The following is a 47450-nucleotide window of genomic DNA, read 5'->3' as shown; positions in this document are numbered from 1 at the left end:
GGATGGTCGTCGGGAGGTGCTTTCTGTGGCCGAGGGTATGAAGGAGGACGCGGAAAGCTGGCGTGGATTCATTACCGGTATGCTCGCGCGTGGGTTGAAGGGCGTGCGATTGGTAACGGGTGACCGGTGCGCGGGACTCGTGGCCGCCGTGAACGAACTGTTGCCGGAGGCGCGTTATCAGCGGTGCATGGTGCATTTCGAACGCAATATCCTCGCCAAGGTCAACCCCAGAAACCGGGAGTGGGCTGCGGACGCGCTTAAGGCCGTGTTTGCTATGGAATCACGCGACAAGGCGTTGGAGAAGGCGGAATCCGTCGCCAAGGAACTGGAGACAAGGAAGCTCAGAGAGGCTGCCAAATGCCTGCGCGAAGGCATTAGCGAGACGACGACCTACCTGCTCGACGACTATCCGAGGGAACATCGCCGGCGCATCCGTACGAACAACATGATCGAACGATTGAACCGCGAGATCAGGCGACGCACGCGCGTGGTCGGCTCGTTTCCGGACGGGCGGAGCGCGTTGATGCTCGTCTGCGCGCGCGTCCGCTACGTGACCTCGAACGAGTGGTCGACGCGCCGTTACCTCGACATGTCCCGGCTCGGTGAGAGCGTACCAGTAGCGAACTGATCATCGTCGCAGAGCCGGGCGAAGACCAAAGTGCGCAAGAATCCGGGCACTACCCCGCCACTACCTGAATAGCGTGGCAGAAATATCTCGCTGAGACAGGCGCCAGTGAGCGAAAACCGCCACTAACAGTAACGAGTGGCAGAAAACGCTTGCTCACTAAGGCGTCAGCGAGCGAAAACCGCCACGCACGGAGCCTGTGTACATAATCGAATCACGGAGCCAGTGTGCGTTATACACTCACAGACACTCACAGAGCGTGTGCATAATCATGAGTGAACTGAGTCATCGGTCATCTGAAATGAGACGGTGAGATGAGCAACAGTCCTACCGCTGCAACAAAAACCAAGCGCCCCGCGTCAGCGTCCCTGCTTGCGATGACGTCGGTCCACAATCGCCTGCGATCCGCGATCAGACAGTTGCGAAACCACCGCGCCGATCGCCGCGGACAATGCCGAAAAGAGTAGGCTCATCACAAAACTCTCGTGATCGTCTACCACGCCGTCGCCGAGCGCCCCTGCGCCAGACTTGCGCCGCGACGTACCGCGATTCCACAGCACCGTAAATACTTTGCCAGCTACGAATCCTGCTATCGACGGCAGCGCAGCTTTCAGTAGCTTGTCACCGAGGGAATCCGGGTCGTTGAGTCGCTCGGCTCGCATAGTATCCACCTTCTCATTGATTTTGTCGAATCCTGCGACGATGCGGTCCGCGGTCGATTCGATCTGCAAATCGGTCATAATTACCATTATTTTGCGAGGTCACGACGCGCGACGGTGTAACACGACGCGCGTCGTTGCGATCATATTCGGACGCGCGTCACCGAACAGCCCGCACACTGAGTACAGTAGAGGTATGTTTGAAATAAACCGTGGCAACGATGCAATTACGGGACGACTGGTGCTCATGCGGCACGGGCAAACTGCGTGGAGCGAGTCCGGACAGTACACTGGTCGTACGAATATTCCGCTGACTGATGTGGGTGAACAGCAGGCGCGTGATGCTGGCGTGCGCATTCGTGAGTTGTTCCCGCAAGGTTTTGATGCGGATTGTGTGTTCGCAAGTCCGTTGCGTCGCGCGCAGCAGACGGCATGTTTGGCTGGGTTTGATCCGCAGCCATTGGACGCGCTGATGGAGTGGGATTACGGTCGTGCGGAAGGCCGGACGCGTGCGACCGTGCGGCAAATGCACGGCGGCGAGTGGGATGTGTGGCGGGATGGGCCGCAGTCGCTAGATCAGTCGATGGAAGGCGATTGGACGGAAACGTTACCGAACGGCGAGCATGTACCGGTACATAACGGGCCGGGTGAGTCGGTTGAGGATGTGTACGAGCGTGTACAGATCGCGATTGATACGGCACTGCCGAAGTTGACGGAGGGACGCAACGTACTGTTTGTTGCGCATGCTCATGTGTTGCGGATTTTGACGATGCGATGGCTGGGACTCGAACCGCATTTGGGACGGTTGCTGCGGTTTGATACCGCGCATTATTCGGTATTAACCGTATACAAAGGCGATCGCGTGATCGAACGCTGGAACTGCTGACGCAGCGTCCTTCAAGGGGAGCTATGAACATCGCCTGACGTGGAAGAAGACTAGCGCGTGGCGGTTTTTGCTCGCTGAGTACTGTCTCAGCGAGCAAAAACCGCCACTACCACGTCAGCACGCCACACGCGCAGGGACAGGGACACCCAGCGTGGCGTAGGCAATCAGGCGCAAAAACCATGCCACACAACCACAAAAACGCCTTTTTCTCGGTTATGTGGCAATTCCCTCATGACATGAGTACGGGGGTATAATGCCTTAAATCGTTGGAATTCCAACGATTTAAGGCATTGAGACATTGCCACAAAACGTGAATATAACGTTATATAACGTTTGTGTGGCACCAAGATTTGCCACACAAACGTTTTTTCGACGATTTTTGCGTTGTGTGGCAATAGGAGACCAATAAGAGATGCATGCCCGCGATTAATATGCACATCTCTCGAGTCCAAAGTCACAAAAAAAGAGGCGCTGTGCATAGGGGTGCATGATTTGGACTCAAGAGACGCAAGAATTGCATTTCTCAACAACCACAACAATCTCAAATATGGGCAAATAGGGGTTACCGCGCGAGTGCCGGCTACTGCAAAAGCCACGCGGTGGCATCACTCGGGAGCATACCGTTTTCGAGCGGCACGGATGTGAGTATCACGTCGCCATCAGCAGCGGTTTCAGCCAGTACCAGCGGGTCTGCGCCGAAATTCGTCACCGATACGAACGCGCGTCCATCCTCGGCAGACGGTCGACGGTACGCAATCACATCGTCACCAAGATCAAGCCAATCGAACGAATCTGCGTCACCAGTTGCCGTCAACAGCTCCGCGCGCAATGACAGTACGCGACGATACAGATTCAGCATCGACTCGTCGTTTGCATCCTCAACGTCCACCGCGTAATCCTTGAACCACAACGGTTGCGGCAGATGCGGATCAGCGGCCGACACCGTTGCGCCATCAACAGTGCGCGTCGCCGGCGAGAATCCAAATGAAGCTCCCGTACCAAACTCGTGCGGCAGATCGGTTGACCAGTCAGCCACGGCAGGTGTGTCGGTCGAATCCCACGGCAGTGGCACGCGGCAACCGTCGCGACCCTTGTCGGTGAAGTTGCGCCGCGTGTTGAACGGTGTCGGGTCCTCAAGACGATCCCACGGAATATCTGCGACCTCCGGCAGACCGAGCTCCTCGCCTTGATACACGTAAATCGAACCCGGCAAACCCATTTCCATCATCACACCGGCGCGAGCGCGACGTGCGCCCAGTGCGCGGTCTTCGGGGTAACTGGTTCCGTTGCGCAGTAGCCAGTCGTGCGCGAGCTGATGGAACGGCGCGTTCTTAACCTGCGGCAAACCGTAGCGCGATGGGCTTCGCGGCACATCGTGATTATTCATCACCCACGTCGTTGTTGAGCCGTCAGTTTCCGCCGCCGACGCGAGTCCTTCGCTAATCGCTGCGCGGAATTCGTCAGCCGCCCAGCCAGCTTTAGCAAACTCGAAGTTGAACACTTGACCGAGCTCGTCGGTGCTGGCGTAGAGGTGCTGGTGTTCGGGCACGACCCACGCTTCACCAACTGCGAACCGCGGCGGATTGTACTCGTTGAAGACCTCACGCCATTCGCGGTAAATCTCGTGAACTTCAGGACGATCCCACAGCGGGCTCATGCCGTCGTGGCAGGTTTGCTGCTGGACGCTGTCGGCTGGCATGTCGGCGAGCGGCGTGGATTCGAGATCTTTGGCCAGTCCGTGCGCTACGTCAATGCGGAAGCCGTCAGCGCCGTGGTCTGACCAGAATCGCAGCGTTTTCTTGAACTCCTCGTGGATGTCGGGGTTCTTCCAGTTGACGTCGGGCTGTTCCTTAGCGAAGATGTGCAAATACCACTGACCGTCCGGCACCTGCTCCCATGCGGGACCGCCGAACAGCGACTGCCAGTCGTTTGGCGGCAACTCGCCGTGCTCGCCGCGGCCGTCGCGGAAGATGTAGCGGTCGCGCTCGGGACTGCCTGGCGCGGCGGCGAGAGCCTGCTGGAAGAAAACGTGCTTACTTGCGGTGTGATTCGGCACGATATCGACGATGACTTTGATGCCGGCTGCATGAGCGGCTTCGGCCATCGCGTCGAAATCGGTCATGGTGCCGAGACGCGGGTCGACGTTGCGATAGTCGATGACATCGTAGCCGCCGTCGGCGAGATCGGACGGGTAGAACGGGCTGAGCCAGATCGCGTCTACGCCGAGAGTCTTGAGATAGTCGATACGCGCGGTGATGCCGGCGATGTCGCCGAGTCCGTCGCCGTTGACGTCTTGGAAACTGCGCGGATAAACCTGATAGACGACTGCTTGCTTCCACCAGTCGTCGCGAAGATTATTGGCTGTCATGATAGGACGTTCCTTCCTTGCGTGGCGTGTGTGCGGGCCACGTTCTGCGACGTTGAAGATGTTTGATTGATCGTCGAACTGGCTGACGATCAATCGCTGATGACAACGATATCATGATGGGCGGTCAGATGCGTCGATTATGTACTATTTATTTGCGGGAGGTGCGGTGGTATCGCGGAGCATAAGCGGAGTTTGAGGGATGATAAATGCGGTGGAGCTGTCATTGATGATATCGATGTCATTGGTTGCATGCGTTGTAGCGTGCGCCGCATCGTGCGCCACGTTGTTCGTCGCAGGGTGCGCCGCATCGTCGACGAACGTATCGTCGCCGAACGCAGCATCCGAGCCAATCAACCGCAGCGCACGCCGAGCAATCGCGGCACCCATCGCAAACGGGTCCTGATGCAGCGTCGTCAACCCAATATCAGCCGCACAACCAGCATCGTCGAAACCAATCACCGACATATCTTCCGGCACTCGCCGACCATACTGGCGCAACCGAAACAGCAGCGGCACAGCGATCGCGTCGTCACTCGTCGCAACTGCGGTAGGCATCGGCAATCGGCCAACCAGCGCGTTGAGCGCATCGTTCACTTGCGACGGTCCCTGTGAGATCGTAAACGGCATCGCTTCAACGCCATCATGCGCGGCGCACGCGTCCAGCAATCCCTTGAGCCGCGCGCTTGCACTGTACCGCAGCGTACTGCGCGGGTCGGTGTATCCGATGAACGCAATCCGCTTATGTCCGAGCGCAATCAAATGTTCAGCCGCCGCGCGTTCTGCCGCATAATCATCGATACTTACGCCAGCGTCAAACCCGTCGTTCGACGGAATATTAATGCCGAGAATCGGCACGTTCATCGCTTTGAGTTTGCGCACTTCAGCCGGCTCAATATTGAACGAACAGACCACCACCGCGTCCGCGTTGCGCCGCACCGGCAGACTGGTGAAGAACTCGCGTCGCTGCGCCGCGCTCGACATAGCAAACACGGAAATATCGTAACCGGCCGGGTGCAGTACTGAGTCAAGACCGGCGTATACGTGCGCGTTAAACCATGTCGCGATATCGTCACTGATCAGCAGTGCGATGCGAAACGACTGTCCGGACTTCAACGCGGCAGCCGATCGTGAGATGTGATAGTCGAGTTTGTGCGCGGCGGCCATCACTTTGTCGCGAGTCGTCGGCAGTACGAGATCGGGTTTCGCAAACGTGCGCGAAACTGTGGTGACGGAGACGCCGGCCTCTCGCGCCACTGCTTGAATGCTGGCTTTCTTCGCCATGACCGTCTCCTTTGTTGCGGGGTTGTTGCGGGGTTGCTGCTGCGCTGTTGCTGTGCTGCTGTTTGCGCGCGCAACGTTCACGCGTTGCTCACACGCCGCTCATCTGCAGCAGCTGATCGACAGTGACAAACTCGTATCCTTGCGCTTTGAGATCGTCAATAATACGCGGCAGCGCGGCCACAGTTTGCGTACGATCGCCACCGCCGTCGTGCATGAGTACGATCGCGCCGTTATGTGCGCCCGACATCACCGCATCGTGAATCGCGTTTTCGCCCGGCAACTTCCAGTCTTCGGTATCGATATCCCACAGTACGTTCATGCTGATCAGATCGCCGGTCACCGCCCACTGTTTCATGCCAAACGCGCCGTACGGAGCGCGGAGGACTTTCGTATCCACGCCCGATGCGTTTTTGATATTCGCGAATCCGTCTGTAATATCTTTGCGCAGTGCGGCATCGTCAAGGTCTGGCATGTTCGGATGTGTGTTGCTGTGACTTGCGACTTGGTGACCTTCCGCAACCATCCGCCGCTCCGCGTCCGGGAACGCAAGCGACTGCTGGCCGACGTCAAAGAACGTGGCCTTTGCGTGCTTGTCTTTGAGTATGTCGAGTATGCTTGCGCTGTATTGGCTCGGCCCATCGTCGAACGTGAGCGCGATGACCTTGCGTCCGTCAGGCCGCAAAATCGGCGCATCGACTACCATATCGGTCGGCTGTTCGACCACATCTTTCGGTACTTCTTTGCCGGACTCGCGACCGATCCACACTTCGCGCACGCCGTTTTTGCCGAGCGTTTTCAGCCGCTGAATCGGCCCGCCGACCAACGAAATACGTTCGGTACTGAACGGGACTGGGTCCTTGCGTACGTCGTGTTCTTCAGTAGTGTCGGTGCCTGATTTGACGGTGATCGTGGCGTTTTCTGGGACGATCTGACTTGCTTGTGTGCTTGCGTCTACGTTTTGCCCGGCGATGGTTACGGTGATTGGATTGCCGCCAGTTTCGTCAATTGTCGAGCCGTCGATGGCGAGTAGTTTGCCCGGTTTCGCGCGGAAGTTTTGGTTTGCGGTGAGTAGCTCGGCGACCGTCGTGTTCACGCGCGTGCGGACTTCGTCGCCGTTGACAGTCACGTAAATCGGACGCCATTCGGTTTGCCACAAATGCCATCCCCAGCCACCGCCGGTTGCGAACAGTGCGATCACGATTAAGCAAATCAATACGCGCGGCCAGACTCGCTGTTTGCGCACGACGCGAGTTGCGTGAGGATTGCTGGGATTGTCGAGATTGCGCTCGTCAAAGTCGGCAAACTGATTGTCGAGCTGATTGTATGGATCGTTAAACTGATCGTTCGATGCTGATGTCGCGTCAGAGTACTTAGCGGCTTGGTTGAGCGGCTGAAACTGGATGATCGGCTGTCGATGCGCGGACTCGGACGGGGCGAATTGCGGCGGACGATCGGTGCTCGGTCCGGGGGTGTTGGCCGGGCTGTTACTGTGGTGAGGTCCGTTTGTGTTGTACGGTCCGCCGTGCGGCTCGTCATTGAATCCGTCGGAACCGCCGTCGGAGCCGGGGTGTGCGCTAGTCATAACCCCAATTATTCCCCCTCTGCTTGACGCGCGCGGAAAGACACGCAGTATTGCTCGCGTGATCGCAGCGGCGAGCGTTGCTGAGTTGTGTCGTGCGCTGCTCTGAAGCGAGATCGGGGTGATAAACCGTTGTGCTGTCCCGTTTTTCGGTCGCATAACCGGCGTGAACCGTGTAGAGACGCTACGCTAGGCTATGTATTAGGCGGAATTCTCCGCTGCGAAAGACGCTCAGCCTTTGACTTCACTATATCGCGCCGAATAATAACCGTTGATCCAGTGCCGGTATCTTGTGCATGCTCTCGTCCTAAACCGTCGCTGATGCGCTCATTGCGGTCGATGGATCCATGGTGAAAGGGACAACGCCGACTTTCAAAGATCATCAGGGCTTACTATTAAGACAATGTTAAGAAGCTTCTTAACAAGCTGGTCAAAGATGACGACATTTTAGTCTGGTGAGTACGGAGCGGCGCAGCATATGAGGATTGGGTAGACCGATGGATGAAGAGCCGGCCGAAGTATTGCATTCCGTTGCTATACTGAGTGCTAGGTCGCGTGGTTGCATGGCAATAGGTCTGCGACGGAACATGACCGGAAGGGCGGTGTCGAAGATGTCCCTCAGCAACGAGAATCGTCTGCACTTAAGACAGTTGACGCCTCGGTATGATCCGGCTCATCATGGCATGTACGCGCATGCCCTATACAACGCCTGCAATCCCACGGGTTGTCCGCAGCCAAAAAATGTGTCGCTGATGGGTAGCTACGGCACCGGGAAAAGCAGTATCATTCAGGGTTTTGAACATGAGGTGCGTCGTAGTTATATCGAATCCCGTATGGTGCGTTTTGACCGATCGCTGAACCGGTTGGTTGAACACACTTCGCACGGATTCAGGGAATGGCTGGAATTGACATTGCGTGCTCGCTGGCAGCGGCACGTCGAATCACAAATCGCTCAATACTCAGCGCCTGGATGTATCAAGGTCACGTCGCTGTTGCTATGTCCCGAGGACGAGCGCAAAAGCACGGATCGATACGAGGACGGAGATATTCACGATATTGAGGAAACGACTACGATCGACGGAAAAGTCACGGGAATCGTCAGTCGCACGGAGAAGCTACACAAGCTGCGCGAGGACTATCAGACCGAGCAGATTCAGAAGGAGATCATCAAACAACTCATCTACGGCGTGAAACCATACGATGTGGAGAAATCACATTTCCGCCGTCTGCGCTCGAGACATGTTCTGCGCGAATACGTGAGGCCATGCGTGATGGTTGCGTTGACCGCACTGGTTTTGGTGGTGATTGGAGATCTGCTTGGCAACGGATTTGCGGTGGACAGAATCGGTCATCATATCGACGCATGGGCTGTCCTGTGGCTGCTGCTTACGGTGATCGGCTGCACGGTCGTGGCGATGTTTCTCGATCGGTTACAGACATTTTCGATTCAGACGACGCTCTCTGATAGTGTGTCGTTGTCAGTCGACGAGCGGCACACTATCGACATCTTCGACAAATACGTCGACGAAATAGTGTTCCTGCTCGAGAAGGAAAGAACACGGTATGTCATTTTCGAGGACCTTGACCGTGCCGCCGATTGGAATATCTACTATGAACTGCGGGAACTGAATACGCTGATCAACGCGTCCACGCAGGCTCACGGGCAGACGGTCACGTTTATTTATGTGATGGGCGACGCTGCGATGGACATCAATCGATACGATGTTGATTCTGGTAAGTGGCAGGACGATGGTGACATGCTGTCGTCGTTTGAAGTGGCTGAACGCAAGGCGAAGTTCTTCGACGTGAACGTATACGTGCGTCCGTTTGTGACTGTGGGCAATGCTGGTGCAATATTCAGTGACATGCTTACAGCTGATACCTGCGATGATACGAGCTGCTATCGTGTTGACGATTTTCGAGACGGTTCGGTAAGGAGCGACAGGGACGGAGACGGCGATGCCTAATGAATCGATGTTTGGAAGACTGCGCAAAGCCATCGCCGCTGCAGTGACCGTTCTACGTGACGGGCAAGGGAGTAGTAGCATAAGATCTGAGACGCCCAAGACTGCAGATAGTGTCTACGTTGCTGAGGACGGTATCGCAGTCAATAGCGCGATCAACGTGTTGTCCGCGACGGATGACGGTCTCGATCCGGCCTTGATTGGTATCATCGCACGTGAATTTCCCGACTATCGCATTCTGATCGATATCAGAAACATGTATGAAATAACCAAACAGCGTATCTTCGCTATGCATTCGGACAAGGAACGTGGTAACTGGCATTTTTCCGCGAATGAATGCCTGATGATTAGCGCGATTCGTATCGGATTCCCGCGCTTGTTTAATCAGATTATCCGTAACGACCTCCGTTTGGGAGAACTAATCTCCCAATGTGAGGATTTGTCCGACGAAGCCACCGTAGGCTCCGTCGGCGATGGCGACGACATCCAGACGAGCGAGCAGCCGATTGATGACGATTACCGCCATCGCGTGCAACGTGCCTATGACGAATTCAATAAAGCAGTGCCTCCGTTCGTTAGACACTGCTTTACAGAGGACGCACGATACCTAAGTATCAACTATCTGTTGTATATGGCCGACTGGGAAGGCGACCTGACCGCGGCCGGATGGGTACTCATGAACTCGAACCGCAGCAGCAGGCTGTCCGGCCTGCTTATCAGCGATACTGATGCGCTCGGCATTGTTTCCTCTTACGCTCCGCGTGAATGGGCTCGCCGTCTTGCCAACAACCGTACATTCATGAAATACGTGCTCGACCGGCTATCACAAGACGTACAAAGCTGGGGCGACGCGAATAATGTCTTGAATATGCCAATGCGTCCTTGGAACCCAGATACCGAGCAGATCATCTACCGCGCGTTACGACACAGCCTGCGTCCGTCCGAAGCTGAAGTTGCCGATATCACGGTTTATTGTGAGGGTAACCGGTACTATCACACGCTTAGGTCCGTGTATCCACAACTTGCGCCTGGCGTTCAGCAGCAGGTGTTGGCGAACGTGTTGTCTCCGATCTGTCTGGTCAGTGCGTCCGGAGTCGAATCCGTTGAACAACAGCAGCGACATGTTGCGTCGTTCATTGCACTTGCCAACGATCTGTACAAGAACGAGGAGGCGACGCTTGACAAAACCTTTTCACACAATCTAACCGAATCGGATGCAGGCACCTGCTCCAACGGTATGCTATACATTGGCCTGTGCGGTGAAACCGAGTTCGGGGATGTTCAGGGATATCTCGATCGCGAGCGTCAGTTGTTCGCCGAACTAGCTGATGACGGCATACGGCGATACCCGCACGACGCTGCGATCCTGAACGATCTAGGCGTGTTGCACCGGCGTATGCGGCGGTTCGCGGATGCCGAACGGGAATTACGGGAAGCGTTGGCGCTGTGCCCGATTGCACGTTTGGGAGAGCAGATGACTGTACGACCGGTAACCCGGTCGAATGGGACGGATAGTGCCTTGAGACCGGGCGATGGCAGTGACGCAAATTCCTGTATTCATGTCGGTCCGATCGCTGTGGCGGCCTACTGCAATCTCGGGTCGATGCAAGCTGCACTCAGCCGGTTTGATGAAGCACAATACAATCTGACTTCGGCGCTGCAAATCATCTGCTATGCACAGTATCCAGAAGATCATGCTTGGTGGGAAGATGTGTCTGACAAGTCTTTGCAGCGTGAGCCAGCGACGCACTATCAGACCATCATTGCGAATGAATCAGACGCTGTACGCATTGTGGCGGCCGTGTTGAACAATATCGGTACGCTGCATATTAAAACGGAGGAGATCAGTAAGGCGGAGATCGAACTTGTAGGCTCGATCAAAATGTTGAATATGGATGTCGATTGCACACTCAGTCAATTCGAAGACAAAGGAGACAAAGACAAGAATGGCTTGGAGGAACGGTACTCCACCACTGAGGGCGAGCTGAGCACACAGCTTTCAAACTGCCAAGACCCGTATCTGGCGATGGTGCTCAACAATCTCGGCAACCTGCACCGTCGTACCAGTAACCAGTGCAAGGCACAGCTGGAAGTCGACGCGGCAATGCGTATCTATCAACGGCTGGCGGGTCTCGAACCGGGTACAACGATCGTTGAAACGACTCCTGCGCTAGACAATGCGGCCACTGCAGTTGTCGCCTCGGCTGACGGTCGCGACGATGAGTATACGATCTCCTGTGCTGATCTGGTTGCTATGAATTCGTCGTATTCACCATACATTGCTATGGTCGCCAACAATTGCGGTAATCTCAAACGGCGTAGCAAACTCGACGACGAGGCAAGCCTCGCACTTCATGTCGCGTTGGAGCTGTACCGCCGACTGTCTGAACAGTTCTCTCCAATCAACGACCATACTATGTATCTCGCCGATACGGCGATGGTGCTCAACAATCTCGGTAATCTGTACGGGGATAACGGCGAAATGCTCAGCGAAGCTGAACGGGTGCTGTCTGAAGCGCTCGCGATCCGAACAAGGCGTATGACGCCGGGGACGGATGATATGCCTGATATCGCCATGCTTCACAACAATATAGGAGTGAACTATGGCAAGATGAAGGCTTTCACTAAAGCGCGCAACCATTTTGAGGAGTCTCGACGTATACGCGAGGAGCTCGCACTGTCTCGAGGTAATCTGGGGTTGCAGATTTATCAGCCGCGCGTGGCTGACACGGAGAATAATCTCGGTAATCTGTACATGCAGATGAAACTGGTCAAGGATGCTCTGCACGAGTTTAGCGCAGCTCTCAACGAATACAAAGAATTGTTGGTCAATAAATCACAGACTGGCGTGTACCTGCCGCGTAAAGCGATGGTGCTCAACAATCTTGGCATACTGTATATGATTGTCAGGCAAAGACAGCAGGCACAGCAATGTTTCGCTGAATCGCTGGATGATTACGAAACCCTGTTAAAATCGTTTAGTGGAAAATACGAGCCGCGTAAGGCGATGGTGCTCAACAATCTTGGGAATCTGTATGCGATGTACAGGGATGATGACGAAGCCATTAAACGGTTGAAAGATTCGCTGGGCATTTACCGGAATCTAGACCGGTCGATGTACGGAGCGAATCTCGCGATGACGCTCAATAGCCTATGCGTGCTATACCAGCGCAAATGGGAGCATGCCGTGTCTATGAACGGCAGTGTTCCCGACGAAGTGTCAAAACCTCTGCGCGAATACGCGAACGCGATGGCTGATGTATGCTACGAGCGTAATGAAACGGCGCGTGCAGTGCCGTTTCGTACGCTGGCTCAGCTGCTCGATGACGAGTCCAGCGATGGAATGAATGGTGCAGATTCGGCAGATTCACCGGCTTGATCAAGGAGACCTTGACTAAATCAGATTCCAGTGAGCAGAACGAATTATTCCAACAATCGGTGCTGTTCGACAGTTTGCTGAGCATTACGTTATCGGCTGAAAACGTAATGGGCGTGAACGACAAGAGAGGGTACGAACGTGAGATCGCATGGGTGTTCCTTCTGGTATAACGAATTTCTTGTGGACGACATGATCGGCGTGATTCAATGAATTCATACCTATTTGAAGGGTGGCACTGTTGTCCTTACGAACAATGAAGTCGCCGTGTATAAGATACAGTGCCATCGTGTTGGCAGACGATACCACATTAGTTTCATATTAATGACGTATCACTTACAACACAGTCCAGCCAAAGTGATCGACGATTTGACTGATCGTCTACTACGATGACTGATGGATGTATACACCGATAAGGAGGCCGTGATGGGCAACATGATGAGACTGACTCGCCTGTCCTTGACGAATTATCGAAAATTCGGTGGTCAGCCGTCTCCTGATGATACAGGCCAAGATTCGGGCAAGCAAGTTGTTCCCGGACTGAGCATCGATTTCGATGAATACATGACTGTGCTGGTTGGTGTCAACGGTGCTGGCAAGACCTCGGTGCTTGATGCGATCGCGGTGGCGTTGAGTCCATTCTTGTCGAGATTCCCAGATGTCAACGGGCCGTCGATTAGGTCTTCGGATGTCTATCGGCTACGTACAGTGGAGGGTGGTGAGTCGGACATTCAGCCACATTACCCTGTGGTCATCGATGCCAAAGCGATCATCGCCTCGCCCACGTCATGGGAAACGTATCAGTGTCGAGGAGAGTCGTTTGCATCTGAATGTGAGTGGAAACGAACACTGAATACCGCCAAAGGGCATACCACGTCAGCTAAGGCGCGCGAGCTTAACAAATTGTCCGACGATTATCAGCAGCAGACACAGGACGATTCTCATACGATGCTGCCGGTGCTGGCCTATTATGGTACCGACCGTCTGGGGCTGCGTGAGAGAGCCCAATGGAAATCGCATTCGAAGACGTTCAAGAATCGTTACGAGGGATATAGTGAGTGCCTTGATCCCCATCTGAACTTCAAGCAGTTGAATACGTGGTGGCGCAAGCAGTACGACCGTGATCGGCGTGGACTTGACGTGCCGACATTCTACGCGGTACGTGACACTGTTACCGAGTGTATCGAACGGTTCACCGGCAATACGAAGGCGGTTGTCGACTACGACTACGGTGATGGCTTGGTGGTGAGCTACACCGATAGTGATGGTGTGTATTTCGAAAACCAGAAGTTTGAGGATTTGAGCGACGGCTACCGCGTGGCCATTGGCTTGGTGGCTGACATCGCATGGCGTATCGCCGCATTGAATCCGTTCATGGGTCGTGATGTGGTCAAGAAGACCTCTGGCATTGTACTTGTCGACGAGGTGGATCTGCATCTGCACCCGGTGTGGCAGGAGAAGATGCTTGGTATGTTGCGTGAGCTGTTCCCCTGTGTGCAGTTCATTGTCGCCACGCATGCTCCGCTGGTGATCTCCTCGGTGAAGTCGAAGAATTTGCGTGTGCTGGGCAAAATGCCTAAGGAAGAGTTGCCAGCCTCAGGTGTCGAAGGACTGTATTTTGCCAAAGAACCCGACGACGAAATGTATGGGGTCAACGCAAACGCGGTATTGCGCGAGCTTATGGGATCAACGGACAAGCCGAAGAAAGTTCAAGATCTGTTGGACGAATTCGGGCGTTTCCTAAATGACAGAGAGTATGAGCAGGCCCGGAATGTGCTGCGCCGGTTGAGCTCGGAAGTGGGAGTGGATGCCGACAATCCTGATCTGACCGGGGCTTGGGCTGCGTATTACTTCCATAGTCATGGAAGGAAGTTGAATGCTGTACGTGAATAAATCCGAGGGACATCCGCCGCAAGACGAGTTGAAACAGGTCAAGGCTGTTCTCAAGCGCAAAAGGCGAACGATTAATTATGATGAGGCGTACAAGGAACCCTCCACCAAAGAGCTATTGTCGGGATTGATCGATCATTTGGTTGATGACCAGCGAGGGCTGTGCGTATATTGCTCGTGCCGGGTCGAAGGTCATGGCCATGCAAAACCGTTATCGAAGATACTGGGAGAAGTGCGGGATGATCCTGTTACAGCCCATGTTGAACACTATATTCCTCGGCATCCGGGCTTGTGGTATCGCGGAAGTGGTTCGGCATCCGCCGATATACTTTCCTTGGACTACAACAATATGTTCGCGGCATGTCTAGGAAAAGGAAGTACTTGTGACAGGTCACGTGGCAACCGAAAATTGCATATTGATCCCCGTAATTGGTCGGATGTTGAGACCATTTTCTATACGTCCGGTGGTGAAGGATTCTCTACAGCTGGACGGGAATGCTCTCATAATGAAACGATTCAGCATGATATCGATGATGTGCTCAATCTGAACCACGAACGATTGCGTGCAAGACGCGCCACGGTGCAACAGATGTTATATGACATGTTTCGCGGATTGTCGGATGCAGATGCGGTGGAATGGTGTCAGGAACTGCTTGCTGAGCTGCGTAGTGACGTTCGTCCGCCGTCTTTCGCTCCGATGCTGATTTGGATGCTGGAGGATAGTCTTGATTTGCCGCACACTGGTATGGTTGCTACAGAGGAATGACCGGCGAACCTGCATTTCGAGTTGCATCACAAGCCACGTAGAGGCCGTAAGGTAACCTGTGTTCGGCGGAAAACGGCGATGTGGCGGAGGTGCGTTATGGCTGGAATTGTGTTGATCGGCGCCCAGTGGGGCGACGAGGGCAAAGGTAAGGCGACGGATTTAATCGGTACAAAAGTCGATTATGTTGCACGGTTCAACGGTGGTAATAACGCAGGTCACAGCGTTGTCGTCGGCAACGAATCGTACGCGCTGCATTTGCTGCCGTCCGGTATCATTAGCCCGAACGTGACCCCGGTCATCGGCAACGGTGTTGTGGTCGATCCTGAAGTCCTGTTCGAGGAAATCGACGGTCTTCAGTCGCGCGGCGTCGACTGCTCGCGTCTGCTCGTTTCTGAAGCGGCGCACATCATCGCGCCGTATCATCGCGTACTCGACAAAGTCACGGAACGCTTCCTCGGCAAGCACAAAATCGGCACCACCGGCCGTGGCATCGGCCCGGCCTACGCCGATAAAATCAACCGCGTCGGCATCCGCGTGCACGATCTGTTCAACGCCGACCATCTGCACGACAAGGTCGAAGCCAGCCTGCACCAGAAGAATCAGATTTTGGTCAAGCTATACAACCGCCGCGCCATCGACGTCGACCAGACCACCGACGAGCTGCTGAAGCTCGGCGAACGCCTGAAGCCGTACGTTGCGAACACTGGCCTGATTTTGAACAAGGCGCTCGACGAGGGCAAAACCGTGCTGTTTGAGGGCGCGCAGGCTACGATGCTCGACGTGGATCACGGCACGTATCCGTTTGTGACCTCGTCCAACCCGACCGCGGGCGGCGCGTGCACTGGTACTGGCGTCGGTCCGACCAAGATTTCCCGCGTGATCGGTGTATCCAAGGCGTACGTGACGCGCGTGGGCGAAGGTCCGTTCCCGACCGAGCTGTTCGACGAGTCCGGCGACTGGCTGCGCGCGCAGGGTCACGAATACGGCGTGACGACTGGCCGTCCGCGCCGCTGCGGCTGGTTCGACGCGGTTGTGAACCGTTACGCGAGCCAGGTCAACGGTTTGACTGACATCGTGCTCACTAAGCTCGACGTGTTGACCGGCCTGAAGGAAATCCCGATCTGCGTGGCGTACGACGTGGACGGCGAGCGGTTCGACGATATGCCGACCGATCAGGCCGCGTTCGCTGCTGCGAAACCGATTTACGAGACGATGCCGGGCTGGACTGAGGATATTTCGACCGTGCACACGTTCGAGGATCTGCCGGCGACCTGCCAAGCATACGTCAAGCGACTTGAAGAGCTGTCGAACTGCCGTATTTCGGCGATTGGCACTGGCCCGCAGCGCGATCACATTATTTCGGTGCACTCGCTGATCGACTAGTTGCGATTATGTGCGAGGCATCTGTGGTTGTTTCACGGAACGTTTCACACTGGACTTGAGGATCGACATGACTGACGACGACCTTCCTTCGCTTGAGATGCCGATTCTCAAGCAGATGACGTCGGCGGATAACGCCGCGCCATCAGCGATGCCGTCATCGACGGGCGAGGATACTGGCAGCTCAGGTGAAGTTTCCGCTGGCGACGGTAGCGTTCCGTCTTCAGCGTCTTTGGAATCGTCAGAGTCTTCAGAAGACACGATCGAATCAGCCGCAGCCGCGCAATCTTCCGCCGCAGCCGCGCCCGTAGCGGCTGCGCCCGCAGCGCCAGCGCAACCTGCAGCCGAAGCATCCCCAACCACGATGGAATTCGCGTCCACGCGCGTGAACGCATCCTCCGGTCATCCGATCGCAGCCATACTCAGCAAAGGTCAGCCTGCGCCACCACAAATCCCACTCGCGCCAATGAAACGTATGCAAGCGCGATTCAACCCGCTCGCCGACGGCATGCTGTACCTTGTCGTATTTCTCGGCGGATTCGTCGGCACTGGCATACGCTACGGTCTTGGATTGCTCTTGCCTGCGCCGCTCGCCGTAGACGGCTTTTTCCACGCGTTTCATCCAGCCACGTTCATCGCAAACATGTGCGCATGCTTTATTTTCGCGGCGCTCAGTGCGTACATGTCGCAGGCGTCGTGGATTCGCAAACGCGTGCGCCAGCTGACCAGTCGCGGCGTCGGCATGGGCATGTGTGGCGGTTTTTCAACCCTATCTGCAATGGCTATCGAAGACCTGACTTCGGTACAGCACGGCCAGATTGCGGGATTTGTGGCTTATACGTTACTCAGTTTCGCGTGTGGTTTGATCGTGGCGTGGCTTGGTACGCAGTTGGCGCTGCGGACGGCTGCGAAGCGATCTGTCAAAGCATTGCACGAGCAGGTGGCGGCCGGTGACGGCTCATATGTTGAGCGTTCAACTGCGCCGCGCGGGGACTATGGGCAGCCGATCACTAATGTGAACGACGATAATATTGGCATTCAGCCACAAGCTGAGGTTCGCGCAAGTGGTGGCTCTGGCGCTGCGCGTTCCATCCAATCAACCACCGATTCGCACGGCGCCGCAGCGAATGGAGTCACCGAAGTCGCACTGGTCCCAGCGTTCGAGCCGGACCCCGTAACCGACGAAATCCCAATGGTCGCCGATCCGGTGCGAGGGGAGGCTCACGCGCAATGACAACACTGACCACAGCTCTCATGATCTGCGTGTGCGGCGGACTAGGTGCGGTAACTCGCTTCGTACTCAACACGTCAATCCAACGCTTGTGGAATCGAGCATTCCCGCTCTCCACGTTTATCATCAACGTAATTGCAACGTTTTGCGCGGGTATTGCAGCCGCCTCATATGCATACCAGACCGTCGATCAATACACGTATTTGCTATTTGTCACCGGATTCCTCGGTGGATTTTCCACGTTTTCGACCGCGATCAACGAAATCGTGTCGCTCACGCGACGCAAACGATTTGTCATGGCAGCGCTCTATTGTGCACTCACGATTGTTGTGCCGTTGCTGTGTGTGGCCGGTGGTTGGGCAGTAATTGCCGCATCTCAGGCGTGAGTCGTTGCGGGGCGCCCCACGCGCGTTACTCGGCCTGCGACAGACGTCACATCGCGTGGGCTTTTGCGATCTGAGAGGCAGTTTTTGCTTGTTGCACAGGTCTTTCTGCAAACTGAGAGGCAGTCTCTCTGCGGGCAACCCCTCAAATGCAGGCGTTAGGGGGTGTGATATGTGGTTAGTTCAGGTGTGACCTGCCTCTCAGTTTGCAAAAAGACCCTCACGCGTCCCAAAAACTGCCTCTCACATCGCAAAAAGCTAGTTCGATTATCACGTCGCATTGTCAGTGTGTCAGTAAAATGTATTCCGGTTATGTTCGATTGTCTGTTGTCGCCGCTCGTCGGCCGATCCCACGACTGACAATCAAACAAAAATAGGTGAACAGAGTGTGGTGTGAAAGGTGGTGTACGGATGGTCGGTATGCGTGATGTGGCTAAAAAAGCCGGAGTCTCGCTAAGTACCGTATCGTTGGTGGTGAACGGCACTGGATATGTATCTGACGACATGCGTTCGCGTGTCACTGAGGCAATGCGCGAGCTCAACTATATTCCCAACGAATTGGCGCGCAATCTATACCGCGATCGAACCAATATGATCGGCGTGATCGTGCCGACCATCCGCCACCCGTTCTTCGCAACGCTCACCGCCGCACTCCAGCGCGAGTTTTCCGCGCGCGGCTTGCACACGATGTTGTGTTCAACTGCTGACACGGACGCCGGCGAAGCTGAGTATGTTGACATGCTGCGCCGTCACATGATGGATGGCATCGTGATGGCCGCGCACACTGCTCATCCGGTTGATTATTGGACGTCGATTGGGCGTCCAGTTATTGCGTTTGACCGGTATCTTGGCCCGGGTATTCCGTCGATCGGCTCCGATCATGAGCAGGGCGGCCACATGCTCGCGGATTTGTTGATTCGTTCCGGTGCGCGCCATGTGGTGATGGTTGGCGGCCCGCGCTCGCAGTTCCACGATTTGGCCGCGGGCGGCGCGGACACGGTCGGTGCTGGCGTACATGACACCACGTTTCCGACTGTGCGCTACTACTTGACGTTGGAGCGCGAGTTGACTGCTGCTGGCGTGCGGTACGACTATATCGAGGCTGGCGAAGTCGGCGATTTTGAGGGGTATGCGATCGCCGTGCATCGCCTATTTGAGTGGTTCGGTGGCGTGGGCGACGGCCGTGGCGAGGATACGGTTGACGCGATTGTCAGCTCTGATATTGGCGCTTCGTACGCGGTGCAGGAAGCGTTGCGTTGTGGATTGCGCATTCCGAAGGATGTACAGATTGTCGCCTATGACGGCACGTATATGGCTGATACGGCGGGCGTACATTTGACTGTGATTCGTCAGGATTTTGAAGCGCTTGCTGCGGCTATCGCAGTGCGTATGACTGGGCTAATTGAAGGCGAGTCTAACGGCGTGTGTGCTGATGGTGATTCGTGCGTTGACCTCGTACCGGTCTCACTGCTTCCCGGTGATTCGACTAAGTAAGGTGCAGTCGGTTCTCGGGTAATTCCCAATCGCAGATCGAGCGTCACATATTGCTGCTCCCCTTAAAGCACGTTGCTTACAAACAGCTCTGCTGTTTGCTTCACGGTGCTTATTGACAAGGGGAGTTGTCTCGGCAAAGTTTTTTTATCTTGGCTCCCCTTGCTAGGGAAGCTGTCGACGAAGTCGACTGAGGGGTAGTCAACACGGGTTGAACGTCCCGAAGTGTGCTACCCCTCAGTCGACTTCGTCGACAGCTCATCCTGCAAGTTCAGACGCGTTTCGTGCGCATCGCCGACGAACCGGTTCGATTTGACCAGCTCGAACCGGTTCGATATAGTGAGTGATGGTATGTCATGGCATGCAGTCGAACCTGACGTGTGCACCGAATCTTTTCTAGACAAGGAGATTCAATGAAGAACACTGTTCAACTCATCACCTACGCCGACCGACTCGGCGACGGCGATATCAAGTCGCTCACCGATATCTTGCGCACTCGTTTCGACGGCGTGTATACCGGCGTACATATTTTGCCGTTCTTTACGCCGTTTGATGGCGCGGACGCAGGATTCGATCCGGTCGATCATACGAAGGTTGACCCTCGTCTCGGTTCGTGGGACGACATCGCCGACCTCAGCAAGACCCATGACATCATGGTCGACACGATCGTGAACCACATGAGCTGGGAATCTCAGCAATTCCAAGACGTCATGAAGAACGGCGAAGCGAGCCCGTACTACAAGATGTTCCTGACCATGAGCACTATTTTCCCCGATGGTGCCACGGAAGAAGACCTCGCCGGCATTTACCGTCCGCGCCCGGGTCTGCCGTTCACGCACTACACTTGGGCTGGCAAGACACGCCTCGTGTGGACCACCTTCACCCCGCAGCAAGTTGACATCGACACTGATTCAGCTGAAGGTTGGGCATACCTGACTTCTATCCTCGACCAGCTGTCCACCAGCCACGTCAAGTTCATTCGTCTCGACGCGGTTGGTTACGGCGCGAAGGAAGCTAACTCCAGCTGCTTCATGACCCCGAAGACGTTCAAACTCATCGAACGAATCAAGGAAGAAGCTGCTGCGCGCGGACTCGAAACGCTCATCGAAGTGCACTCGTACTACAAGAAGCAGGTCGAGATCGCGCACAAAGTCGATCGTGTATACGATTTCGCGCTGCCGCCGCTACTCCTGCATGCGATCTTCACCGGCCGCACTGACGCAGTCGCCCACTGGGTTGACGTTCGTCCGAACAACGCGGTCACCGTGCTCGATACGCACGATGGCATCGGTGTCATCGACATCGGCTCTGACCAGCTCGACCGCAGTCTCAAGGGACTCGTGCCCGACGAGGACGTCGACAATCTCGTCAACACAATTCACAAGAACACGAACGGCGAATCGCAAGCTGCGACTGGTGCCGCTGCGAGCAACCTCGACTTGTATCAGGTCAACAGCACGTACTACTCCGCGCTCGGCTGCAACGATCAGCACTACATTGCTGCTCGCGCCGTCCAGTTCTTCGTGCCGGGTGTGCCGCAAGTCTACTATGTTGGAGCGCTCGCAGGCGCGAACGATATGGACTTGCTGCATCGCACGAACGTTGGCCGCGATATCAATCGTCACTATTACTCGACCGCTGAAGTCGACGAGCAGCTCAAGCGTCCGGTGGTGCAGGCACTCAATGCACTGTGCCGTTTCCGCAACGAACTGCCAGCGTTCGACGGTGAGTTCTCGTACGCGGCTGACGGCGATCGTTCAGTGACGTTGACGTGGACTGCGAAGGATGATGCCGGCACTGTTACGTCGCGTGCGGAAATGGTATTCGAGCCGTCGCGCGCGCTCGGCGCAGACAACGACGCGTCGATCGTAACGTTGCGCTGGACTGACGCTGCCGGCGATCACGAGACTGCCGATCTCATCGCTCAGCCGCCGGTTGTGGCTCGCTGAGTTTGCTTTTGACCCGCTGGGTTGGCCCGCGGCCTATTACGATTGTGGCCTCGCGCTGTTGTTCATGGTATTCAATAGTGCGAGGCCGCAATTTTCCCTTTGGGATGGAGTTATTGCCGTCACATGCATGATCACAAAGTAGGATTGACGTATGTCCAATGAAGCACCCGCGCCAAACCGCAACCAGTCGAACCGGCCGGCAACGCAGTCAACTATGTCCAAAGTGTTCGATCAGGACAACCTATTTTTCCGGTTCATGGCGGTTGTATTCGATCTGATCCAGCTCAACCTGCTCACGCTTGTGTGTTGTCTGCCGATCGTGACCGCCGGCGCGTCGCTCACTGCGATGCACACCGTGTTGTGGCGTATGATTCGGCGCGAAGAAACGTATATTACGCGCGAGTTTTTTGCCGCGTTCAAACGCAACTTCAAACAGGCAACACCGGTATGGGTGGGGCTGTTGCTGGCGGTCGTGGTGATGATCGTTGACGTGATGGTGGCGATTCAGATCGGCGGTGCAATGCGGCTCGCGATGATCGCATTCCTCGTGATTATTGGCGTTGCGCTCGTTTCGTTCGCGCAATGGTATTTCCCGATGTTGTCACGTTATGAGAACACGGTCGGTGGCCATATGCGTAACGCGGTGGCGCTCGCCGTCGGTTGTTTTCCGCGCACGTTGTGCATGCTTGTGATTCTTGTCGCGTTTGCGGTAGTGTACATGCAGTATTTCGTGTACGTGATTCCGTTCATGATTATTTTGGGTATTTCATTGCCGCAGTATTGTTGCGCGTGGCTATATAACCCAGTATTCCAGCGGCTCGACGGCGATGTCGACGCCAAATACCGCCCAATACCCCGCGAAGACTGAGTCGCGACCGCTTGCGCTATTAATTCGTTCACGATGTTTTGGCTCCCCTTAACGGCCAGCTCGTTCTGCAATTACAAACGCGCTACGCAAGAGCGATTTGCAAAGTGAGAGGCAGTTTTTAATATTTGCACAGGTCTTTTTGCAAACTGAGAGGCAGCGTATCCCGTCTATAAGCCCCATATCGGCAGTTTTCAGGACGTATACCCGATTAAAGCTGATTAAAGCTGCCTCTCAGTTTGCAAAAAGACCTGTGCACAGTCGAAAAACTGCCTCTCACGTTGCAAATCGCTTTCCACATGCCTCCAAACTGGGCACAATACGGCCTTCTGTCGTACACTGTTCACTCTTAACGCCTTGTCACCGCTCGCCGCATATACCCCGGCATATAGTGGAATACGGGAAACTCTGGAATCTGAAAAGAGGGTGCGGTGCGTACGATCTGGAGGATTTACACGCGCGATGTTATGCGGATTTTACGCAATCCAGTCGCGCTTGTCGTCACACTTGGTGTCGCTATCATCCCTTCGCTGTACGCATGGTTCAACATTCTCGCCAACTGGGACCCGTATTCGGCCACCGGCAATCTGCAAGTCGCGGTTGCTAACGACGACAAGGGCACTACGAACGATCTTGTCGGCAAGCTCAACGCCGGCCAACAGGTCGTCGCTGAGCTCAAGAAAAACACGTCGCTCGGATGGCGGTTCGTCAACGAAGAACAGGCAATTGCCGGCGTGCAGTCTGGTGAATATTACGCCGCGATCGTCCTACCAAATGACTTCAGTGAGAACTTAGTCGGCTCGGTCACCGGCTCGAAAAACAAGCCGCAAATCAAGTATTACGTCAACGAAAAAAAGAACGCGATCGCGCCGAAAATCACCGACACCGGCGCCACGACTATCGACTCGCAGATCAACGCAACGTTCGTCTCGACCGTCGCTGAAACGGTTGCCAAAACGATCACCGACGCCGGTAATAAAATCGGTGACGCAGCAAACGATACGCAAGATAATGCGATCGGCGACCTGAATACGGTGCTCAAAGACCTCGATGACGTGCAGAAATCACTGTCCGGCCTCGAAACAACGATCGACCAGTCTGGCGGTACGATCGACGACGCAAAACGCAACGTTGCGGATCTCAAGTCGACAATTGCAGCCGCGCGACTCGCGTCCGGCAATGCGGGCAGTCTGCTCACGCAAGCGCAATCCAGTACGCAAGATTTTTCGACCACGCTTGTCGGCAAACTTGACGACAGTTCCGCGCAATTGTCTGCGCTCGCGGTCAACGCAAATCAGGCGGCTGGTACGATTACCGGCACGTTTAATCAGGCGCAAGATTCGGTTGATTCGGTTACGGAAGCGATCAACAAGCCGCTGGGCGATATCGCAACTACGATTAGCTCAGTCAAGGACGCGCTAAACAAGGCTGGCGTTCCCGAATCCACTGACGACCCGATTGGCAAGCGAATTTGGTCGCAGGTGAATGCGATCGACAAAGCTGTACAAACGCAGCAAACGCAAGTCGACACGTTCCACAAGAACACGACGCAGTTCATCACTAGCGGCAAAGATGCGACCGGCAACCTTTCCGGTGCGCTCACGAACACAGCGACCGGCGGTATCGCCACGCTCAACACAGCGCGCGGCAGCCTCACCGGCACGATCGTGCCGAATATCAGTGCCTCCCTGACCAGTTTTTCCGCGCTCAACGGTACGTTAAACGGCACGCTCACCTCGCTCGACGCAACGCTCGACCAAACCAGCGGTCTGCTCGATCAGCTGGCAACCACGCTCAGCCAAACCAAAACCACGCTCAGCACTACGCGCAGTTCGCTGCGCCAAGTGTCCACCGACGTGTCCACTGTGCGGACAGACATCGCTGCGCTCGACAGTTCAGCCGCATACAGCAAAATCCGCGACACGCTTAACCTCGACAGCAAAGGATTCGGCGAGTTCATGGGCACGCCGGTCACGTTGCACACGAACGTCGTCTACCCGGTCGACAACTACGGTTCGTCGGTCACGCCGTTCTACACGAACCTCGCGCTGTGGGTGGGCGGTTTCGTGCTTATCGCAATCTACAAGCTCGAAGTCGACCGCGAATCACTCAAGCACGTCACCGCCACGCAGGCGTATCTCGGCCGTTGGATGCTGCTCATTACAGTCGGCTTTTTGCAAGCGATTATTGCGTGCGTCGGCGATCTCGTGCTCGGCATTCAATGCGAGCATCCGTTCCTGTTCGTACTCGCGGGCGTGTTCTGCTCGTTCGTGTACATCAACATTATTTACGCGTTGGCTGTCGCGTTCCGGCACATCGGCAAGGCCGTCGCCGTGATCCTCGTGATTATGCAGATTCCTGGCGCGTCCGGTCTGTATCCGATCGAGCTCATGCCTGATTTCTTCCGCGCGCTGCACCCGTGGCTGCCGTTCACGTACGGCATCAACGCGATGCGCGGCCCGATCGCCGGCCTGTATGCGAATCATTACTGGATTGACATGGGTCATCTTGCGCTGTACTTGCCGGCCGCGCTGTTCGTCGGCCTCGTGGTGCGGCGGTATGCGATGAACTTGAACGCGCTGTTCGACCGTCGCCTTGGTGACACGGATCTGATGATCACCGAGCACAATTCGATGATTAACGAGCGGGTCAGCTTGTCGCGCGTGTTCCGCGCGGTGTCCGACAGCGCGGACATGCGCAACATGATTAAGCGGCGCGCGCACCGGTTCTTCGCACAGTATCCGCGCATGATTATGGTCGGTCTGGCATCGCTGACGGTGCTGCCGATCGTATTTTTGGTGCTGCTGTTCGTGCTGCCGGCGAAGATTCCGATGCTGACTGCGTGGATTGTGTCGATTATCGTGATCGATACGTATTTGATCGTGGTCGAGTACACGCGCGAGAGTTACGCGCGTCAGCTCGGCGTAAGCGCGATGAGTGCGGACGAGTTCCGCGATGTGATGCTGAACGGTTATGTGTGGTTGCGGCCGCACGCGGCGCATTCGGCGCACGAGGGGCGGCATGCGGCGGCTCATTCGGCAGGAACTTCGACTGCCGTGCCTACGACTTCGCGCGGCATGGCCTCGCGCGATGAAGCGGCAACAGTAGTGATGCCACCGGTTGACGTGAACTACAGTTCGGATATCAGTGAAATCACGCAAGAACTGCCGATTTTCGGTCGGCATCACAGCGGCCGCGGCGTAACGGGTCATGATCGCAATCATCACTCGGCCGATCACACTAACCACAGCGCGGAAGGAGGCGCACGATGAAAAACATCTGGAAAATCTTCGCGCGTGACGTCCGTCAGTCCACGCGTAACGTGATCGCGATTATCGTCGCGGTCGGCCTTGTCATCGTGCCCGCACTGTATGCATGGTACAACATCGCCGCAAGCTGGGACCCGTACGGTAATACAAAATCGCTGAAAGTTGCCGTTGCGAACGTTGATAAAGGCTATAAATCCGATCTCATGCCGATCACGATCAACGTTGGTGAGACTGTCACGAACGCGCTGCGCGCGAATCATGAGCTCGACTGGCAGTTCGTCGATCAAGACAGGGCGATCGACGGCGTGCACTCAGGCGAGTATTACGCGGCGCTCGTTATTCCGAAAAGTTTCAGCGCGGACATGATGACGCTGTTCTCCGACAAAGTTGAGCACGCGAAACTCGAGTATTATCTCAACGAAAAAATCAACCCGATCGCGCCACACATCACCGACCAGGGTGCGTCCACGGTCGCCACGACCATCGATCAAACGTTCGTCAAAACGCTCGGAGAGGTCGCGCTCAACATTGCGTCAAGCGTTGCTGACTATGCGAAAAGCCCGCAAATGTCACAGTATGTGACAAACGCGACCGACCACCTCGCGTCAATGTCGTCCAAATTGAACAGTACTGCCGCGCAAGTCAACGCATACTCGGCACTGCTCGGCTCGGCGAACGATATCATCACATCAACCGATACGCTGCTTGGCTCAGCTGGCTCCGGTGCAGCCGATACGAAGAAAGCTATCGCGCAGGCCCGCGACGGGGTGAGCGGACTCGATCAGGCGCTTGGAGGCGCGACCGACGGCGCGAAAACTGCGCTCAGCCAGGCCAATTCGTCATACGATACGATCGCCAAACAGATCGACGCGGCGTTCGACGATGTGAACGCGCAGTCGACGCAAATCGCCGCATCGCTCACTGATTTGCAGGCAAAAGTCCAGTCGCAAGCGGACGGATTCGGCTCATACGCGGACGCACTTGACAAACTGTCAGGATCGTTGAGTGATCAAACTGGCACGCAGATCGGTGCGCAAGCCGTGGCCGATATTCAAACCGCGCTCGGCAATGCTTCCGCGAAAGCGCGTGAGGCGCAATCCAAGCTTTCAGACGCGGCTGCGGCACTCGGCGAGGCGGCGAAAAAACTCAACTCCGGCACTGCCGACGCGGCCGCTACGCGCCAGCAGCTCAAAGACAAAATCGCCGCTGCGCAACAGTCCGTGGGGCAGTTGTCCGACACGTACGATTCGACACTGAAACCGCAACTCGACTCGCTTGCCTCGTCCATGAGCGATGTGGCTACGCAAACCGGCACAGTTGTGGACGGGCTCAGTGACACGATTAACGGGGTATCTGGCCTGTCACACGGCATCTCTGGCAACATTGCCGACATGCGTACCGCGCTCGGGGACGCATCGAGTGCGCTCACGAACTCGGCCAAGAAACTCGATACGTTGCGTGACACGATCACGTCGACATTGTCGGGCGGGGTGCCGGATTTGTCGTCGCTCACCGACAATCCAGACGCGCTCGCCACCGTGCTGTCTGCGCCGGTGTCCGTTGATCGCATTGCGATATATCCCACTTCAAACTACGGGTCCGCGATGACGCCGTTCTACACGATTCTGTCGATTTGGGTGGGCGCGATCGTGCTTGTCGCCATGCTCAAAGTCTCGATTTCCGACCATGAAAAAGCGAAAATTCTGGGTCTTGGCAACGATTTGCCGCTTGGCGAGGAAATGGGATTGCGCGAGGCGATGATTGCGGGGCGCGCGGCCGGACCTGCTGCGGCGCTTGACGTGCTCATGAAACCGCGCGCCGAATCGCCGGGTAATGCGAGCCGGTTCGGGTTGAAGCTGCATCAGGAATATTTCGGTCGGTACATGATTTTCGGCGTGCTCGCGTTGCTGCAAGGCACGCTTGTGTGCCTCGGTGATTTGCTTTATCTCGGCGTGCAATGCGAACATCCGGTGCAATTCCTGCTCACCGGATGGCTGGCGGCGCTCGTGTTCTCAAACCTCATGTACACGTTGACCGTGTCGTTCGGCGATATTGGTAAGGCTGTGGCTGTGGTGCTACTTGTTGTGCAGGTGGCCGGTACGGGCGGTACATTCCCGATCGAAACATTGCCGCCGTTCTTCCAAGTGCTGTCGCGCTGGCTGCTGTTCCCATACGGAGTGGACGCGATGCACGCGGCGATGGCTGGGTCGTATGGACTTGAGTATTGGGTGTCAATGGGCAAACTCGCGCTGTTTTTGGTGCCATCGCTGCTGCTGGGGCTGGTGCTGCGCAAGCCGGTGATTCGGCTTAACGACTGGATTATTCGCAACTTGGAGAGTACTAAGGTGATGTGAGGTTTGGGGCTTGGCCTTGGCCTTGGCTGTGCGAGGTGGCAGGCTGCAGGCGGGCTGACAAAACGCGTGCGTGGCACGGGCCATAAGTGCAGGACGAATGTCAAAGTTGGTGTAGCAGAGCTTTCTTTAATCTGAGAGGCACTTTTTGCGTATTGCATGGGTCTTTCTTCAAACTGAGAGGCAGGCACTCGACCTGACACACGCCGTATATACCCCCTAACGTGGGTTAGAACGGCTTTGAGACGTAAGCGCCTGCCTCTCAGTTTGAAGAAAGACTCGTGCACAGATGAAAAACTGCCTCTCAGTTTGCAAATTGCCCATTTTTTTTTGAGTCACTGCAATGGGTAGCATGGATGGCATGGATGTCAGACTGATCGATGAGAGCCGATACACCGAAACGATGAGCAACACGGTGCTGCCGGCGTTGGCGCAGTGTCGTGCCGAAGGTTGGATGGAGCCGGCAGATGTAGAAGGATTGCCGGCGTTGCCGGGTTCTGGTTGGCGGCAAAGCGGTGCAGGTCCAGCAGACGTTGCAGCTGAAGTTCACGTCGGCCAACTGCACTATGTCTGTTATGACGCAGCCAAATTCGACGCACTGCGCGAAGACGACGCGACTGGCATCTTTCGAGGTGCGATCGTGATCTCCCACGGATTTACCGAGTTTTCGACGAAATATGCCGAAATGATTTGGTATTTCCTGCTTTCTGGATATTCAGTTTGTTTCATGGAACATCGCGGTCACGGGTATTCCGCGCGCGATGTCGAGCAGAACTGGCTTGTGTGGATTGACGACTGGCGGCGATACGTAGCCGATTTGGCGAAGTTTGCGGACACGGTCGGCAAGCAGTACGCTGACGGGCGACCGCTCAATCTATTTTGTCATTCAATGGGCGGCGGTATTGGTGCGGCTGTGCTTGAGCAGCATCCGACCCTGTTTGATAAGGCAGTACTGTCCTGCCCGATGATCGCCCCGGCTACCGGTATCCCGAATTGGCTGGCTCGTGCGCTCGCCGAAGTAATGTGCGGTGTTGGATTCGGACGCCACGCAGTGTTTGGCCAAGGACCGTTCACGCCGGAATATAATCCTGAAGAAAACGTGGGCGCGTCCGATGCGCGAGCCCGTTGGTATCATGCGCAACGTTGTGACGACGAACACTATCAAACTAATGCGGCAACGTTTGAATGGGTGCGTCAAGCGCTGCGGTTGTCTCATGCGGTGTTGCGACCGGAGGCGTGCGCAAATATCGAGACGCCAATCTTATTGTTCCAAGCTGGTCGTGACATATGGGTGCTCAATGAACCGCAAAACCGGTTCGTAGCCAATGTCAAGGCTGGTGGCGGCGATATCCAGCTGATTCGCTACCCGAATTCGTTGCACGAAATATTCCGCATGCCCAATGACACACTCGACCCATACCTCAAGCAGATCTTGAGTTTTTACGAATCCAACGAAATTCAGTCGCTGTAACGTGTGCCAAGTTGGGCGTGAGTGTCAGGTTCCATGATGCGGTAAATTCCCCATGATGCGGTAAACGCGAAACCTACTATTTCCCCAAAACGGCTAAATTTCGCCATTTTGCTAAACCGCATCATGGGTGTTTTACCGCATTATGGGGAATTTACCGCACGATGGGGGAAGGTTGTGGTGCGGCAGGGGTGTACCACGTAACGCACGATGCATTGTCGCAACATGCGCGCGAGTAGACTCGCATGCGTTGCACCCGATAGCGCTCGTTATTGTGAGTTCCACGAACGTCACGCGCGGATTATTGAAGTAGGAATAAAAGAAAGGAACGTCAATGACTTACGACTTCACATCCATCATGGATCGTCATGGGAAAGATGCCATCGCGGTGGATGCGCTCGGCACCATGCCGGGTATGGCACCGGAACCGCCCAAGCCGGGTTTCGACGCCATACCGATGTGGGTCGCCGACATGAACTTTCCCACCGCCCCGACTATCACTGAAGCAATCATCGAACGCGCCAAGCATCCTGCGTTCGGCTACTTCAGGCCGACCGACGAATATTTCGATTCGATTATCCGCTGGCAGTCCACACGCAACAGCGTAACCGGACTGTCCAAAGAACATATTGGTTACGAAAACGGTGTGCTCGGCGGCGTGATCTCCACACTCACCGCGTTCGCCGCGCCGGGTGACTCAGTGCTCCTGCACAGCCCGACCTACATCGGCTTCACCGATTGCATCGAACGCAACGGCTTTCACATTGTGCACAGTCCGCTTACGCGTGACGCGGACGGTATCTGGCGCATGGATTTCGACGATATGGACCGCAAACTCAAGGAGAATAACATCCACGTCGCCGTGTTCTGCAGTCCGCACAACCCGACTGGTCGCGTGTGGGAGCGCTGGGAAATCGAGCGCGCGATGGAGGTCTACAAGGCGAACGACGTCGTGGTGATTTCCGACGAAATTTGGTCCGACATCATTCTCGACGGCCACAAGCACATCCCGACTCAGTCGGTCAGCGAGGATGCGCGCAATCGCACGGCCGCGTTCTACGCGCCGAGCAAGACGTTCAATCTCGCTGGTCTAGTCGGCAGTTACCACATTATTTATAACAAGTATCTGCGCGACCGCATCGTTGCGAAGGGCTCAAAATCGCACTATAACGACATGAACGTGCTGTCGATGCACGCGCTGATCGGTGCGTACAAGCCCGAAGGATACGAGTGGTGCGACGAGTTGCGCGAGGTACTCACCGGCAACGTGAATTACGCGGTCGATTACATTCGCGAACATTTTGACGGTGTGTCAGTCGCCAAGCCGCAGGGTACGTACATGCTGTTCCTTGACTGCTCTGACTGGTGCGCGGCGCACGGCGTGGGCTTGTCTGAGCTGGAAAAGCGCGGCTGGGATGTGGGTGTTGCATGGCAGGACGGACGGCCGTTCCACGGTGCGTGCGCGATTCGCATGAACCTCGCACTGCCGCTCAGTCGTGTGCAAGAAGCGATGCGCCGACTTGACCAGTACGTCTTCAACGCTGACTGATTGATACTGCTGACGGTTGCATGTGACACGGCCGTAACTGAGCACGCGTTTCAACATGATGACTCAGTTACGGTCGTTTTTTGGATATTTGCCGGCCGTAACTGAGCACATGTTGTACCACTGTGATGCGGTTATGGCCGCGCGATACAATGCGATGCGCAATATATCAGTATCGTATATCAGTATCGTGCTAGGGGAGACTGTCGGCAACTCATGGCAGAGCGTGGCAAGATTGTGGCTAAATCAGACGTTTCAACTGCAACGCCGACCGCGACGGCGCCTTCCGCGCGCAACCGCACACCGTCGCTCGAACGCACGCCGCGTGACCTCATCATTGGCGCGCTACTCGTGCTTGCGGGCGGCGTGATGTGGGGCACGAACGCAACCGTCTCAAAAATCCTCATGGATTCGTATGCGGCCGATCCGCTGTGGATCGCCTGCGTGCGCGAGCTCCTTGCCGGTGCGATGTTCCTTGCCTGCGCGGGCGTGACTGAGCCACGGCTGGTCGTTGGTTTGGCTCGCGACCGCGCATCGTATCCGAAGATGATCGGTTGCGCGCTGGTCTGCGTGCTTGCCGTGCAGGTTGCGTACCTGTCGGCGATCGACTGGACAAATTCGGCGACGGCGACAGTGTTGCAAAGTCTCAACTTGCTGTTTGTACTTGTGTTTGTATGTGTGCGCGGGCGGCGGCTGCCGGTGGCTCGCGAGACGATCGGCGTGGCGCTCGCGTTTGCTGGAACGGTTTTGCTCGCGACTGGCGGCGATTTAGCAACGTTGCGATTACCGTTGATGGGCTTGCTTTGGGGGCTGATTGACGCGGCTGCGACGAGCGCGCTGTCGATTATGCCGGTGAAGTTGATCGCGCGATGGGGCAATCTCGCGGTAAACGGAGCGATGTTCGTGATTTCGGGACTGGTATTGTTACCGTTCGTGCGGCCGTGGTCGGATGCGCCGGTGCTGGATTGGTTCGGACTGCTGCTGATGACGTATACCGTGGTCGGTGGTACGTTTGGTGCGTTCTGGGCGTTTTTGGCTGGGACGATGCGTATCGGTTCGATGCGAGCGACGCTACTCGGTACAAGCGAGCCGATCGCCGCGACGATTTCGGCCGTCGTGTGGACCGGCGCAGTCTTCGCGCCGACTGATCTCGCCGGTTTTGCGATGATCCTCGCAATGGTATTTCTTGTGCGCTAGTTGTTCCCGCGTCAGAAGCTCGTTTCCGGTGTCGCGGCTCCCCTTGTTAGGGGAACTGTCAGCGTAGCTGACTGAGGGGTAGTTACACCTTCGGACGTTCGACCCGTGTAACTACCCCTCAGACTGTTTCGCGGCCAGCTCCCTTGGCAATGGAAGCTACTATTAGTGCAGCCGCTTGAGCGGTAGCCAACATGGCTGAGATGTTCCAACGTTGGCTACCCTCTGAAACAACTTGCTACGTCATTGTGACCGCTCATGGAGTAATGCTCGACTACTTTGCTTGGATATCTCCATACTCACGCAAGTAAGGTATTCCTGATTAGTGATCTGAGACGGCTGCTTTCTCGTGTCAATATGTTCCTATCGCAGTCCGACTGCAATGGATGCATTGGTCAGATTTATGGAACCGTCAGTGACGTATAGGCTGACCATGTCACCGTGGTGTTCACATACGCGTGTATTGAGTGCAATGTCGTTCACATAGAGTGTAGCAACCGTGTCATCGACAATAAGTCGTATATGGTACGTCTGACCGGCATGTAGCGCAATAGGTCGTTCCAATCCGATGTTCATGAACGAGAACCAGATATAATTTGGGTTTTTCTCGGATATGAAACGATTTTCGGCCACTGGAAAATGGAATTGGTAAGACTCTTTGGTTGTCGGATCTTCGTAGAAACGAATGCCGAAGTTTCTTGTTGTCTCAGTGAACGTAATATCGGCTTCAAGGGAGAAAAGTCGCCCGCAATCGACGGTGTTGTCAATAACTGTAAGTGCTTGTTCAACTCGTCCGTCGTCGCAGGATAACGTGCAATCGCATAGCGACTGGCGGTCTGCAAACGCCTCCCATAATGTGTCTGGCGTTTTAACTCCGAGTGTTCCGTCCTCACGCTGGATAATCTCGTGTGGTACGAATGTGCCGCCCCATTCATAATTATTGCGATCATCGTTGTCTTCGCGTGTGCCAACCCAACCGAATAATATACGATGTCCGTTCAGTTCGAATGTGCGGCCAGCATAGTAGGCGCTACCGTCAAAGGCATCATCACTCGGCGCGGTCCACGGGCCTTCGAGGCTGCGTGACATACGATAGACCATTTTCTTCTTATCACTGTATTCGGTGATGATGTGATACCACCAGTCTCCCATACGGAAGAGGTCAGGCATTTCGTGCATCGTATAGATATTTGGGGCCCAAAAATCACCTTGGAACTGCCAATGTTCGAGATCTGTAGATGTAAACCATACTGTGCATCCGGTTTGTTCTTCTTTTGGACCAGCTTTGCGTGTGCCGAGAATGAGCACGTAACGGTTGCGTTCATCGTCCCAGATGATCCATGGATCGCGCCATTCGTCAGGATCGTAACCAGGCTGTGGCGGAAGTTCAACGGCATCTCCGGTTTTCTCCCAATGATACAGATCTTCGCTAATGGCATGCAGAAGTACTTGAGCGGCTTTACCTTGTGCTGAGTAATCCCGATTGTAACCAGTATAGAAGATGTGGTACTTGCCTTCATCTTCGAAAACGGAACCTGCGAATATAAACTGGTCCTGTGCGTTGTAGTCGCCGCGGGGAATTGCCACTCCGTGATCTTCGTAGGTCACGAAGTCTTTGGTGGTAGCGAGATCCCAGCCGAATGGTTCTCCGAACGGTTTTGGATTGCGGTTATCGCGCTGATGGAACAGGAAATATGTATCGTCTACACCGAACGGCATGCAGTCGCCAAACCATGTGCCAGGAAACTGATAATACAATCTTTGCATTGCGCTCTCTCCTTTGTGATCGCTTATGTATAGTTTTATTGCTCGGTCTCGGTTTGTTTTTAGATATTCCGATAGTTAAGTCATTGTTGACTCCCGATGTAACCACAGAATAGGTTGATATCGGTACGGCAGCAAGCAAGTTGCTCGCAGTATTGGAATATTGTGGTGACTGCGGTGCTATCTTTCCCTTGCAATAATGCGGTTTTTGAATGATTTTAGAGTATATGAGTTCGGCGTGTCGAACCGGTTCGACACGCCGAAGTGGGAATAATTGACGAACCGGTTCGAGAATGTTATTCTAAATTCAGTTCTTCTCGAACCGGTTCGATTCGAGAAGAGGAGAAAGAAAAACAGCAAGAAACACAGTGGGTTTCAGGCTGCAATATTTCTCGAAAACACCTTCGTGAGCAGGGAAGCCACGAATAGTGGTAAGGAAAGGAAAACACAATGGCACGGTTCTCTTGGATGAAGATTGGTGCTGCTGCAACTGCCACCATCCTATCTTTGGGTATGTTGGGAGCTTGCGGTAGTAGTACAAACAGCAATGCCACTAAGATCACTCTCTTTAACTCTAAAGTCGAAATTCAGGATCAGATGGAGGAAATGGCTAAGAAGTACTCCAAGGAGAAAGGTGTTGACCTTGAGGTCTACTACTCCAATGATACTGTGGCTGCCCACCTTGCAACTAAATATGCTTCTAAGGCGCCATACACCATCTCTATGGTGGACGATAAGGATATTTATTCGTTAGCTAAGGAGCATGCAGTTGATCTGTCTGATGAAGACTGGGTCAAGGATACGGACTATGCGTTGTCTGTAGACGGCAAAGTATATGGCTTCCCGACCACTGTCGAGGCGCGAGGCCTGATCTACAATGCTGATGCGATCAAGAAGATCACGGGTAAAGACTTTGACCCATCAACCATTAAGACCACCGATGATTTCAAGGCGCTCATCAAGGAGCTTAAGGCTGGTGGTATGGAAACTCCGACTGGTGTGCTAAAAGAAGATTGGTCTTTGGCTGGTCATTATTTGCCACAAGTTTATGAGGAGCAAACCGACGTTGACGCGTTTGTTGACAGTCTGTTGAAGGGTTCCGCTGATTTACAGAACAATGAGAAGTGGAACTCGCTGATGGACACGTTCGATGTTCTGAAAGATAACAACTACGCGAAGTCCTCCGCCATCTCTGCAGAGCGTGAAACTACCGAACAGAAGCTGGCCGATGGTGAAATTGCTTTCATGTTTGGTGGTAACTGGGATTGGTCTGTGATCAACCAGTACAACGAAGAAGCCAACCTCGGTATGATGCCGGTGCCTCAGAATATGGATGATGGTTCTAATGAAAAGCTCGTGGGTGGCGGTTCCAAGTTCATGTTCATTGATTCCTCTGATCAGACTACCGATGCTCAACGTCAGGCTGCCAAGGATTTTCTGAACTGGCTCGCCACTGATCCTGACGGTCAGTCTTTCATCGTTGATGACTGCTCGCTTGTATCTCCATTCAAGTCCAATACGCTTGAAGTCAAGGATCCGCTGAGCAAGTCTGTCAAGGAATACGCCGATTCGGAGAAGCTTTACCCGAACTACAGCCACCTGCCCGATGATCACTTTTCTGTATTAGGTGCTGAATTCCAGAAGTATCTTGCTGATCAGGAAGATCGCAATGGTCTTGCTGATGCGATCCAGTCTTACTGGAAGACTGCCAAGCTCTCGGGTGTCGCTGCCTGATTTTGTTCTCTGAACATGAATCAGTAACCACATAATAATCAATGTCAATTTGGTTGGGGCATCACGTCGTAGTGATGTCCCAACCGCTGGACATGAATGGAATTGTGATGAAGCAAAGCAAGTTTTCATACAAGCTAGGGCAGTTCCTGATGTTCGCTGGGCCGGCCGGAATTTTATTCTGCGCTGTTGTCGTGCTGCCGTTCATCTATGGTATCTACCTCACTTTTACGAGCTGGGACGGCGTTTCTAACGCCAAGCCGTTCGTTGGTTTCTCTAACTATCAGCAGGCGTTCACTGATACCGCATATTGGGCCGCACTGGGGCGGACTGTTGTTTACTCGGTTATCGCTGTTGTTCTTATCAACATTGTTGCCTTCCTGCTGGCGTACGCGGTGACCAGTGGTATCAAAGGGCAAAACTTCTTCCGTGCAGGCTTCTTTATTCCGAACCTTATCGGCGGTATTGTTCTTGGCTATGTGTGGAAGTTTGTTTTTAATCGCGCATTTGTTGCTATTGGTGAAGTGATTACTAGCAACAAGCCGGATTCATTGTTGGGAACACCGAACGGTGCGATGTTTGCACTCATCATTGTTTCGGTCTGGCAATACGCCGGCTACATGATGCTCATCTACGTGGCGGGCTTCATGAGCGTGGATCAGAGCCTCAAGGAAGCAGCCATGATCGATGGTTGCAATTCCACCAAAGCTATGTGGCACGTTATCATTCCGCTGATGCGCTCCTCTTTCGTACAGTGCATCTTCTTGAGCACTACTCGATGCTTTATGGTGTACGATCTCAACCTTTCACTCACCAAAGGCGAGCCGTTTAACCAATCGGTACTCGCCGCAATGCATGTTTACAATCAGGCATTCGTTTACAAGAATTACGGCATCGGTCAGGCAGAAGCTCTGATCCTCTTCGTCATCTGCGCAGTCATTGGTGTGCTACAGGTGTACGTCGGTAAGAAGGGTGAGGTGGCAGCATAATGGCAGGCCAAAAAAGCACTCAATCCAAAATCGTTCATGGCATTGTGATCGTGGTACTAGTAATTGCTCTTATCGCGTTCCTATTCCCGTTCGCACTGGTGATTATCAATGTCTTTAAGAAAAAGGCAGATATTAACACTGATCCTTTAGCGTTAATCGGTAAACGTGGCTTTATCTTGGATAACTTCCCTGAAGCCATGGAGAAAATGAACTTCTGGACGGTGTTTGGAAACTCCGCGATCATCACTATCTCCGCTACGATACTCACGGTGCTTGTTTCCGCAATGGCGGCATATGTGATCGTTCGCAATCCGTCTTGGAAGGCGTGCTCTATTTTCTTTGCGGCAATGGTAGCTTCAATGGTTATCCCATTCCAGGTCCTGATGGTTCCGCTGGTGTCCATGTACGGTGGCTTGTTCAATCTCCTGAACCATCGACTTACGTTGATTCTTATGCATGTCGGTTTCTCTGTGTCGCTGGCTGCGTTCATGTTCCATGGTGCGATTAAAACCAACGTGCCGGTTGAGCTTGAAGAAGCGGCAGGCATCGACGGCTGCACCACATGGCGCACCTTCTGGACGATCGTGTTCCCGCTACTCAAGCCGACGATCGCAACCATCACGATCATTGATGCGATGGCGTTCTGGAACGATTACCTGCTGCCGTCGCTGGTACTTGGTGAACGTGAGCTGTACACCATCCCGATTGCTACACAAATCTTCTATGGCACGTACTCTAACGATATCGGCCTTATCATGGCCGCACTGCTGCTCGCCATGCTCCCGATCCTCATCCTGTACCTGTTCCTCCAGCGGTACATCGTCGCCGGCGTGACTTCCGGCGCGGTCAAGGGCTGAGTCAGGCACGGCTGCACGCAAACGACGTGTGCGACCAAACAACAATGCCCGTTACCTCCTCGCTTCCGCGGTGGTGACGGGCATTGCTGTACCTGCGATCCTGCGCGACACTGATATTTGCCAAGCCAGCAATCGCGCAATCGCGACAGAAACAAACGCAATAATTGAAAGGAATCATCCACGATGAGCTGGAACGCAACCGCACTCGACGCACTCACCCATACGCAACGTTACGAAAGTCGCGCAATCACCGCGGAAAATCCGACCGGAGCTAAAGGTGCGGGCGGTACAGCAGTCAGTCCGCTCGGTCCGTCGCGCAAGGGTCGTCCCTGCCTCAACAACGTGCAGCCGGGCGAAACTGTCACGTTAGCCGACATCGCCGGTGCGGGTGCGATCACGCACATCTGGTTTACTGTCGACGAGAAGACGACGGATGCTGACTGTTTCGTACTACGCGACCTCGTATTGCGCATGTATTGGGATGACGAGGAGACGCCCAGCGTTGAAGTGCCGCTCGGCGACTTCTTCTGCTGCGGATTCGCTCGTGCTTGCTTCGTCAACTCCGCGCCCGTCGCCGTCGTGCCGAATCGCGGATTCAACTGTTACTGGCGTATGCCGTTCCGCTCACACGCGCGCATCACGATCGAAAATCAACATGCGAATCCAATCCCTGCGCTGTTCTACCAAATCGACTATCGACTCGACGACGAGCCGCCAGCAGACGATCTCGCACACTTCCATGCACAGTGGCGACGCCAACCGATCACTGATCTCGGTCACGATTACGTTGTACTGGACGGCGTGCGCGGTCGCGGCCACTACGTCGGTACGTACCTCGCACTATCCACGCTCGAACGCTACTGGTGGGGCGAAGGCGAGATGAAATTCTACATCGATGGAGATGAGGACTATCCGACCATCTGCGGTACCGGTACAGAAGACTATTTCGGCGGCTCGTGGAGTTTTGCAAAACAAGTCAACGGTCGCACTGTCGAGCAAACTTACTGCACGCCGTATCTTGGCTACCCGTACTATTCACGGCATGATGAGCTCATTCACAACGATTACCACAATGACGACGTGCCGCCGCAGCGTGGTTTCTATCGTTGGCATATTCCGGACCCGATCACGTTCCAGCACGATCTCAAAGTCACGTTGCAACAAATCGGTGTTGGCTATCGCGGACTGTTTGAGCGACGCGACGACGTGACCACCGTTGCGTATTGGTATCAAAGCGAGCCGCACGCGCCGTTCCCCGCACTGCCGCCGACCGACGCACGCTGGCCGCGGTAATAATTTCTGCCCTGTGCGTGGTTGTGTGCGGTTGTGCGTAAATCGCGCGCAAACGTGCGACAAATCGCAGATCACAAGGCGAGAGAAAGGAGCGCGACAATGGTAGGCATGCGCGACGTCGCCAAGCACGCGGGCGTATCGCTGAGCACAGTATCACTGGTCGTCAATCACAGCGGATACGTGTCCGACGACATGCGCTCGCGCGTCGAAGAAGCGATGACATCACTCAACTATGTTCCCAACGAACTCGCTCGCAATCTGTATCGCGGCCGTACCAATCTCGTCGGCGTGATCGTGCCGACCGTGCGTCATCCGTTTTTCGCTGCGCTCATCGCCGCACTGCAAGGCGCGCTCGCAGAACGCGGATTACATACCATGCTGTGCTCCACCGTCGACGCAAATCAGAGCGAAGTTGACTGTATCGATATGCTGCGTCGGCACATGATGGACGGTCTGATCATGGCCGCGCACACCGAGCATGAGCCGGTCTACTGGACGTCGATCAACCGTCCGATCGTCGCAGTCGACCGATATCTCGGCGCGGGTATTCCAGCCGTTGGTTCCAACCATGATTACGGTGGCCAGCTCGTTGCTGAGCATCTCATCGCCACGGGCGCGCGTCACGTTGTTTCCGTCGGCGGTCCGCGATCGCAGTTCATTGACTACGGCGGCGGCATGGGTACCACGTTCCCGACTGTTCACCTGCATGCTGCGCTCGAAGGACTGCTCGACGAAGCTGGTATTCAATACGATTACGTTGAGGCTGGCGAGGTTTCTGAACTTGTCCACCAGCGAGACGTTGCGCAGCATGTGTTCGACAACTATCCGGATGCGGATGCGATTGTCGGGTCTGATTATATTGCGGCATACGTGGTGCAATCTGCACTGCAGCGAGGATTACGGATTCCCGATGATGTGCAGATTGTTGCGTATGACGGCACAGGTATGGCTGATCTTGCCGGCGTGAGACTGACGTGCGTGCGGCAGAATTTCGCTGCGCTCGCCGAACGTATTGTGACGCGACTTATGCAAGCATGCGAAACGGCCGACGGCAAACTTGACGCCGATCAGGTGGGCGTGATCGACATGAGTGATCGGGATACTGCGTCACCGCATGATGTGGCCGAAGCGATGGACCGCGTGCCAGTTACCTTCCATCAAGGCGACAGCACGCGACAATGCGCGCCAGCTGCTATGTAGGCTGTCAAAGCTGCCGCGTGATGTCGTTCGCGCATTAATCAACGTATAGTTGGTCGCTCGAAACCAACGTGATATGTGTATCCATAAGAGCAAGCTGTTGCAGTGCTGGTTCAAATCCGTTGAGAGAAAACAGATAGTAGTAGATGTCGCTGGCTGTGAACGCTACGGCTTTAGTTTGCAAGGCTCGCAATATGGCGGTGTCGACTTGTTTGCTACGGAATTTGCATTCACCGAGTATTACTTGTTTGCTATCTCGGCTGGTTGCTGCCACATCAATCTCGTTGTGTCTGTCCCACCATCGTCCGATATCGGTTGCGCGGAAAGGTAGTTTGCCGGCAATACTTTGTATGCGTAACCATTGTGCGCAGATTTTCTCGAATGGTGTTGCGGCAAAGTTATGCAACATTGGCTGAATGCTGTGCTTCCATACGCCATTTATGTCGCCCATGTCGAGGTCGGAGCGGTTGGGGAATACGAACGCATACCAGAAGCGGAAGAAACCGTCGGTGATTTGGTAGAGGCCGCGCATGCCTTTGGACTGTTCTACTAGTTTTGATCCTACCGGAAGTTCTCGGGTAAGAATGCCAACTTCTATGAGATTACCAATATATACGCTCACTTTCTGCGCGGGTAACATCACTCGATTGGCGATGTCACTTAGTTGCGTTGCGCCCATCGCTACTGTCTGAATGATTGCGTTATAGATGGCGATTTCGCGGAATTCCTGTCGCATGAGGAACTCTGTTTCACTGTATAGAGCTGCGCCTTTGGTGAGAATTCGTTGCTTGACGTTGGTTTCTAAACTCTTGTCTGGATCAAATTGTGCGAGATAGTGCGGAATGCCGCCTAAGATCGAATATGCGAGGATGCGATCTTCTACGTTGTAATTTGGCAGGAACTCAGCAGCCTCACGATATGACATGGGTTCCATTTTGAGAATACCTGTGGCTCGTCCGTATAGCGGCGCTTTTTCGGAAAGAAGTTCTTTCTCGATGAAACTCATTGCGCTACCGCAGATTATGATCATGAGATTTTCATGACACAAAGTATGATCCCATAGGTTTTGTAGTACTGATGGCAGCGACGGATCAGATTTGACTAAATATGGGAATTCGTCAAAAATGATGAGCTTCCGTGCGTTGCCAAACGGTAGTGAGCTGATGTCTCGTAGTGCACTTTGCCAATCGGTGTATTGACTTACATAACGTCCTGCTGGAGCGCCTGCCTCAAACATTTGTCGAGAGAATGATGCAAGTTGTTCCTCTTTAGTAGAAGATTGTGCGGCAAAAAACACGCATTGCTTACCTGCGGCGAATTGAGACAAGGCTTCGGTTTTGCCAACTCGACGGCGACCATAGAGAAACACGAGTTGTGCTTTTTTGTCTGCATAGCAGGATTCAAGGAATTCAAGTTCGTGGGTTCTGCCAATGAATGTCATATTCAAATCGTAATTTGTCAAATCGTGATTTGTCAAATTACGATTTGAATAATTTGGCTGTTGTTTGTGTGGCGCCGCACACGGCGATGCGTATCACTCATTACTGAGCATCGACAACATGTACATAGGTAGATACGTAACGTTGTTCTCTTCGCAGACGTTAGTTTCTGCGAAAACGTACGCCTTGTCGATACCGTATTCAGGAATCGACATCGCTTTGTCGAGCGCACTATGCGAGCGAAAATATGATCCAGATTTAATCTCAAGCGCTAGTACATCTCCATCGTTCGTTTCAACGAGTAAATCAAGCTCTCCGACATTCCTCTTGGTGAAGTAATACAGATGATTGAAGCCGTGAGCTGCTAACTCTTGTGCTGCGACATTCTCGTATACTCCGCCCATATTCATTGACGCACGTCCGTCGAGAATACCAACTGACGATCGTTTCCCGTATGAACCGACCAACAGTCCAACGTCCGAATAGAACAGTTTAAGCAAACGACGTTCCTGATTCGTGATAAGCGGCGCTGTGGGCGCGACTACATTGAAAACGGGCAATGCCACGTTAGCGCGAGTAAGCCAGAGGAATTCATCTTCGATCTGTGCATACCGCTTAATATCAGTAATGGAATTGACATGGAATCGTCGGTTTTGACTTTGTAATTCGCCGGGAATGAGACGATAGATTTCCTGAATAGTGAGTCGGTGCTCTTTAGGAGCGTATTGCTTAATGTCGTGCTCGTAGTACGTGCGGATATTTGCTTGTATTGCGCGTACAGGATCAATGGTGTTGTGATCGAGAAATGCGGTGACGGCTGCAGGCATACCGCCTACTAGTACATAACGATGAAACAGGTCCGTGAGCCGTTGGTGGACGAAGTCTGGTACTTCGGTCATGGCTGTGAAGCTGTTGCGCACAATATCAAATGCGGTGGTAACAAGTCCGTTCGCCCAGCAAAACTCTTCAAAATCGAGCGGATACATGGTGAACTCGTCTAAATATCCAACAGGCAGTGATCGAACATCTTCGAGTTCTACTCCGAGCAGTGATCCCGAGAGAATATAGTCGTAGTCTCCTTTATCTACAAGACCTTTGATAAAGGTAACTATGTTGGGACACTGTTGAATCTCATCAATAAATACCAGTGTTGTGCCGGCGACGAGAGGCTCATTGGCTTCAATGGAAATACGCAATAAAAGGTCGTCGGGACTCGTCGCTTGACTGAATGACTTGCGTGCAGTGTCGTTGAGCGCGAGGTTAAATTCGACCATATGTTCATATTCGGTGCGGCCAAACTCTTCAATAATAAATGTTTTACCGACTTGCCTAGCACCTGTTACTAGTAACGCTTGCTTTCCTTTGTGCTCTTTCCAGAATTTGATGCGCTCATATGCTTTGCGTTTCAATGTTTACCGTCCCTTACGTTGCACTCGTCAGATTCTATATATAGCTTAATTGTACATTTATCAGATTCTCATTGAGTACGAATTCTGCATTCGTTGCATTCTATAAGCCGCTGAAACTGGCATTCGTTGCGATATCGATACATTGAAGTATTGTTAAACCGGTTCGATATATTGCCCGGAATGCGCTGATGCATCGCGTTCCGGGCATTTTGTGTTGCCTGATGGACTCCTGAGAGACTCCTGATGAGCCACAAATGGCGACACAACAATTCTTGGAAGAAGGAGCACGCTGTTGACTAGCGACTTGACCGATGCGACGAATAAGTCGCCACTTGAATTCCCTCAAGTGCACGATCCGATGGCCGACCGCTACGGCCGCACCCCCTCCATCGCCGATGTAGTGCGTCTCGGCACCGGTTTTACGGTCAGCCTCATCATCACCGGTATCGTCTGGGTATCGCTGTCATCCATCCTCGTGCCGCAGCTTGTCGATCAGATCGCGCCCGGCCAGCGCGAAGCGTTCATCGGTACAATCAACAGCGTCGGCTCAGTGGTCGCGCTACTCGCGAACATCATCTTCGGTACGTTCTCCGACCTGACCCGCTCGCGCTGGGGTAAGCGCACGCTGTGGATCATCAGCGGTGGCATCTTGTGCGGTGCGTGCGTGGCCGGCCTACTCGTCACGCGTTCACTGCCGCTCATCCTGCTGCTATGGTGCGGCATGCAGCTGTTCTACAACTGGATGAACGCGCCATTCGTCGCCACACTGTCCGACCGTGTGCCCGACAAGTTTCGCGGTTCCGTATCCTCGTTCATGGGTGCGGGTGGCGTGCTCGGCCAGACCGCCGGTTCGCTGGTCGGCTCGCTGCTCATTAGCAACATTAATCTGGGATTCGCTCTCGGCGCTCTCGGCTTCGCGCTTGTCGGCATCATCGTGGTTGGTATTTGGCCGCGCGAACCCTCCAATCTCGACGAGGCACGAGCACCGCTCAGTGTCAAAGCTGTACTGCGCGCATTCATTCCGCCGCACGGTAAGGGCGCGCGCAACTTCTACTTCGCGCTGTTCGGCCGTCTCATGATGGTCGCCGGCTACCAGATGATCAACGGCTACCTGCTGTATGTGGTCAAGTACTACACGTTCGCCGACTCGGGTTACGACGACGACCAGCTCAAGAAAGCCGCGGCTGGTGTGATCGCAACCATGTCGGTGATCACGATGATCGTGTCGCTGCTCGCCGCGCTCATCTCCGGCCCGATTTCCGACCGACTCGGTATGCGTAAGATTCCGGTCGCGCTCGCCAGCGTACTGTTTGCCGTGGGTGCCGCGATGCCTTGGATTTTCCACAATGCGTGGGGCATGTATCTGTTTGCGGCGATCGCCGGCTTCGGGTACGGCGTGTATAACGCGATCGATCAGGCACTGAACGTCTCGATTTTGCCGAATCCGCAGGAAGCTGGCAAGGATTTGGGCGTGCTCAATATGGCGAATACGCTGTCTACAGTGCTTGGCTCGCTGCTCACGTCGGGCGTGGTTATGGCGACCGGCGGCAACTATGGTCTGGTGTTCCCGGTGTGCATCGTCGTGGTGCTTATCGCCGCGTTCCTGATTATGCAGATTCGCGATATTCGATAGCTCGCATGCGCTTAATTGCGGCTCTCTTTGCCTTTAATTGATAGGATGGGCTGTCGTCGAAGACGACTGAGGGGTAGTCACACGGACTGGAACGTTCAACACGTCTGACTACCCCTCAGTCAGTTACACTGACAGCTCCCCTAGCAAGGGGAGCCGAGGAAAAACAGCGCTGCTGTTTGCGTAACGGTGCTGTCCTTGCAAGGAGAGCCTTTTCCTTATTGATGTGTATCGCGCGGTCGCTACCATATTTTTATAGAGAAGATCACATGGTAAGGGAGAAGATGGTCGAACTATGACCGCAGACAATATTGAGCAGCCCGATAATCAGTCGCCGCAACCGAAACCGCTACCCGGCCAAATCTACATCCGCCCAGGCATCGACGATCGTCCTGATCTCGACAAAGCACTTACCCCCGAAGATAAAAAAGCAATCGCTCGTCTCGCCGTCCATATCGAACGCGAGCAACCGGACGATTCCGCCGCGCACGCAGAAACGCAAGCTGTGCGCATGTCCACCACCGGCTCGCCTGCCGTCGCCACAGCCATCCCGCCGACGCCGATCGCCGACGCATCCTCCGCATTCCTCGACATGCGCGACCCAATGGTTGCCGCCGACGGCAGTACGCCAACCAAACCGCAAGTTAACCGTCTCACCGTAAGTTTCACGCTCGCCGCGCTCCTGCGTACCGCGCCGTGGGCCATGCTGAATATGGTCGCTCTGCCCGCGCTCGTCGACCGGCTGGTCGGCAACTCGCTCGGCGGCGGTCACGGCACGCCGCTCAGCGCGGAAGCGTCCCGCATGGCTGGCGCTGCGCCGCTGCCGTGGCTCGCAATGATTATCGCAATCGGTTCGGTGATCGGTCTGATCGCGAACGCAATCGTCGGCGTAAGCTCTGATCACACGCGCACTACTGTCGGTCGCCGCACGCCGTGGATTATCGGCGGCGGCCTATTGTCCGCACTGTTTGTGTTGCCGCTCGGCGCACTCGGTAACGTTGCCGCGCTGCTGTTTTTCTGGATTCTGCTACAAATCACGTACGCGATGCTCGCCGCGCCGCTCGCCGCCGCGTTCGGTGAACGACTGCCAGACAAGTTCCGCGAGCACGCGATGCGTTGGCGCGGCGTCGGTTTGATGGTCGGCCAAATGCTCGGCGTCGCACTCGGCGCGTGCGGTATAGCGTTCGGTGGCGGCCTGCCGTTCGGCCTGACCGCGATCGTGTTCATTCTGGCTGCGTTTGTGCCGGTACTCGTGTGGCCGAAGGAAAGTTCGAGCGAGTCGATTGCGGCGGTCAAGTACAAGTTCGGTCCGGCGATTAAGTCGATGCTCTCGCTGCCGACTGGCGATGAGAACGCTGGGTTCCGGCGCGCGTACGGTGCACGCGTGGCGATGATGACTGGCATGAGTGTGATGACCGTGTTCCAGTGGCTGATTGTGCGGCATTACGTACTCGCAGCGTGGTACATGGACGTGCGTTCGGTGGCGACTTCGGCGCCGGCAATTTGGGCTACGTGCATGGCGATGATGATGCTCGCGATTGGCACATGCGCGGGTGCGGCGCTCGCAGCTGGATGTTCCGAGCAGATCAGCGAGTGGTGCGAGGCGCGCGGCGTGGCTACGCGCACGGTGGTTGTTGCGGCGTGCGCTGTGGTTGCGGCGTCGATCGTGATTCCGCTCGTGCTTGGTGTGCTGCTGTCAGTTACGGTAATCGATTGCGGACTGTTCGTGTATGGCGTTGTGTCTGGATTCGCATTCGGCATGTACGACGTGTTTAATCAGGATGTCGTTGCTGCGACGATTCCCGACCCGCGTGACAATGCGCGTTATCTCGCGGTGTTTAACGTGGCGAATACGTACGGCGTGGTGATCGCGTGCTGCCTCGGCGTGGTCGCGGTGATGTCGGCTGGATACGTTGCGTTGCTCGCGATCGCGATCCTCGCGGTGCTGGTTGCCGCGCTACTCACGCCAAAGACCGCGTGAGTCGTGACCGCGTGGGTCGTGACCGCGTGGGTCGTGACCGCGTGGGTCGTGACCGCGTGGCAGAAAACGCTCGCTGAGTACCCTCTTAGTGAGCGTTTTCTGCCACTAGGAATGGTGCGTGTGAGGTGGTGCCGTTTTCTTGGACTGTGATCCGGGAGGAGCCATCATGGCGAGGTATACGAGGGAGCAGCGTCGGCGTGCGGTGGAGTTGTATGTGAGGTATGAGTGCTGCGCGGCGGACGCGATCCGGGAGTTGGGGTATCCCAGTCGTGAGGCGTTGCGTATGTGGCATCGGGACTGGCTCGAGGAACAGAAGACGGGAATACCCTCGACGCGTGGCGAGCGGTATTCGCGTTACACGTNGGAGCAGAGGCGGGACGCGGTGGACCATTACCTGACGCACGGGCGGCGAGCGAGCCGCACGATCCGCCAAATGGGGTATCCGAGCAAGACGCTGCTGGCCTCGTGGATTGACGAGCTCGCGCCCGGCGAACGCCGGCTTCGCCACGGGCCCATACCTGAGGAGCTCAAGCGCGAGGCCGTGCTCAAGGTCGTGTCCGGTGGAGCGAGCTCGCGTGAGGTGGCGGAGGGATTGGGAGTGGATTCGTCGGTAGTGAGAAACTGGAAGCGGCGATTGCT

Annotated in this window: 34 protein-coding genes; 26 read left to right on the top strand and 8 right to left on the bottom strand. The window is 54.9% G+C overall.

Annotated features, from left to right (window positions below; genetic code table 11):
• Window positions 1-628, top strand: a 628-nt coding sequence (locus tag BHAP_RS04190; protein WP_211279686.1) for an IS256 family transposase, incomplete at its 5' end; no start/stop codon positions are given.
• Window positions 629-984: 356 nt separating this feature from the next.
• Here BHAP_RS04190 and BHAP_RS04185 read toward each other — a convergent pair.
• Window positions 985-1365: a DUF4235 domain-containing protein gene (locus BHAP_RS04185; RefSeq protein ID WP_244569290.1), complete on the bottom strand. Its 381-nt coding sequence runs from the start codon at window positions 1363-1365 to the stop codon at window positions 985-987.
• Window positions 1366-1480: 115 nt separating this feature from the next.
• On the opposite strand from BHAP_RS04185, the gene BHAP_RS04180 reads away from it, so the two are divergent.
• Window positions 1481-2170, top strand: a complete 690-nt coding sequence (locus BHAP_RS04180; RefSeq protein ID WP_094729497.1) for a histidine phosphatase family protein — start codon at window positions 1481-1483, stop codon at window positions 2168-2170.
• A gap of 580 nt (window positions 2171-2750) precedes the next feature.
• Here BHAP_RS04180 and BHAP_RS04175 read toward each other — a convergent pair.
• From BHAP_RS04175 to BHAP_RS04165, 3 genes are all read right to left on the bottom strand, one after another.
• The gene (locus tag BHAP_RS04175; protein ID WP_094729496.1) at window positions 2751-4538 is read right to left on the bottom strand and encodes a glycoside hydrolase family 13 protein; all 1788 of its coding nucleotides are present in this window, start codon (window positions 4536-4538) and stop codon (window positions 2751-2753) included.
• Window positions 4539-4682: 144 nt separating this feature from the next.
• Window positions 4683-5819 carry a LacI family DNA-binding transcriptional regulator gene (locus BHAP_RS04170; protein WP_094729495.1) on the bottom strand — a complete coding sequence of 379 codons (1137 nt, stop codon included), beginning with the start codon at window positions 5817-5819 and terminating at the stop codon, window positions 4683-4685.
• A gap of 88 nt (window positions 5820-5907) precedes the next feature.
• Window positions 5908-7401 carry a polysaccharide deacetylase family protein gene (locus tag BHAP_RS04165; RefSeq protein ID WP_094729494.1) on the bottom strand — a complete coding sequence of 498 codons (1494 nt, stop codon included), beginning with the start codon at window positions 7399-7401 and terminating at the stop codon, window positions 5908-5910.
• 830 nt (window positions 7402-8231) lie between these two features.
• Between BHAP_RS04165 and BHAP_RS04160 the strand changes: the two genes are divergently transcribed.
• From BHAP_RS04160 to BHAP_RS04125, 9 genes are all read left to right on the top strand, one after another.
• A complete protein-coding gene (locus tag BHAP_RS04160; RefSeq protein WP_143248732.1) occupies window positions 8232-9365 on the top strand; it encodes a YobI family P-loop NTPase in 1134 nt (377 codons plus the stop codon).
• Entirely contained in the window at window positions 9358-12741 is a 3384-nt protein-coding gene (locus BHAP_RS04155) for a tetratricopeptide repeat protein (RefSeq protein WP_094729492.1), read from the top strand. Before BHAP_RS04160 ends, BHAP_RS04155 begins: the two co-directional genes overlap by 8 nt.
• Window positions 12742-12752: 11 nt before the next feature.
• Window positions 12753-12911, top strand: a complete 159-nt coding sequence (locus BHAP_RS11615; RefSeq protein ID WP_158216428.1) for a hypothetical protein — start codon at window positions 12753-12755, stop codon at window positions 12909-12911.
• A 253-nt stretch (window positions 12912-13164) separates the two neighbouring features.
• Window positions 13165-14631, top strand: a complete 1467-nt coding sequence (locus BHAP_RS04150; RefSeq protein WP_158216427.1) for an AAA family ATPase — start codon at window positions 13165-13167, stop codon at window positions 14629-14631.
• The gene (locus tag BHAP_RS04145; RefSeq protein ID WP_094729490.1) at window positions 14615-15394 is read left to right on the top strand and encodes an HNH endonuclease family protein; all 780 of its coding nucleotides are present in this window, start codon (window positions 14615-14617) and stop codon (window positions 15392-15394) included. The genes BHAP_RS04150 and BHAP_RS04145 overlap by 17 nt, the downstream gene beginning before the upstream one ends.
• A gap of 96 nt (window positions 15395-15490) precedes the next feature.
• Window positions 15491-16777 (top strand): adenylosuccinate synthase, encoded by a 1287-nt coding sequence (locus tag BHAP_RS04140; protein WP_094729489.1) that lies wholly within the window; start codon window positions 15491-15493, stop codon window positions 16775-16777.
• Between the two features lie 67 nt (window positions 16778-16844).
• Window positions 16845-18008, top strand: a complete 1164-nt coding sequence (locus BHAP_RS04135; RefSeq protein WP_244569289.1) for a fluoride efflux transporter FluC — start codon at window positions 16845-16847, stop codon at window positions 18006-18008.
• The gene (locus BHAP_RS04130; protein WP_169713164.1) at window positions 18005-18391 is read left to right on the top strand and encodes a fluoride efflux transporter FluC; all 387 of its coding nucleotides are present in this window, start codon (window positions 18005-18007) and stop codon (window positions 18389-18391) included. The genes BHAP_RS04135 and BHAP_RS04130 overlap by 4 nt, the downstream gene beginning before the upstream one ends.
• A gap of 408 nt (window positions 18392-18799) precedes the next feature.
• Window positions 18800-19882: a LacI family DNA-binding transcriptional regulator gene (locus BHAP_RS04125; RefSeq protein WP_094729488.1), complete on the top strand. Its 1083-nt coding sequence runs from the start codon at window positions 18800-18802 to the stop codon at window positions 19880-19882.
• A 227-nt stretch (window positions 19883-20109) separates the two neighbouring features.
• On the opposite strand, the gene BHAP_RS11610 is transcribed toward BHAP_RS04125, so the two are convergent.
• Window positions 20110-20265, bottom strand: a complete 156-nt coding sequence (locus BHAP_RS11610; protein WP_158216426.1) for a hypothetical protein — start codon at window positions 20263-20265, stop codon at window positions 20110-20112.
• A gap of 27 nt (window positions 20266-20292) precedes the next feature.
• On the opposite strand from BHAP_RS11610, the gene gtfA reads away from it, so the two are divergent.
• The 7 genes from gtfA to BHAP_RS04090 all read left to right on the top strand — a co-directional run bounded on the left by gtfA (window position 20293) and on the right by BHAP_RS04090 (window position 32524).
• Window positions 20293-21828 carry a sucrose phosphorylase gene (gtfA, locus tag BHAP_RS04120; RefSeq protein ID WP_094729487.1) on the top strand — a complete coding sequence of 512 codons (1536 nt, stop codon included), beginning with the start codon at window positions 20293-20295 and terminating at the stop codon, window positions 21826-21828.
• Window positions 21829-21979: 151 nt separating this feature from the next.
• The gene (locus BHAP_RS04115; RefSeq protein ID WP_244569288.1) at window positions 21980-22696 is read left to right on the top strand and encodes a YesL family protein; all 717 of its coding nucleotides are present in this window, start codon (window positions 21980-21982) and stop codon (window positions 22694-22696) included.
• 428 nt (window positions 22697-23124) lie between these two features.
• Window positions 23125-25965 (top strand): YhgE/Pip domain-containing protein, encoded by a 2841-nt coding sequence (locus tag BHAP_RS04110; RefSeq protein ID WP_094729486.1) that lies wholly within the window; start codon window positions 23125-23127, stop codon window positions 25963-25965.
• On the top strand, window positions 25962-28316 hold the full coding sequence (locus BHAP_RS04105) for a YhgE/Pip domain-containing protein (protein WP_094729485.1): 2355 nt from the start codon (window positions 25962-25964) through the stop codon (window positions 28314-28316). The genes BHAP_RS04110 and BHAP_RS04105 overlap by 4 nt, the downstream gene beginning before the upstream one ends.
• 358 nt (window positions 28317-28674) lie before the next feature.
• Window positions 28675-29784, top strand: a complete 1110-nt coding sequence (locus tag BHAP_RS04100) for an alpha/beta fold hydrolase (protein ID WP_094729500.1) — start codon at window positions 28675-28677, stop codon at window positions 29782-29784.
• Between the two features lie 331 nt (window positions 29785-30115).
• A complete protein-coding gene (locus BHAP_RS04095; RefSeq protein ID WP_094729484.1) occupies window positions 30116-31330 on the top strand; it encodes a MalY/PatB family protein in 1215 nt (404 codons plus the stop codon).
• Between the two features lie 213 nt (window positions 31331-31543).
• Window positions 31544-32524, top strand: a complete 981-nt coding sequence (locus BHAP_RS04090) for a DMT family transporter (RefSeq protein ID WP_094729483.1) — start codon at window positions 31544-31546, stop codon at window positions 32522-32524.
• Window positions 32525-32884: 360 nt separating this feature from the next.
• Here the strand turns inward: BHAP_RS04090 and BHAP_RS04085 are convergent, their stop codons facing one another.
• Window positions 32885-34288 carry a glycoside hydrolase family protein gene (locus tag BHAP_RS04085; RefSeq protein WP_094729482.1) on the bottom strand — a complete coding sequence of 468 codons (1404 nt, stop codon included), beginning with the start codon at window positions 34286-34288 and terminating at the stop codon, window positions 32885-32887.
• A gap of 447 nt (window positions 34289-34735) precedes the next feature.
• Between BHAP_RS04085 and BHAP_RS04080 the strand changes: the two genes are divergently transcribed.
• The 5 genes from BHAP_RS04080 (at window position 34736) to BHAP_RS04060 (ending at window position 40355) form a co-directional block, all read left to right on the top strand.
• Window positions 34736-36019 (top strand): ABC transporter substrate-binding protein, encoded by a 1284-nt coding sequence (locus tag BHAP_RS04080; RefSeq protein ID WP_094729481.1) that lies wholly within the window; start codon window positions 34736-34738, stop codon window positions 36017-36019.
• Between the two features lie 107 nt (window positions 36020-36126).
• Window positions 36127-37005, top strand: a complete 879-nt coding sequence (locus BHAP_RS04075) for an ABC transporter permease subunit (RefSeq protein ID WP_094729480.1) — start codon at window positions 36127-36129, stop codon at window positions 37003-37005.
• Complete coding sequence (locus BHAP_RS04070) at window positions 37005-37862, top strand: carbohydrate ABC transporter permease (protein WP_094729479.1); 858 nt, start codon at window positions 37005-37007, stop codon at window positions 37860-37862. The genes BHAP_RS04075 and BHAP_RS04070 overlap by 1 nt, the downstream gene beginning before the upstream one ends.
• A gap of 183 nt (window positions 37863-38045) precedes the next feature.
• Window positions 38046-39155, top strand: a complete 1110-nt coding sequence (locus tag BHAP_RS04065; protein WP_094729478.1) for a glycoside hydrolase family 172 protein — start codon at window positions 38046-38048, stop codon at window positions 39153-39155.
• 99 nt (window positions 39156-39254) lie between these two features.
• Entirely contained in the window at window positions 39255-40355 is a 1101-nt protein-coding gene (locus tag BHAP_RS04060) for a LacI family DNA-binding transcriptional regulator (RefSeq protein ID WP_094729477.1), read from the top strand.
• 34 nt (window positions 40356-40389) lie between these two features.
• Here BHAP_RS04060 and BHAP_RS04055 read toward each other — a convergent pair whose 3' ends face one another.
• Both BHAP_RS04055 and BHAP_RS04050 read right to left on the bottom strand, forming a co-directional pair.
• Entirely contained in the window at window positions 40390-41793 is a 1404-nt protein-coding gene (locus BHAP_RS04055) for an ATP-binding protein (RefSeq protein ID WP_094729476.1), read from the bottom strand.
• Between the two features lie 93 nt (window positions 41794-41886).
• Complete coding sequence (locus BHAP_RS04050; RefSeq protein WP_094729475.1) at window positions 41887-43200, bottom strand: ATP-binding protein; 1314 nt, start codon at window positions 43198-43200, stop codon at window positions 41887-41889.
• 292 nt (window positions 43201-43492) lie between these two features.
• Here BHAP_RS04050 and BHAP_RS04045 point away from each other — a divergent pair, with 292 nt between their 5' ends.
• From BHAP_RS04045 to BHAP_RS04035, 3 genes are all read left to right on the top strand, one after another.
• The gene (locus BHAP_RS04045) at window positions 43493-44833 is read left to right on the top strand and encodes an MFS transporter (RefSeq protein ID WP_211279685.1); all 1341 of its coding nucleotides are present in this window, start codon (window positions 43493-43495) and stop codon (window positions 44831-44833) included.
• Between the two features lie 292 nt (window positions 44834-45125).
• On the top strand, window positions 45126-46811 hold the full coding sequence (locus tag BHAP_RS04040) for an MFS transporter (RefSeq protein ID WP_094729474.1): 1686 nt from the start codon (window positions 45126-45128) through the stop codon (window positions 46809-46811).
• A gap of 166 nt (window positions 46812-46977) precedes the next feature.
• A partial coding sequence (locus BHAP_RS04035; protein ID WP_338024683.1) for a transposase occupies window positions 46978-47450 on the top strand: 473 nt, incomplete at its 3' end.

Origin of the sequence: Bifidobacterium hapali (assembly GCF_002259755.1) — a bacterium.
GTDB classification, from domain to species: domain Bacteria; phylum Actinomycetota; class Actinomycetes; order Actinomycetales; family Bifidobacteriaceae; genus Bifidobacterium; species Bifidobacterium hapali.
The sequence above is the reverse complement of the archived record's forward strand: the minus strand, read 5'-3'. Positions and strand labels throughout refer to the sequence as shown.

Bases quoted from the DNA above. Each gene is read 5' to 3' on its own strand.
- BHAP_RS04185 (WP_244569290.1), bottom strand. From the start codon at position 1,365: ATGACCGATTTGCAGATCGAATCGACCGCGGACCGCATCGTCGCAGGA.
- BHAP_RS04180 (WP_094729497.1), top strand. From the start codon at position 1,481: ATGTTTGAAATAAACCGTGGCAACGATGCAATTACGGGACGACTGGTG.
- BHAP_RS04175 (WP_094729496.1), bottom strand. From the start codon at position 4,538: ATGACAGCCAATAATCTTCGCGACGACTGGTGGAAGCAAGCAGTCGTC.
- BHAP_RS04170 (WP_094729495.1), bottom strand. From the start codon at position 5,819: ATGGCGAAGAAAGCCAGCATTCAAGCAGTGGCGCGAGAGGCCGGCGTC.
- BHAP_RS04165 (WP_094729494.1), bottom strand. From the start codon at position 7,401: ATGACTAGCGCACACCCCGGCTCCGACGGCGGTTCCGACGGATTCAAT.
- BHAP_RS04160 (WP_143248732.1), top strand. From the start codon at position 8,232: ATGGTGCGTTTTGACCGATCGCTGAACCGGTTGGTTGAACACACTTCG.
- BHAP_RS04155 (WP_094729492.1), top strand. From the start codon at position 9,358: ATGCCTAATGAATCGATGTTTGGAAGACTGCGCAAAGCCATCGCCGCT.
- BHAP_RS04150 (WP_158216427.1), top strand. From the start codon at position 13,165: ATGGGCAACATGATGAGACTGACTCGCCTGTCCTTGACGAATTATCGA.
- BHAP_RS04145 (WP_094729490.1), top strand. From the start codon at position 14,615: ATGCTGTACGTGAATAAATCCGAGGGACATCCGCCGCAAGACGAGTTG.
- BHAP_RS04140 (WP_094729489.1), top strand. From the start codon at position 15,491: ATGGCTGGAATTGTGTTGATCGGCGCCCAGTGGGGCGACGAGGGCAAA.
- BHAP_RS04135 (WP_244569289.1), top strand. From the start codon at position 16,845: ATGACTGACGACGACCTTCCTTCGCTTGAGATGCCGATTCTCAAGCAG.
- BHAP_RS04130 (WP_169713164.1), top strand. From the start codon at position 18,005: ATGACAACACTGACCACAGCTCTCATGATCTGCGTGTGCGGCGGACTA.
- BHAP_RS04125 (WP_094729488.1), top strand. From the start codon at position 18,800: ATGGTCGGTATGCGTGATGTGGCTAAAAAAGCCGGAGTCTCGCTAAGT.
- gtfA (WP_094729487.1), top strand. From the start codon at position 20,293: ATGAAGAACACTGTTCAACTCATCACCTACGCCGACCGACTCGGCGAC.
- BHAP_RS04115 (WP_244569288.1), top strand. From the start codon at position 21,980: ATGTCCAATGAAGCACCCGCGCCAAACCGCAACCAGTCGAACCGGCCG.
- BHAP_RS04105 (WP_094729485.1), top strand. From the start codon at position 25,962: ATGAAAAACATCTGGAAAATCTTCGCGCGTGACGTCCGTCAGTCCACG.
- BHAP_RS04100 (WP_094729500.1), top strand. From the start codon at position 28,675: ATGGATGTCAGACTGATCGATGAGAGCCGATACACCGAAACGATGAGC.
- BHAP_RS04095 (WP_094729484.1), top strand. From the start codon at position 30,116: ATGACTTACGACTTCACATCCATCATGGATCGTCATGGGAAAGATGCC.
- BHAP_RS04090 (WP_094729483.1), top strand. From the start codon at position 31,544: ATGGCAGAGCGTGGCAAGATTGTGGCTAAATCAGACGTTTCAACTGCA.
- BHAP_RS04085 (WP_094729482.1), bottom strand. From the start codon at position 34,288: ATGCAAAGATTGTATTATCAGTTTCCTGGCACATGGTTTGGCGACTGC.
- BHAP_RS04080 (WP_094729481.1), top strand. From the start codon at position 34,736: ATGGCACGGTTCTCTTGGATGAAGATTGGTGCTGCTGCAACTGCCACC.
- BHAP_RS04075 (WP_094729480.1), top strand. From the start codon at position 36,127: ATGAAGCAAAGCAAGTTTTCATACAAGCTAGGGCAGTTCCTGATGTTC.
- BHAP_RS04070 (WP_094729479.1), top strand. From the start codon at position 37,005: ATGGCAGGCCAAAAAAGCACTCAATCCAAAATCGTTCATGGCATTGTG.
- BHAP_RS04065 (WP_094729478.1), top strand. From the start codon at position 38,046: ATGAGCTGGAACGCAACCGCACTCGACGCACTCACCCATACGCAACGT.
- BHAP_RS04060 (WP_094729477.1), top strand. From the start codon at position 39,255: ATGGTAGGCATGCGCGACGTCGCCAAGCACGCGGGCGTATCGCTGAGC.
- BHAP_RS04055 (WP_094729476.1), bottom strand. From the start codon at position 41,793: ATGACATTCATTGGCAGAACCCACGAACTTGAATTCCTTGAATCCTGC.
- BHAP_RS04040 (WP_094729474.1), top strand. From the start codon at position 45,126: ATGACCGCAGACAATATTGAGCAGCCCGATAATCAGTCGCCGCAACCG.